Here is a 55,624-nt window from a genome sequence, read left to right as displayed (position 1 = left end):
CATCGACTGGGAGCTGTCCCAGACGCAGCTCGCGATCACCGGCGCGGCGGGCATCCGTACCTCGCTCTTCCGCCCGCCGTACTCGTCGTCCGCCGACGCGATGGACAACCTGTCCTGGCCGGTGACCGAGTACATCGGCACCCGCGGCTACATCACCGTCGTCAACAACACGGACAGCGAGGACTGGCAGAAGCCCGGCGTCGCGAAGATCATCAGCAACGCGACCCCGCGCGGCGGCAAGGGCGCGATCGTCCTGATGCACGACTCGGGCGGCGACCGCCACCAGACGGTCGAGGCGCTGGACAAGTTCCTGCCGGAGATGCAGGGCAAGGGCTACCAGTTCGACAACCTCACCGAGGCGCTCGGCGCGCGCAGCGCGCTCACCCCGGTGACCGGCGTCAACCTGTGGAAGGGCAAGGCGTGGATCTTCCTGGTCCAGGCCTCGGACAGCATCATGGACGTCCTGGTGGTGGGCCTGGCGATCACCGGCTCGCTCGTCATCGCCCGCTTCGGCCTGATGCTCCTCCTCTCCGCCATCCACACCCGCCGGGTGCGCCGCAAGAACTTCGCCTGGGGCCCACCGGTCACCGAACCGGTAACGGTCCTCGTCCCGGCGTACAACGAGGCCAAGTGCATTGAGAACACGGTCCGTTCACTCATGGCGAGCGAGCATCCGGTCGAGGTGATCGTCGTCGACGACGGCTCGGCGGACGGTACGGCGAGAATCGTGGAGGCGCTGTTCCTGCCGAACGTCCGCGTCGTACGCCAGGTCAACGCCGGCAAACCGGCCGCCCTCAACCGCGGCCTGGCGAACGCCAGTCATGACCTCATCGTCATGATGGACGGCGACACGGTCTTCGAACCGGCCACCGTACGGGAGTTGGTCCAGCCCTTCGGCGACCCGCGCGTCGGCGCCGTCGCGGGCAACGCGAAGGTCGGCAACCGGGACTCCCTCATCGGCGCCTGGCAGCACATCGAGTACGTGATGGGCTTCAACCTCGACCGCCGTATGTACGACATCCTCCGCTGCATGCCGACGATCCCGGGCGCCGTGGGGGCCTTCAGGAGAAGCGCGCTGGAGCGGGTCGGCGGCATGAGCGACGACACGCTCGCCGAGGACACCGACATCACGATGGCGATGCACCGCGACGGCTGGCGCGTCGTCTACGCCGAGAAGGCGCGGGCGTGGACGGAAGCCCCGGAGACGGTCCAGCAGTTGTGGTCCCAGCGCTACCGCTGGTCCTACGGCACGATGCAGGCGATCTGGAAGCACCGGGGCGCACTCCTGGACCGCGGCCCGTCCGGCCGCTTCGGGCGAGTGGGCCTCCCCCTGGTGGCCCTCTTCATGGTCATCGCCCCCATCCTGGCCCCGCTGATCGACGTGTTCCTGCTCTACGGCCTGGTGTTCGGCCCGACGGAGAAGACGTTCCTGGCCTGGCTGGGCGTGTTGGCGATCCAGGCGTTCTGCGCGGCGTATGCCTTCCGCCTGGACCGCGAACGCATGACCCACCTCGTCTCCCTGCCCCTGCAACAGATCCTCTACCGCCAACTCATGTACGTCGTACTGCTCCAGTCCTGGATCACCGCGCTCACCGGAGGCCGCCTGCGCTGGCAGAAGCTGCGGCGGACGGGGGTGGTGGGGGCGCCGGGAGGTGCGGTGCCGGGGGCGCGCGGCGGTGGCGGCAGCAGGAGTGACCGGAGGACTGTGGCATGACGCACGGATACACGGCGGGTACGGGCACGAACCCGGATCCGGAATCGACACCGGCGTACGGGATTCCCCAACAGCGGCAGCAGGAACCGGAGTTGGCACCGGAACCGACGAAGGCCAAGGGGGCTGGGGGTGGCGGCCGGGACCGCTACCTCGACCTCCTCCGCTCGATCGCCCTCGTCCGGGTGGTCATCTACCACCTCTTCGGCTGGGCGTGGCTGTCGGTCCTGTTCCCTTCCATGGGCGTGATGTTCGCGCTGGCGGGTTCGCTGATGGCCCGCTCCCTGAACCGTCCCGCGCTGGGCGTGATCAAGGGTCGGCTACGGCGACTTCTGCCCCCGCTGTGGGCGTTCGGCGCGGTGGTGCTGGTGATGATGTTCGGGATGGGCTGGAACCCGCTCAAGGACCCTGACCTGGGCGGCACTTGGTGGGGCGCGGCGAAGATCTTCGACTACCTCGTGCCGTTCGGTGCGCCGCCCTATCCCGAGCATCTGGGCTCGGAGTCGGGCCTGTTGGAGAGCACGTGGGCGGATCAGGCGGCGGGCCCGTTGTGGTACTTGCGGGCGTATCTGTGGTTCGTGATCGCGTCGCCGTTGCTGCTGTGGGCGTTCCGGAGGGTCCCCTGGGCGACGCTGCTGGCTCCCTTGGCGCTGACGGCAGTTGTGGGCACGGGCCTGGTGACCATTCCCGGTGAGACGGGCAACGCGGTGTCGGACTTCGCGGTGTACGGGGGCTGTTGGGTCCTGGGCTTCGCGCACCACGAGGGCGTACCGAAGAAGGTCCCGCGCTACCTCGCGGTGTCGGGCGCGACCGTGATCATGGGCTTCGGGTTGTGGTGGGCGTCGGGTCATCTGGGCCCGGACGGCTGGGACTTGAACGACATCCCGCTCGCGCAGGCGACCTGGTCCTTCGGCATCGTGGTGATCCTGCTCCAGTACGCGCCGTCCTGGCAGCAGTTGCCGGGGCGGTTGGCTCGCTGGGACAAGCTGGTGACGCTGTCCAACAACCGTGCCGTCACGATCTACTTGTGGCACAACCTCCTCATCATGGCCACGGTCCCGATCATCGACCAGCTGTACAACCTGCCGTTCCTGGAGAGCGACGCGGCGACGTCGTTCCTCGACAAGACGGACACGTTCCTGATGTTCCTGTTGATCTGGCCGCTCATCGCGGTGGCGATCCTTGCGTTCGGGTGGATCGAGGACATTGCCGCCAAGCGGAGTCCGAGGCTGTGGCCCAACGGGGTTGTGCGGGGCCGGAGTCGGCGGAAGGTGGCGTCTTCTTAGACGGGGACGGGGACGGGGACGGGGACGGGGCGGGAGCGGAGACGGCGACCGGTCCGAACAGGTTCACCATCTGCTGCTGAAGAGCCATCACATCCGTCATCGCGTACAGGCCCCGGCCGGGTACGGGTTCTCCACCTCGCGGCCCGCCTCCCGCTCCACCAGATCAGTCATGGTGAGCGGCCGACTGAACGTGCCCGCGCAGAACTCGATCACGGGTGTCTCGTTGAGGCCCTCCACCTCCCACGCGTAGGCAGCGCCCTGATCGCGTGCGCGGTGACGGCCGCGTCCTGGAAGCCGTACTTGTGCAGCACCGTGGCGAGCGCCACCGGACCACGTTCTTCGTCGCGGGACGCGCGTCGGCGCAGTCGAGCAGGCAACGTCAACGGGTGAGCACGGGGCTGGTCACCCGGCTGGTGAGTTCCTCGTGCGTGGCCGGCGGGGCGAACATCTGCCAGTGCCCCCAGCGCGCCAGTTCCTCATCCAGTGCCCGGACACGGCCCCTTGGGGCCAGCTTGTCCAGCACCTGCTGATGATGCGTAGTTTCACGGATGACTCGGGGTCGTACGGCTGGGACGCTGAGGGCAGGGGTCTCGACCTCGACGAGGGCTACGGTGGCTCCGACCTCCGATGGTCTCCACTCCGTACGGTCTGTCGGTTCAGGAAGGTGCGACTTGTCCACGCGAACGGGCTTTTCCCTTCAGGGGCGTCATAACCCGATGCAGTTCTTTCTCCGCTTCACGGCCCTGACGGTCGAGGTCGACGGCCAGGCCCAGAAGGGTGCGTGGAGCAGCCGCTTCGTACCGCTGGCTCCTGGCTCGCATCGGGTCGATGTCTATTTCCGCTACCTGTTCAAGGCCCGCTGCTGCGAGGCCACTACGACCGTCGAGGTTCGCGATGGGCAGGTGGTCGAGCTGGAGTACCGTGCCCCGCAGCTCATGACATCTCCTGGTCGTCTTACGGTCGTCCGCTGAGCAGCCTTAGGCGGAACGCGGGTCGGCGGACTTGAGGGTGCGGATGAGGTGTCGTAGGCCGTCCGTCGTCGTGGTGAGGATGGTGTCGGGGGTGTCGCTTTCGCGGAGGCGGATGACATCGGCGGGGGCGACGGCGACGTAGACGCAGTTGGAGGCGTCGGGGCTGTAAGTGGACTTCTGCCAGACATAGTTGGCCATGGTTCGACCCCTTCAGGTGTCTTGGCTGATGCGGTGGATGAGATCGCGAGACGCTTCGGGCTTCAGGGCGTTCTCCTCCATCCGGTCGATGACGTGCCGGTACTTGTCCAACTGCGAAGCGGCGTCGAGGAATTCGCACCCGTGGTGGGCGTCCAGCTGGACGGTGTCGAGTTGAGGGACCGCACCCATGAGGTAGTCGATGGGTTGCCCTGTGCCGGGGAAGGAGCCTTTCCCGAACGGGATGATCCGCACGGTGACGTGGCCCAGTTCGCTCATTTCCAGAAGGTGTTGGAGTTGGCCGCGGACCGTGGCGGGGCCGCCGTATCCCATGTGCAGCGCGGCCTCGTGGATCACGGCCGTGTAAGGGGGCGGGGTTTCGCGGTACAGGATGCCCTGTCGTTTGATGCGAAGGCTCACCCGGTGCTCAATCTCGTACTGCCGCAGAGGCGGCACCGCCTCTTTGGAGAGGGCCCGGGCGTGATCGGTGGTCTGCAGCAGGGCGGGGATGTGGACAACCAGTCCCACGCGCAACGCCGTTGCGTGGTGCTCCAGTTCGGCGAGATCGATGAGGCCGGCGGGCAGGTTGTCGCGGTACTCCTCCCACCAGCCGTGTGAACGCTTGCCCGTCATCTCCGCCAGCGCGTCGATCAGTTGGTCGTCGAAGCAGTCGTACGAGCGCGTCATGCTGCGGACGCGGTCGGCGCTGAGCGCGCTGCGGCCGGTCTCGATCATGCTTACCCGCCCCTGATTGACGCCCAGGCGGGCAGCGGCCTGCGTGACGTTCAGCCCGGCGCGCTCGCGGAGTTTGCGCAGCTCGGTACCGAGTCGGCGTTGGCGCAGGGTGGGGTTGTTGGTGGGCGGCACAGCACCTCCTCTTCGAGCCGCGTCGCGGCGCTCGTGTACCTCACACGAGGTAATTACAGGTACATCTCTCAAGTTCGGGAGATTTATCTCCCATGCGGTCCTACCGTAGAGCCCGTACCGCAGCCCAACCGCCCCCGCCCATAAGCCGGAAGCGCACCGCACCCGCGACACAGCCACCGCCCGGCGCGGCCGTTGAGCGAACCCGAGTCGAGTCAGTCGAGTCCATCCACCCCCTCCCGGAGCCTTCATGGTCACCGTATCCCCGCCCGCCACCTGGGTGTACGCCCTTCGCCTACCGCACGACCCCCGAGCCGCACGCGTCGCACGTATGACCGTACGGGCCGCCCTCCACGGGCACGGAATGCCCGAAGTCCTGGACGTGGTCGAGCTGTTGACGTCCGAACTCGTCACCAACGCCTACCGGCACACCCACGGCCCCGCGTCCCTACGGCTCACCGCCCTCGGCGACGGGCGCCTCCGCGTCGGCGTCTGGGACTCGAACCCTCACATCCCCGCCCCCTTCGACAAACGGCCCGCTGAACAACTCCCGCCCGCCCCGCCCGACGCCGACAACGGCCGCGGACTCCACCTCATCCAGGCGTACGCCACCTCCTGGGGCGGCTGGCCCATCGGGGACGGTGGGCTGATGGACCGGGGTGCCGGGAAGCTGTTGTGGTTCGAAGTGCGCGGCCGTTGCGGCGGCTGACAGGTGAAGTACGGCCGAAGCCTGGCGGGACTCGGCACCGGTCCGGCCTCCGATTCCGCCCGCGCATGCGCCCGCACGGCGTGGCGGTGGACGCTGGAGATGTCGCATCACCGGTCACTCTTAGCGCTTCCCTGACGTTCGTTCCGGAACCTGCCGCGCCCCCGAGAGCCTCCTCCCGTACGGCAACAAGTACTGATCTTGAGTCCTGTTCCGGGCTCAAGGACCAACGGGGGAAGGCAGAGCGCATGCTCGACACGAAACGCGGAGCACTTCTTCTCTGCTCCACAGTCAGCGCCTCGCTGATGATGGCCGGGGCGACGCCGGCCGGCGCGGACTCCGCGCACAGAACCGACTCCGCACACCGCGCCGAATCCGGCGACAACGTCGGGGAGTTGATCTCCATACCGGCCGGCGAGAGCACCGCGGCCACCTATGCGCGGGTGACGCGCCGTGCGGCCGAGATCAACGCGCGCACGACCGCCGACAAGAAGTGCACGGGCGTCTGGAAACACAGCGTCGCCAACGTCGACTGGGACCGCACACCTGCCGGCACCGTCCGCTGGAGCTTCAAGCTGACCGCCACGGCACGTGCCAACCTGGGCGCGGCCGTGACCGTGACCATGCCCAACGCCTGGGTGAACAACCACGCCATCAACCCGCCCTACGGCCCGCACTCCAAGGGGAGTACGTACGACTTCCACGGCAGCATGAACAAGTACAACCGCAAGGGCAGCAGTACGAAGTACACGATCAGGACGAAGAACAAGATCACGTTCTACTGGCTCATCAAGAGCAACAGCAACCCCAGGGCCGGTGCCACGCGATACATCACCTGCGCGGTGCCCCCCAAGGGTTCGAGCTGAGCCAGGGGCCGACGGGAGCACACGATGGGAAAAGGCAAACGCAAGGGCACGGGCGGCACCGCCCAGAGCTTCTCCGTCCTGAACGGCCGACATGAACTGGCGGTCCGTCGCTTCACCGCGACCGCGGAACGGGTCGAACTCGCGTACCGCATCACACCGGCCCTGCCCGAACGGTGGCGGGACAATCCGGATGGATCACTTGATGCGGTGGGGCCGCCGATCTTCTTCTCCGTCGAGGGAGTCGACGACCTCGGGCGTGAATACCTGGACGGCGGAGGCGCGTTCGGGACCGACCCGGACGGCGGGTTCACCGAGGGCTCACTCAGCCTGGAACCCGGCCCCGCTCCCGAAGCCCGGTCCCTGACCCTCACCCTGATGCTGGCCTGCGGTGACGAACAGAGCACCCACCAGTTGACGATGCCTCTCTGAGGCCCGGCGCGAAAGGGCTGGTCGCAGCCTCTCGTTGCGGGTGCGACCAGCCCACCCAGGACGCCGTCCTTGTCGACACCACCGCCTGAGGAACCGTTCGCGACGGTCGCCCACGACCTGTCCGCCCGCCCTTCCTCACCGTGACCCCCTTCCGCCCGTGAGAGCAACGTTCCCTTCCGGTCACTCACAGCCACAGCGCGGAAACCCGCCCTCCCTACCTTCGGGATGCATCACTGCTCGTTACCTCGTAGTGCATCGTGGAGGCGTCATGACAGCCCCGGCCCCAACTCCAGCCCCCGGCAAGTGGATCGAGCACTGGGACCCGGAGGACGAGACCTTCTGGCGGGAGACCGGTGAGAAGGTCGCCCGTCGCAACCTCGTGTTCTCCGTGCTCTCCGAGCACATCGGCTTCTCGATCTGGACCCTGTGGTCCGTGCTGGTGCTCTTCATGGGCCCGGAGTACGGGCTGACCCCGGCCGACAAGTTCCTGCTGACGTCGATGGTCACGCTCGTCGGCGCGGTCGTCCGGGTGCCGTACACCTTCGCGGTCGCCGTCTTCGGCGGACGGAACTGGACGATCGTCTCGGCGAGTCTGCTGCTCATCCCCACCATCGCCGCGTTCGTCGTGATGAAGCCGGGCACGTCCTTCGACACCTTCCTCTGGATCGGCCTGCTGGCCGGCATAGGCGGCGGCAACTTCGCCTCCTCCATGACCAACATCAACGCCTTCTTCCCGCTGAGGAAGAAGGGCTGGGCGCTCGGGCTGAATGCGGGCGGGGGCAACATCGGCGTCCCCGTCATCCAGCTCGTCGCCCTCGCGATCATCGGCGCGAGCGGCGGGCCGCGTGTGCTGCTCGGGATCTACATCCCGCTCATCCTCGTCGCCGCCGTCCTCGCCGCCCTCTTCATGGACAACCTCACCTCCGTCAAGAACGACACCGGCGCCGCCAAGGACGCCGCGCGCGACTGGCACACCTGGATCATGGCGTTCCTGTACATCGGCACGTTCGGGTCGTTCATCGGGTACGCGTTCGCGTTCGGGCAGGTGCTTCAGGTCCAGTTCGGCCGTACGCCGTTGCAGGCCGCGTATCTCACCTTCATCGGCCCGCTGCTCGGTTCGCTCATCCGTCCCGTCGGCGGCTGGCTCGCCGACCGGTACGGCGGCGCGAAGATCACCCTGTGGAACTTCGTCGCCATGGCCGCCGCGACCGCGATCCTGGTCGTCGCCAGCATGGAGAAGTCGCTGCCGCTGTTCGTCACCGTGTTCGTCGTGCTGTTCGTGCTCAGCGGGCTCGGCAACGGGTCGACGTACAAGATGATCCCCGGCATCTTCCAGACCAAGGCCCTCGCGAAGGGGCTCGAAGGGGACGAGGCCGCCGCCTACGGGCGTCGGCTCTCCGGGGCCTCCATGGGGCTCATCGGGGCCGTGGGCGCGCTCGGCGGGGTCGGCATCAACCTCGCCTTCCGCCAGTCGTTCCTCTCCTCCGGCTCCGGGACCGGCGCGTTCGTCGCCTTCCTCGTCTTCTACGGCCTCTGCTTCGCGGCCACCTGGGCCGTATACCTTCGCCGCCCTACCGCCCAGGCTCGGGCCAAAGCTTCCGCATCGGAGGCGAAGTCGCAGCTCAGCTATGCCGAGGTGTGACGTAACACCGCCGACATAAAGCCGAACCGAGCCTGTCACGCGCCGTTGACAGGCTCGTTCGGCATGTAGGCACCGGGTCATTCCATGTACGACTGCGGGTACGACTACGTTCGGGACGAGAGCCATGCACGAGGAACAGCAGCCAGCGGAGCGCACGCAACACGGGCCCCTCTCGGGGTTCACCGTGGGCGTCACCGCCGCACGCCGCGCCGACGAGCTGGGGGTACTGCTCCAGCGGCGTGGCGCGGTGGTCGTGCACGCGCCCGCGCTGCGCATCGTGCCCCTCGCCGACGACAGTGAACTGCTCGCCGCGACCAAGGAGTTGATCGACCAGGCGCCCGACGTCGTAGTCGCTACGACCGCGATCGGGTTCCGGGGGTGGATCGAGGCCGCCGACGGGTGGGGGCTCGGGGAGGCGCTCCTGGACCGGCTCCGCGGGGTGGAACTGCTCGCGCGCGGGCCCAAGGTCAAAGGAGCGGTGCGCGCGGCCGGGTTGACCGAGGAGTGGTCGCCGTCGTCCGAGTCCATGGCGGAGGTGCTGGACCGGCTCCTGGAGGAGGGCGTCGAGGGGCGCCGGGTCGCGATCCAGCTGCACGGCGAACCCCTGCCCGGGTTCGTGGAGTCGTTGCGGGCCGGGGGAGCGGACGTGGTCGTCGTTCCCGTGTACCGGTGGATGCCGCCCGAGGACATCGCCCCGCTGGACCGGCTCCTGGACGCCACGGTCTCCCGAGGCCTGGACGCGCTGACGTTCACCAGCGCACCGGCCGCCGCGTCGCTCCTGTCCCGCGCCGAGACCCGGGGCCTGCTCCCCGAACTCCTCGCCGCCCTCCACCACGACGTCCTCCCGGCCTGCGTCGGCCCCGTCACCGCGCTCCCGCTCCAGAACCACGGCATCGCCACGGTCCAGCCCGAACGCTTCCGCCTCGGCCCCCTCGTCCAACTCCTCTGTCAGGAACTCCCCGGCCGCGCCCGCACGTTGCCCATCGCCGGCCACCGCGTGGAGATCCGCGGCCACGCGGTCCTCGTCGACGGCGCGCTACGCCCCGTCCCGCCGGCCGGTATGTCGTTGCTCCGGGCCCTGTCCCGCCGCCCCGGCTGGGTCGTGGCCCGCGCGGAACTCCTCCGCGCACTGCCCGGCGCCGGGCGCGACGAGCACGCCGTAGAGACGGCAATGGCCCGCCTCCGTACGGCACTTGGTTCTCCGAAGCTGATCCAGACGGTGGTGAAGCGGGGGTATCGGCTGGCGTTGGATCCGGCGGCCGACACGAAGTACTCCGACGGTTGACCGGGTTTTCGTGCGGGGTGTTGATGGGGGCGTAGCTGGGGGCTGCGCCCCCAGACCCCCCTTCGGCCCCGAAAGGGCCTCGTCCTCAATCGCCGGACGGGCTGGATTTCACCGACCTGCACTGAGAAGCGAGCGAGCCACCACGAGCTGACCTGGATGACCCCGCCCTGCGCCGACAAGCCCCAAGGGGTTCCGGCCGCGCGAGCGGGCAGGCACTGTAGAGACAACGGTTTCCCGACCGGGGCAATCCCTAGGCGGTGACAGGCACATGGCACTGGGTTCGACCATGGCCCCGTACGAGCTGCGTTTCGACGCCGGGCGGATCTGTCTGGATCTCCTCGCGACCACGCACCCCGAGGAACGGCTCGACGCGCCGGAGCCGCTGCGCGCGTGGATCGTCCGATCGGGGCTCGTCCCCGCGGCCACCCCGCTCGCGCACGTCGATTCCGGCTGGCTCGTCGGGTTTCGTGAACTGCGGGGGCAGATCGGGCAGTTGGTGCGGAGAAGTTCCGGTTCCGACGGCCGGCCCTACGACCTCGCCCTCGCCCGCGTCAACGACCTCGCCCGCGCCGCACCCCCCGCCCCCCGTGCCGTACGCGATGAAGACGGCGTGCTGGTGCGGCAGTTGGACGGGACTCCGGGGTGCGACGCGCTGCTCGCGGTCATCGCTCGGGACGTCGTAGAACTGCTCACCGATCCCGTCGCGCGGGCCTCGCTGAGGGAGTGCGAGGGGGACAACTGCCCGATCGTTTATCTCGATACGTCCCGGGGGCGGCGGAGGCGCTGGTGCTCCAGTGAGGTCTGCGGGAACCGGGAGAGAGTGGCCCGGCATCGTCGGCGCGCGGCGCTCGCCCGAGCCTGAGAATCCCTTATGCGGCTTCTGTGGACTGACCAGACGTCAATTGTCGAAGTGATTTCGACAACAGTGCGTTTCACTCCGGCGCGGCACGGGCAGCCCGCGTGATCTTGCTCGTGTGGTGGAAATGTAAAGATCGTACGGTGGGAATGTGCACTCATGTCCCGCTCGTCACGTCACTTCCAAGAAAACTGTCGCCTCCCGTTGAACACTCGACCACCCGCCCGCGTACCTCTCCCTGAGCGACCGACTGGGGGAACCCCCGGACACCGGAGGTGGGCGTGCGCAAGGATTCCGTCGTGGCCAATGAACACGCACCGAGGGCCCGACATCGCATGTCCCAGTCCTCGGAACCTGATGAGGAGCTGATGCGTGCCCTGTACCGAGAGCACGCCGGACCCTTGCTCGCCTATGTGTTGCGGCTCGTCGCCGGGGACCGGCAACGTGCCGAGGACGTGGTGCAGGAGACGCTCATCCGGGCCTGGAAGAACGCCGGCCAGCTCAACCGGGCGACCGGATCGGTACGACCCTGGCTTGTGACGGTGGCACGGCGCATCGTCATCGACGGTCACCGCAGCCGGCAGGCCCGGCCGCAGGAGGTGGACCCGTCGCCGCTGGAGGTCATCCCCGCGGAGGACGAGATCGACAAGGCGTTGTGGCTGATGACACTGTCGGACGCGCTGGACGACCTGACCCCGGCCCACCGGGAGGTGCTCGTCGAGACGTACTTCAAGGGGCGTACCGTCAATGAGGCGGCCGAGACGCTTGGCATCCCCAGTGGCACGGTGCGCTCAAGGGTGTTCTACGCCCTTCGATCGATGAAACTTGCTCTGGAGGAGCGGGGGGTGACGGCATGAGTATTTACGGGGGATACGGAACGGGTAGTCCAGGTTCCATGCAGGGATCTCAGGGCTCGAACGAACACGAGACCGTCGGCGCCTACGCCCTCGGGATTCTCGACGACGCCGAAGCAACCGCTTTCGAGGCCCATCTCGCCACCTGTGAATGGTGCGCCCAGCAGCTCGACGAGCTGGCCGGGATGGAACCGATGCTGGCGGCGCTCGCGGATCTGCCGGGCACCGGCACCCCGGCGATCGCCGAGTCCCTGGCCGCGAAACCCAGTCCCCGGCTGGTGGAGCGGCTGGTCGACGACGTCGGCGACCGTCGGGCCCTGAAGCGTCGCCGCAGTTTCTACATGATCGCCGCCGCGGCGGCCCTGATCATCGCGGGACCGCTGGCCGTCATCGCGGCCAACGGCGGCGACAGTTCGGGCCAGAAGGGCGCTGTGGCAGCGTCCCCCGCCAAGACCACCTTCGACACTTTGTCCGACAAGGTCACGGCGACGGACGCGAGCACCAAGGTGACCGCGACCGTGGCGATGTCCAAGAAGGACTGGGGCACCCTCGGGGTCGTCGAGCTCAAGAACGTCAAGGGCCCGCTGAAGTGCTCCTTGATCGCCGTAGGCAAGAACGGCGAACGCGAGACCATGAGCTCCTGGTCGGTCCCGGCCTGGGGTTACGGCATCGCGAACGCCACCAAGGCCGAGGCCAAGAACCCGCTCTACGCCCAGGGCGGCGCGGCCTTCACGCCGAACGAGATCGACCACTTCGAGGTCATGACCTTCGACGGCAAGAAGCTCGTGGCGGTCGACGCGTAAAGCACCGAACAACTGGCCGGTTGTGGTGTGTGGGGTCCGGAACGCGGCAGGTGCGCGTGCCGGGCCCCGCGTCTTTGTCAAGATCCACCGGGCACGCCCCTCGCTACAGAGCCTTTCTTTCGCGTACGGTTGACGGCTGCCCAGCACGTCAGAAGGGGGCCCGGTGGCCGCACAGGCTCAACAGGAGACCGCGCTCGACACGGTGTCCGACAAATCCGCCCAGGATTCACTACGGGACCGGGAGATCAGCGTCGAACAGGCACACCTGGACCGGGTGTACCGGCGGCTCGAAGAGAAGATCCACGAGGCCGAGTTCCTCATGAACGACGCGGCCAAACGCGGCCAGGTCGGCACGCCCGGCGCGCTCGCCGAACGGGACGCACAGGTGTTCCGCGCCGGTATCCACCTCAACCGGCTCAACAACGAGTTCGAGGACTTTCTCTTCGGCAGGATCGACCTCCTGCTCGGGAAGGACGGCCAGAAGGGGCCCGACGGCGCCTACACCGCCGTAGAACCGGCTGAAGGTGCTGTCCGGGACGACCAGACCGCCGACATCGCCGAGACCCTGCACATCGGCCGTATCGGAGTCCTCGACTCCGAGTACGCGCCCCTCGTCATCGACTGGCGGGCGCCCGCCGCCGCGCCCTTCTACCGGTCCACGCCGGTCGACCCGGGACGTGTCGTACGGCGTCGCGTCATCCGGTCCAAGGGGCGGCGGGTGCTCGGGGTCGAGGACGACCTGATGCGGCCGGAGTTGACCGCCTTCCTCGAAGGCGAGCAGCTCGCCGTCATCGGCGACGGCGCCCTCATGGCCGCGCTCGGCCAGGCCCGCAGCCACACCATGCGCGACATCGTGGCGTCCATCCAGGCCGAGCAGGACCTGGTGATCCGCGCCCCCGCCGCCTCGGTGACCTACGTCGAGGGCGGCCCGGGGACCGGCAAGACGGCCGTCGCCCTGCACCGCGCCGCCTACCTGCTCTACCAGGACCGGCGCCGGTACGCGGGCGGCATCCTCATCGTCTCGCCCACCCCGCTGCTGGTCGCGTACACCGAGGGCGTCCTGCCGTCCCTCGGCGAGGAGGGCCAGGTCGCCATCCGGGCCATCGGTTCGCTCGTCGACGGCGCCGAGGCCACCCTGTACGACTCCCCGGCCGTGGCCCGCGCGAAGGGTTCGTACCGGATGCTCGCGGTGCTGCGGAAGGCCGCGCGCGGGGCCCTGGAGCTGAGCGACGCGCCGAACCGGCTGCGGGTCGTCGCCTTCGGGCGGCGGCTCGAACTGGAGGCCGCCGACCTGGAGCGCGTCCGGCAGAGCGCGCTCAGCGGTACGGCCCCGGTCAACATGCTGCGTCCGCGCGCCCGCAAGCTCCTCCTGGATGCCCTGTGGGAGCGCTCCGGCTCGGCAGGCCGGCACACGGACCCCGAGCTGGCCGCCGAACTGCGCTCGTCCTTCGACGAGGACATCGCGAGCGAGGACGACTTCATCGCGTTCCTCGACGCCTGGTGGCCCGAACTCACCCCGCGCGCCGTCCTGGCGTCCATGTCCGACGAGCGCAAGCTCGGCCGCTGGGCCCGGCGCATCCTCAACCCCGGCGAGGTCCGCAGGGTCGCCCGCGCCCTGAAGCGCGAGGGCCTCTCGGTCCACGACGTCGCCATCCTCGACGAACTCCAGGCGATCCTCGGCACCCCGGCCCGCCCCCGCAAGCGGCGCGACCTGGACCCGCTGGACCAGCTCACCGGCCTCGAAGAGCTGATGCCGACGCGCGAGGAGTCGCAGCGCGAACGGTCCGAGCGGCTCGCCCAGGAGCGCGTCGAGTACGCGCACGTCATCGTCGACGAGGCCCAGGACCTCACCCCGATGCAGTGGCGCATGGTCGGCCGCCGCGGTCGGCACGCCACCTGGACGGTCGTAGGAGATCCGGCCCAGTCCTCCTGGTCCGACCCCGACGAGGCCGCCGAGGCCCGCGACGAGGCCCTCGGCTCCCGCCCCCGCCGCCGCTTCACCCTCACGGTCAACTACCGCAACCCGGCCGAGATCGCGGAACTGGCGGCGAAGGTCCTGGCCCTGGCGATGCCCGGCTCCGAGTCCCCGTCGGCGGTCCGCTCAACGGGCGTCAAGCCGCACTTCGCCGTCGTACGGAACTCGCTGTCGGAGTCCGTCCGCGCGGAGGCCGCCCAGCTGCTCGACCGTGTCGACGGCACCGTCGGCGTGGTCGTCGCCATGAACCGCCGCGAGGAGGCCCGCCGTTGGCTCACCGGCCTCGGGGACCGGGTCGTGGCCCTCGGCAGCCTGGAGGCCAAGGGGCTCGAATACGACGCGACGGTCGTCGTCTCGCCCGCGGAGATCGCCGACGAGTCGCCCGCCGGGCTCCGTGTCCTGTACGTCGCTCTCACCCGCGCGACCCAGCAGCTCACGGTCGTATCCGCCGAGCGGGACGAGCCGGACGCGAACGGGGTGCCGGATCTGCTCCGCGACTGAGGGGATCGATCGCGGGTCCGACCGAGGGGTGCTTTCGACGAACTCTCGGGATGGGAATGGTCTTACGGGATCTGTTTGTTAGCCTGGATGTGACACCGGCCCGATCCAAGCCCCCGGGCCCAACCTTCGTCGCTTAGAGCGACCACTTGCCGCGAGGCGAGCATGGCGGGTCGGTGTCATTGCTTGTCAGAGAGGTCCCCGTCACGGGAAAAGTGACGGGGACCTCTTTTTCTTGCGAACAAAACGTTCGCAATCGGGGGCGGCTAACGCCTACCCGGTAGTAGGTGCGACCATCGGAACGCGTACTCAGCTCAACGGTGAAAGCAGAGGAAGTCGGCCATGGCTACGGCGCCCAGCGTCTCCTACTCGATCACGGTCCGTCTGGAGGTGCCCGCCAGCGGAACGGCGGTATCCCAGATCACCACGGCCGTGGAGTCCCACGGAGGCTCGGTGACCGGCCTCGACGTGACCGCCTCCGGCCACGAGAAGCTCCGCATCGACGTCACCATCGCGGCGTCCTCGACGGCCCACGCCGACGAGATCGTCCAGCAGCTGCGCGGCATCGAGGGCGTCACCCTGGGCAAGGTCTCGGACCGTACGTTCCTCATGCACCTCGGCGGCAAGATCGAGATGCAGTCCAAGCACCCGATCCGCAACCGTGACGACCTCTCCATGATCTACACCCCGGGCGTGGCCCGCGTGTGCATGGCGATCGCGGAGAACCCCGAGGACGCGCGCCGCCTCACCATCAAGCGCAACTCCGTCGCGGTCGTGACGGACGGTTCGGCCGTGCTGGGCCTCGGCAACATCGGCCCGATGGCCGCGCTGCCGGTCATGGAGGGCAAGGCGGCCCTGTTCAAGCGGTTCGCCGGCATCGACGCCTGGCCGATCTGCCTGGACACCCAGGACACCGACGCGATCGTCGAGATCGTCAAGGCGATCGCCCCGGGCTTCGCCGGCATCAACCTGGAGGACATCTCCGCACCGCGCTGCTTCGAGATCGAGGCCCGGCTGCGCGAGGCCCTCGACATCCCCGTCTTCCACGACGACCAGCACGGCACCGCGATCGTCGTCCTCGCCGCGTTGACGAACGCGCTGCGGGTCGCCGGCAAGGGCATCGGTGACATCCGGGTCGTCATGTCCGGCGCGGGCGCGGCCGGTACGGCCATCCTCAAGCTGCTCATCGCCGCCGGCGTAAAGAACGCGGTCGTCGCCGACATCCACGGCGTCGTGCACGCCGGCCGCGAGGACCTGGTCGACGCCAAGCCCGACTCGCCGCTGCGCTGGATCGCCGACAACACCAACCCCGACGCCCTCACGGGCACCCTGAAGGAGGCCGTGCGCGGCGCCGACGTCTTCGTGGGCGTCTCCGCCCCGAACGTCCTCGACGGCGACGACGTGGCCGCGATGGCCGAGGGTGCGATCGTGTTCGCGCTCGCGAACCCGGACCCCGAGGTCGACCCGACGATCGCCCGTCAGACGGCCGCAGTTGTGGCCACGGGCCGCTCGGACTTCCCGAACCAGATCAACAACGTGCTGGTCTTCCCGGGTGTCTTCCGCGGTCTGCTGGACGCGCAGTCCCGCACCGTCAACACGGAGATGATGCTCGCCGCGGCGAGCGCACTCGCGAACGTGGTGACCGAGGACGAGCTGAACGCGAACTACATCATCCCCAGCGTCTTCAACGACAAGGTCGCCGGAGCGGTCGCGGGCGCGGTGCGCGACGCGGCGAAGGCGGCGGGAGCGGCGGCGGCCTCGACGGCGCCCTCCGCGTCGTAGAACCCCTCGAACGGCGGGTGTGCGGCGGGTGTGCGGCGGTTGTGAGGATCGCCACGGCCGAGCGCACACCGGCGCGTCGCGGAACCCGGGGCCTTCGGCGGCCGTTTATCGTGGCGGCCAGGTTTCGGGCCTTCCAGGCCCGGCCCTCGCTGCCGGGAGCCGACGGAGCGTCACCACGCAGAGGGCGTGGCGCTCTTCGTGTGACTCCCAAGGGTGTTCTCGCGACTCCTACGGGTGCCGGATTGGCTTTCCCGCCGCAGGTAGGGGCAGGATGCGTCTTCGGGCGCGAGGGTCTGGACGACGGACCCGGGTCCGGGGACTCACCGAGGACCCTGGCAGCATCGGCTTCACCGTGCCCGATATGCGGCTCCGCCGCGTGGCACGCCTCAAACGGCAAGAAGAACACGGGAGTAACAACATGAACCGCAGTGAGCTGGTGGCCGCGCTGGCCGACCGTGCCGAGGTGACCCGCAAGGACGCCGACGCCGTTCTGGCCGCGTTCGCCGAGACCGTCGGCGAGATCGTCTCCAAGGGCGACGAGAAGGTCACGATCCCCGGCTTCCTGACCTTCGAGCGCACCCACCGTGCCGCTCGCACCGCGCGCAACCCGCAGACCGGCGACCCGATCAACATCCCCGCCGGTTACAGCGTCAAGGTGTCCGCGGGCTCGAAGCTCAAGGAAGCCGCCAAGGGCAAGTAGGCCCTCGCGTACGCGACGGGATTGCGTACGAGGCAGTAACGCGAATGGGGCGGCCACCCGGTCAGGGTGGCCGCCCCATCGTCGTAGGAGCGCTTCTTCTCTACGGCTATCCGATTCTCTACGGCTATCCGAGCGCCTTGCCCGGGAGTTCGACCTTCGCGCCGAGCTCCATGAGCTTCTCCATGAAGTTCTCGTAGCCGCGGTTGATGAGGTCGATGCCGTGGACGCGGGACGTGCCCTGGGCCGCCAGGGCCGCGATGAGGTACGAGAAGCCGCCGCGGAGGTCGGGGATGACCAGGTCGGCGCCCTGGAGGCGGGTCGGGCCCGAGACGACCGCCGAGTGCAGGAAGTTGCGCTGGCCGAAGCGGCAGTGCGAGCCGCCGAGGCACTCGCGGTAGAGCTGGATGTGTGCGCCCATCTGGTTGAGCGCGGAGGTGAAGCCGAGCCGGGACTCGTAGACCGTCTCGTGGACGATGGAGAGGCCCGTCGCCTGCGTGAGGGCGACGACGAGCGGCTGCTGCCAGTCCGTCTGGAAGCCCGGGTGCACGTCCGTTTCGAGCGCGATGGACTTCAACTGGCCGCCGGGGTGCCAGAAGCGGATGCCCTCGTCGTCGATCGCGAAGGCACCGCCCACCTTCCGGTAGGTGTTGAGGAACGTCATCATCGAGCGCTGCTGCGCGCCCTTGACGTAGATGTTGCCCTCGGTCGCCAGCGCCGCCGACGCCCAGGACGCGGCCTCCAGGCGGTCCGGGAGGGCCGCGTGGGTGTAGCCGCCGAGCGAGTCCACACCGGTGATGCGGATCGTGCGGTCGGTGTCCATGGCGATGATCGCGCCCATCTTCTGCAGTACGCAGATGAGGTCCTCGATCTCCGGTTCCACGGCCGCGTTGGCGAGTTCGGTGACGCCCTCCGCCAACACCGCCGTCAGCAGCACCTGTTCGGTCGCGCCGACGGACGGGTACGGCAGCTGGATCTTTGTGCCGCGCAGCCGCTGCGGGGCCTCCAGGTACTGGCCGTCCGCCCGCTTCTCGATCTTCGCGCCGAACTGCCGCAGCACCTCGAAGTGGAAGTCGATCGGCCGGCCGCCGATGTCGCAGCCGCCGAGCCCCGGGATGAACGCGTGCCCGAGCCGGTGAAGGAGCGGACCGCAGAACAGGATCGGGATGCGCGACGAGCCCGCGTGGGCATCGATGTCGGCGACGTTGGCGCTCTCGACGTGCGACGGATCGAGTACCAGCTCGCCCGGCTCCTCACCCGGACGGACCGTCACCCCGTGCAGTTGCAGGAGTCCGCGTACGACACGAACGTCTCGGATGTCCGGTACGTTGCGCAGTCGACTTGGCTCACTGCCCAGCAGGGCGGCGACCATGGCCTTGGGTACGAGGTTCTTCGCACCGCGGACACGGATCTCGCCCTCGAGCGGGGTTCCGCCGTGGACAAGCAGTACGTCGTCTGAGCCGTTGACGGTCATGAATCTCGCGTTCCGTGGAGTTGGGCAGGGGCCGAAGAGACAGAGTAATCGCCGCCCACCCCCCTCCTGTAAGCCCGAGGACCGCTCAGCCACGTCATAGCTGTGTCACAACACGAACCGTTCCCAATCGGGCACATGGGGTCACAGGGCGGGGGCGTGCGCGGAGGACGCTTCGGTGCGCCCTGAGCTGCATGCACTCTGGTACCCGCATTGCGTCCCCCATCACGGGGAAGATGCGGGATCATGTCAGGCATGACCGAGGTGTCCTCGCTCACAGGGCGGTTGCTCGTGGCAACACCCGCCCTGGCGGACCCGAACTTCGACCGCGCGGTGGTGCTCCTTCTCGACCACGACGAGGAGGGCTCCCTCGGTGTCGTCCTCAACCGGCCGACCCCGGTGGACGTCGGCGACATCCTGGAGGGCTGGGCGGATCTCGCCGGTGAACCGGGCGTCGTCTTCCAGGGCGGGCCGGTGCAGTTGGACTCGGCCCTCGGTGTCGCCGTCATCCCGGGCGGCGCGGCCGGCGAGCGCGCCCCGCTCGGCTGGCGGCGCGTGCACGGCGCGATCGGACTCGTCGACCTGGAGGCCCCGCCGGAGCTGCTCGCCTCGGCGCTCGGCTCGCTGCGGATCTTCGCCGGGTACGCGGGCTGGGGGCCCGGGCAACTGGAGGACGAACTGGTCGAGGGCGCCTGGTACGTCGTCGAGTCGGAGCCCGGTGACGTGTCCTCGCCGTCGCCGGAGAGACTCTGGCGCGAGGTGCTGCGCCGCCAGCGCAGCGAGCTGGCGATGGTGGCGACGTATCCGGACGACCCCTCGCTGAACTGATCCCCGTACTGAACGACCCTTCGCGGAACTGATGCCGGTGGGCTTCAGTACCCTTGGCACTATGAGCACTCTTGAGCCCGAGCGCGGGACTGGTACGGGGACCCTCGTAGAGCCGACGCCCCAGGTGTCGCACGGCGACGGGGACCATGAGCGCTTCGCCCATTACGTCCAGAAGGACAAGATCATGGCGAGCGCCCTCGACGGCACTCCCGTGGTGGCGTTGTGCGGGAAGGTCTGGGTGCCTGGCCGCGACCCGAAGAAGTACCCGGTGTGTCCCATGTGCAAGGAGATCTACGAGTCCATGGGCTCGGGTGGCGACGGGGACAAGGGCAAGGGCGGCGGCGACAAGTAGCCGTTCGGGCGGTCTGACTTCCCAAGGATCGCCGGTCTGACTTCGTAAGGCCCTCGGGGCGCGCTTCGGCGCGCCCCGAGGGCCTTTTGCATGTTTCGACGGCTTTTCGGCGGGCTTTCGCGTGTCACGAAGTGGTTGAGACCTCTTGTGGCCGCGTTCATCTACTCCTTAATCTCCGTGGTGTTGTGCAGAGCGAAACGCCCATTGCATATGTTGCAACGCACGCCCGGATTCCCGGAGGAACGCTCCATGAAGCTCGCCCCCAGATTCGCCGTACTCCTGGCGGCCGCCGCTGTCGCCGCCGGCTGCGCGCCCCAGACCTCCGACAACTCGTCCTCCGACAAGGACGACAAGAGCGGCACCCTGAGGGTGTGGCTCTTCCAGGAGGTCGGCAACGACCCGAAGGCGAAGGTCGTCGACTCCGTGGTCACCGCCTTCGAGAAGGCCCACAAGGGCACCAAGGTGGACGTCGAGTACATCCCGATCGACACCCGCGCCCAGCGCGTCAAGGCCGCCTTCAACGACCCGAAGTCCGCGCCCGACGTCATGGAGTACGGCAACACCGACACGGCCGGCTATGTGAAGGACGGCGGACTCCTCGACGTCACCAAGGAGTTCGGCGCGTGGAGTGAGGCCAAGGACACCGACCCGACCGCGAAGCAGTCCGTCACGGTCGACGGCAAGACGTACGGCTCCCCGTTCTACGTCGGCGTCCGCGCCCTGTACTACCGCACCGACGTCTTCAAGGACCTCGGCCTCCAACCCCCCAAGTCCATGGCCGAGTTGGCAGCCACCGCCCGGAAGATCCACAAGGCGAAGTCCGACCTCTACGGTCTTGTCGTCGGCGGCGCCTACACGTACGGCGCGATGCCCTTCGTGTGGGCCAACGGTGGTGAACTCGCCACCGCCAAGGGGGGCTCGGGGGGCTCGTACACCTCCGCGATCGACAGTGCCGCCGCGCAGAAGGGCATCAAGGCCTACACCTCGCTCTTCACGAGCGACAACTGTCCCGCCGCCAAGTGCGCGGTGATGGGCGGCAACGACACGATCACCGCGTTCGCCGCCGGCAAGGCGGGGATGGCGATCGGGGGCGACTTCAGCCACACGGCTGTCGAGGCGGGCAAGGTCAAGGGCAAGTACGCGGTCGTACCCTTGCCGGGGGTCGCGTCCGGGTCGGTCGCTCCCGCGTTCGCCGGGGGCAACAACATCGGTGTCCTGAAGAGCACGTCGCACCGCACGCTCGCGGTCGACCTCATGGAGCAACTCACCTCGAAGGCGACGCAGGCGTCCATGTTCGACGCGATGGGGTTCCTGCCCACGTTCACCGATGTGCGGGGTGCGGCTGCGGCGAAGGTGCCGTTCGAGAAGCCGTTCGTTCAGACCTTGGCTGCGGGGACGAAGTTCGTGCCTGCGTCGCCCGGTTGGTCGGAGATCGATTCTTCGCTGGTGCTGCCGACGATGCTGCAGGAGGTCATCAGCGGGAAGAAGAGTGTGGCTGCGGCTTCTGGGGACGCGGCGAAGAAGATGAACTCCGCGTTTAGCTCCGCGGGTTGACCGGTGGCGCCTAATAGCTCGGTTGTTGCGGATCGTGGGCGGGTGCGGGGCCGTCGTGGCTGGTCGCGCAGTTCCCCGCGCCCCTTGGGAGATGGGGGTGCGCCTTGGTTGTATCTTGCCCCGGCTCTTGTCGTCCTTGGTGGGTTGCTCGTCTACCCCATCTATCAGCTTGGGTTGATCTCGTTCTTCCAGTACACGCAGGCGCAGGTCAGTGGTGGGGAACCGACGACCTTCAAGGGGTTCGGGAACTACTCGGAGTTGTTCTCCGACAGCCAGTTCTGGCAGGTGCTGCTGTCGACCGTGTTGTTCGCGGGCGCCTGTGTCGTCTCGACGCTCGCCGTCGGGTGTGCGCTGGCCGTGCTGCTCACCCGGGTGCGGGCGCTGCCCCGACTCGTCCTGATGTTGGCCGCGTTGGGGGCCTGGGCCACGCCTGCCGTCACCGGGTCGACCGTCTGGTTGTTGTTGTTCGATCCGGACTTCGGGCCGGTGAACCGGATTCTCGGGCTCGGGGATCACTCCTGGACGTACGGGCGGCTGAGCGCGTTCTTCCTCGTGCTGCTCGAAGTGGTGTGGTGTTCCTTCCCGTTCGTGATGGTGACGGTCTACGCCGGGATCCGTGCCGTGCCCTCCGAGGTGCTGGAGGCCGCCGCGCTGGACGGGGCCTCGCAGTGGCGGATCTGGCGGTCCGTGTTGACGCCGATGCTGCGGCCGATCCTGACCGTCGTGACCATTCAGTCCGTCATCTGGGACTTCAAGGTCTTCACCCAGATCTACGTCATGACCAACGGCGGCGGCATCGCGGGCCAGAACCTCGTCCTGAACGTGTACGCCTACCAACAGGCGTTCGCGTCCTCGAAGTACAGCCTCGGCTCGGCGATCGGTGTCGTCATGCTGCTGATGCTGCTCGCCGTCACGCTGGTCTATCTGCGCCTGCTGCGCAGGCAGGGGGAGGAGCTGTGAGTCTGCTTCGCGGTCTTGGCGGCTTTGTACGACGGCCCCGGCGGCCCTGGCGGCTCGCTGCCGAGGCCTCCGCGCTGCTGATCGCGGTCGTCGTCGCCTTCCCCCTCTATTGGATGGTGCTCAGCGCCTTCAAACCGGCCGGGGAGATCGAGTCGAGCGAGCCTCGGCCGTGGACGCTCGCGCCCTCTCTCGACTCGTTCCGGCGGGTGTTCGGGCAGCAGGAATTCGGCCGTTACTTCGTCAACAGCCTTGTCGTGGCGGGCTCGGTGGTCATCGTCTCGGCGCTGATCGCCTTTCTCGCCGCGACGGCGGTGACGCGATTCCGGTTCCGCTTCCGGACCACCCTCCTGATCATGTTCCTGGTGGCCCAGATGGTGCCCGTGGAAGCACTGACGATCCCGCTGTTCTTCACCATGCGGGGGCTCGGGCTGCTGAACACGCTGGGGTCGCTGATCCTGCCTCAGATCGCGTTCTCGCTGCCGTTCGCGATCTGGATGCTGCGGGGGTTCGTGAAAGCCGTACCGGACGCGCTGGAGGAGGCCGCGTACATCGACGGGGCGAGCCGGTCGCGATTCCTGTGGCAGATCCTTTTCCCGCTCGTCTTCCCGGGGTTGGTCGCCACGAGCGTGTTTTCCTTCATCTCGGCCTGGAACGACTTCCTCTTCGCCAAGTCCTTCATCATCAGCGACACTTCCCAGTCGACCCTGCCGATGGCCCTCCTTGTCTTCTACAAGCCGGACGATCCTGACTGGGGCGGGGTCATGGCGGCCTCCACGGTGATGACGATTCCGGTGCTGGTGTTCTTCGTACTCGTACAGCGACGTCTGGTCTCGGGGCTGGGCGGAGCGGTTAAGGACTGACGTGACCGACGTGACTTCAGAGACGGAACTGATTCCGGCGCCCACCGCCGTCACCGACCCCGGCCGCTGCGGTTTCCCGTTCGAGACGGACACCGGCTTGTGGGGCGAGCCCGGCACCGAGGGCACGCAACGCTGGCTGCGGTCCACGCTCGGCGCCGCCCTCGGACTGCCGCTGCCGCCGGGCGAGGAGGGCGCCCGCAACACGGTCGCGCTGCGCCTCGACGACACCCTGGCACCGGAGGCGTACCGCCTGGAGGTGGTCGCCACCTGGGGTGTCGTGATCACGGGCGGCAGCCCGGCCGGCGTGTTCTGGGGCGCCCAGACGCTGCGTCAACTCCTCGGCCCCGCCGCCTTCCGGCGCGCTCCCGTCCGCCCCGACATGACCTACGGCGTGCCGCACCAGACCATCCACGACGCCCCCCGCTTCGGCTGGCGCGGCCTCATGCTCGACGTGGCCCGGCACTTCATGCCCAAGGAAGGCGTCCTGCGCTACCTGGATCTCATGGCGGCGCACAAACTCAACGTCTTCCACTTCCACTTGACGGACGACCAGGGCTGGCGCGTACAGATCAACCGCTACCCGAAGCTGACCGAGATCGGCTCCTGGCGGGCCCGTACGAAATTCGGCCACCGTGCCTCACCGCTGTGGGACGACAAGCCCCACGGCGGCTACTACACGCAGGACGACATCCGCGAGATCGTCGCCTACGCGGCCGAGCGGCATATCACCGTCGTCCCCGAAATCGACGTACCGGGACACTCGCAGGCAGCCATCGCCGCGTATCCGGAACTAGGCAACACCGACGTCATCACTGCATCGATCAAGGGGGGCAACTCCCTTCCTGTCTGGGACACCTGGGGCATCAACCCGAACGTACTCGCCCCCACTGACAACACCCTGCGCTTCTACGAGGGGGTGTTCGAGGAACTCCTGGAGCTGTTCCCCTCGGAGTTCATTCACGTCGGCGGTGACGAATGCCTCAAGGACCAGTGGAAGCAGTCGCCGACCGCACAGGCACGCATCGCGGAACTCGGGCTCGCGGACGAGGACGAGTTGCAGTCCTGGTTCATCGGACACTTCGACAAGTGGCTCTCCGCGCGCGGGAGAAGGCTCGTCGGGTGGGACGAGATCCTGGAGGGCGGGCTCGCGGACGGGGCGGTCGTGTCGTCCTGGCGTGGATATGAGGGCGGGATCACCGCCGCCCGCGCGGGGCACGACGTCGTCATGTGCCCTGAGCAGTATGTGTACTTGGACTGGCGGCAGGCCCCGGGCGAGGACGAGCCGGTGCCGATCGCCCATGTGCGCACCCTGGAGGACGTCTACCGCTTCGAGCCGGTTCCGGAGCAGCTCAGCGAGGCCGAGGCCCGTCATGTGCTGGGCACGCAGGCCAACGTGTGGACCGAGGTGATGGAGGATCACGCACGCGTGGACTACCAGACGTTCCCCCGGCTCGCGGCGTTCGCCGAGGTCGCCTGGAGCGCTCTTCCGGCGCCCGGGGAACGGGACTTCGCCGACTTCGAGCGCCGGATGACCGCCCATTACGCGCGCCTCGACGCCCTGGGTGTCGCCTACCGTCCGCCCACCGGACCACTGCCGTGGCAACGTCGTCCCGGAGTGCTCGGCCGACCCTTGGACGGCCCGCCCCCGCAGGCGTGAGAACGCGCGGAACCCGTAAGGGGAAAAGCCCCCAAGAGTCCCCGATGAGTGGCAATTTGCGCGTACCGGTGATGCCGTACGAAAACGGACCATCTCCCTGATGAGACGGGCGAATGCCTCCTAGCGGACCCCCGCGCTCGGGTCTTGCGAAGATGTGCCAGAGTTGCCACGTCCGCCCTGTCAGCACGTACCGTACGGCAGCAACAGGTGGGACCAGGTGGGGCAGCGGGAAGGGGCAGCCGGTTTGACCACGCACGCACCGCAGGCGGGGCAGTCCGTCACGCTGCCCACAACGCTGGACGAGGCCGTGGCGGCGCTCACGGCCCTGCCCACGGCCGTTCCCGTGGCCGGCGGCACCGACCTCATGGCGGCCGTCAACTCGGGGCAGCTCAGGCCCAGCGCGCTGGTCGGTCTCGGGCGGATCAGCGAGATCCGCGGGTGGCAGTACCAGGACGGGCACGCGCTGCTCGGCGCGGGCCTCACGCACGCCCGGATGGGCCGCCCGGACTTCGCCGCCCTCATCCCGGCGCTCGCCGCCTCCGCGCGTGCCGCGGGCCCGCCGCAGATCCGCAACGCGGGCACCCTGGGCGGCAACATCGCCTCGGCCGCGCCCACCGGTGACGCGCTGCCCGTACTGGCCGCCCTGGAGGCGACGCTGATCATCGCGGGCCAGGACGGAGCCCGCCGGGAGATCCCGGTGTCGCACCTGCTGGCCGGCGTGGAGATGCTGCGCGGCGGCGAACTCATCGGCTTCGTGCGCGTGCCGCTGCTGCACGCCCCGCAGGTCTTCCTGAAGGCCACCGGCAGGACAGGACCCGGGCGCTCGGTCGCGTCCGTCGCGGTCGTCCTCGACCCCGCCCGGCGCGGGGTCAGGTGCGCCGTCGGAGCCATAGCGCCGATGCCGCTGAGACCGCTGGACGCCGAGCAGTGGGTGGCCCGGCTGATCGACTGGGACAACAGCCGCACGATCGTCCCCGAGGCGCTGAGCGCCTTCGGGGAGTACGTCGCCGCGGCCTGCATCCCCGACCCGGTACCGGCCGAGGACGGCTCCGTGGAACAGCTTCCGCCCGCGGTACTGCACCTGCGGCGCACCGTCGCCGCTCTGGCCCGACGAGCACTCGGGAGGGCGCTGTCGTGACCGACGACCAGCACGGAGAGGGCACCCCTCAGGGCGGCGGACGCTGGGACCCGCTGCCCCAGGGCGACTACGACGACGGCGCCACGGCCTTCGTGAAACTCCCCGAAGGGGGCATCGACGCCCTCCTGGCCGCCCCGGGGCACGGCTATGTGCCGCCGTCCATAGAGGCCGCCCCGGACGCCGACCCGTCGTCGACGGGGTCCTGGGCGGTGCCCGCCGAGGGCGTCCAGTGGCCCGACCCGAACGCCGTACCGCACCAGGGGACGGCCGGGGGCGACCAGTTCTCGTACCGCCCCGGGGGAACCGGTCAGTGGACCTTCCAGGACACCAACGCCCCGGACGGGGGCGGCGCTTCAGGTCGTGACGTGACCGGGGAGTGGTCGATCCCCGTCGCCGGCGGCGATCTCCCGGACGAATCGGGCGAGTTCACCACCTCGGCCCTGGTCGAGCAGTGGGGCGGCACCCCTCCGGCCACCCTGCCCGGCGGCGCGCCCGCGCCCTGGGCGACGGACGGCGCGGGCCAGAACTGGGCACAGCAGGCGTCCGGCGCGGATGTCGCGGAGCGGCCCGGGACCCGCACGGACGGGCACGGCATGGAACACCCTGCCGACCGGTCCGGGACGGGCGCGACCGGCGAGGTGTCGGCGCAGGCCGCCACCCGGCCGCCCGCCGAAGCGACCCGGCAGCCGTACGGCGAACCCGGCGACCCGTACGCGCACACCCGTTCCGAAGCCCCGGGCGACCCCTACGGCGACGCGCGCGCCGACCGCCACGACGACACCGCAGCCGAACTCGCCGTGGACGACGCACAGTCGGCTCATGGGAGCGGCGCGGCGGGCGACGACGGCGAAGGGCCCGCGGAGGGCGCCGAGGGGCCCGCTGAGACGTCCGCGGCGGTCGATGCGGTCGAGGGTGCCGACGACGCCCCGGAGGCCGCTGAGGCGCCCGTGACGGCCGCCGAACCCGACGCGCCGGACGAGGCCGCCGAACCGGCCCCGAAGATCCCCGGCGAGGAACACCCGCTCGCCTCCTACGTGTTGCGCGTCAACGGCGCCGACCGGCCCGTCACCGACGCCTGGATCGGCGAGTCGCTGCTCTACGTGCTGCGCGAACGCCTCGGCCTCGCGGGCGCCAAGGACGGCTGCTCGCAGGGCGAGTGCGGAGCCTGCAACGTCCAGGTCGACGGACGGCTCGTCGCCTCCTGCCTGGTGCCCGCCGTCACCGCCGCCGGCTCCGAGGTCCGTACGGTCGAGGGTCTCGCCGTCGAGGGGCAGCCCTCGGACGTGCAGCGGGCGCTCGCCAAGTGCGGTGCCGTGCAGTGCGGTTTCTGCGTGCCCGGCATGGCGATGACCGTGCACGACCTCCTGGAGGGCAACCCCGCGCCCACCGAACTGGAGGCACGCCAGGCCCTGTGCGGCAACCTGTGCCGCTGCTCCGGCTACCGGGGTGTCCTGGACGCCGTACAGGAAGTCGTCGCCGAGCGTGAGGCGCACGCCGCTGCCGCCGAACCTGAGTCGGACGGCGACGAGGCGCGTATTCCCCACCAGGCGGGTCCCGGGGGCGGTGGCGTCCACCAGTCGGCGTTCGAGTCCCCGCGCACGCAGGACCAGGTCTACGGCCAGGACGGAGGTCAGGCGTGAGCAACGAAGCCGCCACCGCGACCACGGAGGCCGCGCCCGCCGCGGAGCATCCGGGCCACGGCCTGGGCGCCTCGCTCCCGGCCGCCGACGCCCGCGCGAAGACCGAGGGCACCTTCCCGTACGCGGCCGACCTGTGGGCCGAGGGCCTGCTCTGGGCGGCCGTCCTGCGCTCACCGCACCCGCACGCGCGCATCGTGTCCGTCGACACGTCCCACGCGCGGGACATGCCCGGCGTACGGGCCGTCATCACCCACGAGGACGTGCCGGGCCGGGACAGTTACGGCCGGGGCACGGCCGACCGCCCGGTGTTCGCCTCCGAGGTCGTACGCCACCACGGGGAGCCCATCGCCGCGGTCGCCGCCGACCACCCGGACACCGCGCGGATGGCCGCCGCCGCCATCATGGTCGAGTACGAAGTACTCGACCCGGTGACCGACCCCGAGCAGGCCTTCGAGGCCGAGCCGCTGCACCCCGACGGCAACCTGATCCGGCACATCCCGCTGCGCCACGGCGACCCGGACGCGGTCGCCGACATCGTCGTGGAGGGCCTGTACCGCATCGGCCGCCAGGACCCCGCCCCCATCGGCGCCGAGGCCGGTCTCGCCGTGCCCCGCCCCGACGGCGGCGTCGAGCTGTACATCGCCTCCACGGACCCGCACAACGACCGCGACACGGCCGCCGCCTGCTTCGGCCTGGACTCCGACCGCGTGAAGGTCGTCGTCACCGGCGTCCCCGGGGCCACCGCCGACCGCGAGGACCAGGGCTTCCAACTCCCGCTCGGACTGCTCGCGTTGAAGACCGGCTGCCCGGTCAAACTCACCGCCACGCGCGAGGAGTCCTTCCTCGGCCACACCCACCGCCACCCCACGCTCCTGCGCTACCGCCACCACGCCGACGAGGACGGCCGGCTGGTCAAGGTCGAGGCCCAGGTGCTGCTCGACGCGGGCGCCTACGCCGACACCTCCTCGGAGGCCCTGGCCGCCGCGGTCTCCTTCGCCTGCGGCCCGTACGTCGTCCCGAACGCCTTCATCGAGGGCTGGGCCGTCCGCACCAACAACCCGCCCTCCGGACACGTTCGGGGCGAGGGCGCCATGCAGGTCTGCGCCGCCTACGAGGCGCAGATGGACAAGCTCGCCAAGAAGCTCGCCATGGACCCGGCTGAGCTGCGCCTGCGCAACGCCATGGCCACCGGTGACGTCCTCCCGACCGGCCAGACGGTGACCTGCCCGGCGCCGGTCGCCGAACTCCTGCAGGCCGTACGGGACTTCCCGCTGCCGCAGCTCCCCAAGGACACCCCCGAGGACGAGTGGCTGCTGCCCGGCGGCCCCGAGGGCGCGGGCGAACCGGGCGCGGTGCGCCGGGGCGTCGGCTACGGCCTCGGCATGGTGCACATGCTCGGTGCCGAGGGCGCCGACGAGGTCTCCACGGCCACCGTGAAGGTCCACGACGGCATCGCGACCGTGCTGTGCGCGGCCGTCGAGACCGGCCAGGGTTTCACCACGCTCGCCCGGCAGATCGTCCAGGAGACCCTCGGCATCGACGAGGTGCACGTCGCCCCCGTAGACACCGATCAGCCCCCCGCAGGCCCTGGTTGCCGCGGACGTCATACCTGGGTATCAGGCGGCGCGGTCGAACGCGCCGCGAAAATGGTCCGCACCCAGCTACTCCAGCCCCTGGCGCACAAGTTCGGGATGTCGACCGAGCTGCTCCAGATCACCGACGGCAAGATCACCTCCTACGACGGCGTCCTCTCGACGACCGTCACCGAGGCCCTGGACGGCAAGGAACTCTGGGCCACCGCCCAGTGCCGCCCGCACCCGACCGAGCCCCTGGACGAGGCGGGCCAGGGCGACGCCTTCGTAGGGCTCGCCTTCTGCGCGATCCGCGCGGTCGTCGACGTGGACATCGAGCTGGGCTCGGTCCGCGTCGTCGAACTCGCCCTCGCCCAGGACGTCGGCCGCATCCTGAACCCGACCCAACTGGTCGCCCGCATCGAGGGCGGGGTAACCCAGGGCGTCGGCATCGCACTCACCGAGAACCTGCGCACCGCGCGCGGGTTGATCCGCCACCCCGACCTCACCGGCTACGCCCTGCCCACCGCCCTGGACACCCCCGACATCAAGATCGTGAAACTCGTCGAGGAACGTGACGTGGTCGCCCCCTTCGGGGCGAAGGCGGTCAGCGCGGTACCCGTGGTCACCTCCCCGGCGGCGATCGCGTCCGCCGTACGCGCCGCGACGGGCCGCCCGGTGAACCGGCTGCCGATCCGCCCGCAGGCGGCGGTGGTGACGAACAGCGGCCCCTACGGCCAGTAGGCGGACGGACGTTGCTGGAGGGCGTCGTCCTCATCACCGGCGTGATGGCCGCGGGCAAGTCCACGGTCGCGCAGGCGCTGGCGGAGAGGCTGCCGAGGGCGGCGCATGTCCGGGGTGACGTCTTCCGGCGGATGGTCGTCTCGGGGCGCGAGGAGTACGTCCCCGGTGCGGGTGGTGAGGGGGAGTCCCAACTCCGGTTGCGGTACCGGCTGTCGGCGGCGACGGCGGACGCGTACGCGGAGGCCGGGTTCACCGCGGTCGTCCAGGACGTGGTGCTGGGCGCGGAGTTGCCGGCATACGTCGACCTGATCCGCACCCGCCCCCTGCACGTGATCGTCCTCGCACCGACCCCGGCGACCGTGACGGCACGGGAGGCCGGCCGGGCGAAGAACGGCTACGGCGCGTGGACGGTCGAGGAGCTGGACGGCGCCCTGCGGACGGAGACCCCGCGCATCGGCCTGTGGCTGGACACCTCCGGGCTGACGGTGGGGGAGACGGTGGACGCGATCGTCGAGGGACGGGAACGTTCGCGGGTGGTTTGAGCGTCTGATGAGGTGAGGACGTTTCGGACGTTTCGCGTCCTCTCGCGCTCTGTGAGGCGTTTTCGCTGGTCAGGGCGATTGTCAGTGGTGCCGCGTAGGGTTTTGGGCAGTGGGGAGACAGCGGGACACCGGTGGCACACGGGGAAGATTCACGCACGGGGGAACGAACAATGAGCAGGACCTACGCCGGTTCTACGGCGACCACGACCACGATGACGACCACGTCCACGATCACCTTGACCGAGGACGACCTCGATCCGTACATCACGCACGCGTCGACGCGCCGCTGGCTGACGGGACCCGGACTGCCGGGTGACAGCGGCCTGTTGACGTTCGAGGAGCTGCGCAGGGAGGGCCTGCGGACGGTCGCGGACTCGCTGGGCGACCCCGGCCCATTGGCGCGGGAGCTCCGGGATCAGCTGGTGATAGGTGCGCTCCGGGGACCCGGCGGCGCGGAGGCGGAGTCGATCCTGCTGGACGGCGAGACGGGTGAGATCGCGACGACGTACTTCTTCCACGACCGCCCTGACCTGATGGAGACCGGCCCGCTGGCCCCGTCGATCGAGACGCTGGCCCGCTTCACGACGACGACGGACGAACTGACGGGCCTGCGCGGCCAGTTCGCGTCCTACGAGGGCCGGCACGGCACGAAGACGGCGGCGGAGGCCTCCCGCCAGCTCCTCGCGGTGTTCGAGTCGGGGACGGCCGGCGAGGTGCCCCCGTTCTGGAAGGCGGCGGCACTGATCCGCCCGCTGGCGCTGGTCGCCGGCCCGGGCACGACGTCAGGCCTGACGCTGGACATCCCGGCCCGCCTGCTGGACCAGGAGTTCGGTCAGGGCACGGTCGCGCGCTTCGAAGAGGTCGACTTCCCCGCCACCCTCACCCACGAACCGACCCGCCGCTTCCTGCGCGAGACGGGCCTGCCCGAGGACGCGTTCCTCTTCCACCTGGACACGGACGTCCCGCTCCCCACCCTCACCGAGTTCTACGAGGACGAGCCCGCCGAGGAACTCCCGCCCCACGCCGACCAGTTGATCCGCCTCGGCTACCTCCTGGAGGACAACAGCCTGGTGGTGGACGGTGCGACGGGCGAGGTCCTGACCTGGAGCGAGCCGGAAGCGACACTGGCTCCCCTCAACACGGACGTCTCGACCCTCGCCTTCACCCTGTGGCTGCTCCACCGCGAGAAGGCGATCGACGCGGACCTGTCGGGCGAGCTGACGGCAGAGGCGTACGACCAGTTGGCGACGACGATGCTCCAGACGCTGGCGGCGGTGGACCCGACGGGACGGAACACCCAGGGGTCCGGCCGCCACCCGCACTACTGGACGGAGGCGTTCCGGGACGAGGCGGGCGGGGTGCTGTGACGCGCGCGTGGGCGGCCGAGGAATTCGTTCGCGCCGAGTGGGCCGAGCCGTTACGGTCCGCCTGACCGCACCGCGATGAGGGGGACCGCACATGGAGACCAAGCGCACCCGGACCGACCGACTGGGCTTGCTGCTGGAGCAGTTCGACAAGGCCCGGGAGATGGCCGAGGTCCGGCTGACGGGGCTCGGCGACGAGGAGTACCTGTGGGAGCCGGCGCCCGACTGCTGGTCGCTCCGGCGTCGCGGCGAGGCGGTGACACCGAGGGCGTTCGGGCCGGGGGAGTCGGTACTCGACCTGGGCGTGGCGGACATCCCGGCGAGCGAGTACGCGGAGGTGGCCCGCCAGGCCGCCGACGGTATGACGGTTGCCAAGATCGCCGACGACTGGAGCGTGAGCGTCGAGCGGGTCGAGCAGATCCTGGCCCACACGGGCGAGCCGGAACCGGACACGACCTCGATCACGACCATCGCGTGGCGACTGGGGCACCTGCACTTCCAGTTCGCGGGGGCGTGGGAGTGGGCGTTCGGTGAGCGGCGCCAGGATCCGAAGCGGATGGTCGACTTCAGTCCCTCGGCGGCCCTGACTCTCGAACGCTTCTGGCCGGTGATCGACCGCTGGCGCGCAGCCGTGGCCACGGTCACGGAGGACCAGTTGGACGCGATCGGCTTCTCCCAGTACCCGTACGGGTCCGACCCGGACGACCCGTATGCCGCTGTGGTGGCGGGGGCGAACCTGGAGTTCATCCACCACATGGCGGAGATCGCGCTGTTGCGGGATCTGTGGCGGGCGCGGGTTGTGAGCGAGGGCTAAGTCCGAGGCGCCTTGGGGGAGTTCGGGCGTCTTGAGGGAGTTCGACCGAGGGCAGGGAAGGGAAGCACCTCAGGCCTGGGCGAGGGGCTCGGCCGGAACGGTGGCACCGAGTGCGGCGTTCTGCAACGCCGTGATGCGCTCGATCACGAGCCCCGCCAGTACGGCCGCCGCGATCATGAGTGCCTCCTCCACCACCAGGAAGGCCATCGAGCCCGGGGCCACCCGGCTCGCGACCGTGAGCACCAGCCCGTGCCCGACCCAGGCGGCCCACCACGCGTTCACCAGGGTCGTGTCCCGCTTCTCCTCCCAGGACGCGGAGCTCGCGCGTCCGATGGCGAGGATGATCCCGCGAGGAACAATGAGGTTGACCAGCGGAATGAACCACATGCCGATCGTCCGGCCCCGACTAGGCACCGCGGCCCCGGGCATCAACTCCTGGGCGTTGCGCCGGGATTGGGTGAGCCACACGAGGAACAGCACGATCGCGAGAGTCGTCAGATAGACGAAGACCATGGAGATGAGGCCCGACTCGGATGCGTCCGAGCGGTCCACGTACTGATCCCGGACCGCCGCCGCACGGAACACGTCCGCCACAGCGGACACAGCTATCGCCAGCTGCGCGGAACGGACAAGGATCCGGGGAGCTCTGCGGGCGGTACTCGTCATCGACTTCGGCCCGTCTCGGAGGCGGGTGCGGCCGCGGCGGACGCCGGGGCTGAGTGATCATAGGGGTCCGATCGCCGCACGCGCGTACGATTTTCACGTCCTCGGTCCAGGACTTCGGCCGGTCAGCCTGCCGCAGGGCTCTGCGGGTCCTGCGGCACCTGCGCCCGCACGAACCCGTGACTCCGCTCCACCTTGGCCACATGCAGCGTGTAGCTCTCGTACCACTGGGCTCGCCCGCGTTTCTGCGCCACGCGGTGCTCGGCGTCGGTCCGCCACTCCGTGAGGGCGTCGGCGTCGCGGAAGTACCCGACGGTGATGCCCAGCCCGCCCGGAGTCTGGGCGTGGTCCATCCCCAGGTACCCGGGGATGTCCTTCACCAGGTCCTCCATGCGGGCGTTGGTCTCGCTGTAGTCGCTCTGGTCCTGAGTTCGCACCGTGGTGAAGACGGCCACGTAGTAAGGGGGTTCATAGGCCTCGACGGGTGTGACAGGCCCCTCGGAGTGATCGCTCATGGCGCCACGGTAGGGCAGCGGGCGTCCTCAGGTCCTCGGGGTGCCGGGAGCGGCCTCCAGGACAATCAGGAGTGCGGAGGCTTTGGCGCTTGCCCGGGCTCGACTGCGGCGAGGCGGTTGATGTCGGGGTTGTGCAGCACCGTGGGGCCGGCGCCTTTCAGCCGAGTGACGGCGAGCATGGCGTGTCCGACGGCGTCGGTGGTGGTGACATGGCGGGGGAAGGCTCGCCGCAGGAGGGGGTACAGGCTCCCGGTGATGCGGTACAGGACGCGGTAGACCGGGGTGCGGGAGGTGGCGCCGCTGACGGGCTGGATGTAGCCGGGGCGGAACATGTACGCGTGCATCGGCATGGCGAGCAGGTCGTTCTCGGTGCGGCCCTTGACGCGGGCCCACATCTGGCGGCTCCTGCCGGTGCTGTCCGTGCCCTCGCCGGAGACGTAGACGAAGGTCAGCGAGGGGTTCGCGGCGTGCAGGGCACGGGCGGCGGCGAGGGCGTAGTCGTAGGTGACGCGGGTGTACTCCTCCTCACCGCGTCCGAGGGCGGAGACGCCGAGGCAGAAGAAACAGGCGTCCAGGTCCGTCAACTGGTCCTGGACGGCGGTGTAGTCGGTGAAGTCGGTGTGGATGATCTGCCGCAGCTTCGGATGGTCCAGCGGAAGAGGGCTGCGGACGACGACGAGGACCTCGGTGACGGCCTCGTCGAGGAGACAGGCGCGCAGTGCGCCGTGTCCGACCATTCCGGACGCTCCGAAGATGATGACGCGCATGGCTGCTCCCAGGCATGAGAGGGGTGGCTTTGGGCTGGGGGTGGGATTCAGGGAGAAGTGCGGGCGAGCGTGCCGACGGTGAGGGTGGCCAGCGCTTCTCGCAGGGCGATGGCGAAGTCCATCTTCAGCACAGCGAGCGAGGGGTCGGCTTCGTAGGCGGCGAGCATCGCCTGCGACGGGCGGGCGTGGGTCCACACCGCACCGATCACCATGATCATGGACGCGGCCAGCTGCTGAGCGCGATCGCCCAGCTCGGGCAGGTGAACGCGGGCGAGGGCCGTGAGCGCGTCGACGTTGGCGACGGCGGCCCTCTTGTAGCGGGCGGCGACCTCTGGGGAAACGTTGTGCTCCAGCACGCCGGCCTGTGCGCTGAGCAGGTCGCACAGCATGCGGCGTTCGGCGAGGGAGTCGCCGACCACCGCGGCGAACTGCTCGCCGCGCTCTTCCACCGCGGCCTCCGCGTCGATGCCGGCGGTCAGCAGGTCGGGCAGGTCGGCCATCCACTGCTTCCAGGCGTGGTCCAGCAGCTCCAGCAGAACCGCCTCGCGGGACTCGAAATACCGCAGCACGTTCGACTTGGCGAGCCCGACGCGACGGCTCAGCTCGTTGAGGCTCACCGCGCTCACCGGCATCTCGTCGAGCATGGCGGCGGCCGTGTCGAGGATCGCCCGCCGCCTGATCTCCCGCTGCTCCTCGCTGCGCGCACGCTGGAAAGTATTCATGCCCACATATTACAGACTCCCGGTCTTTTGGCATCAGACCGCCGGTGCCTTAAGTTGAATGCATCACAACAGGCCGTCGGTCTGAAATGGGCCGAATCCCTGATCACGTAAGAGACCGCTGGTCTGGAAATTCGGTGGCCCGAGCCCCGGCGGATCGAGCCGAGCGCGGACGCACATCCACCGATCCGGCACGGAACGTCACGAAGGAGTCCCCCTCATGAACCGCACCGTTGTCATCACCGGCACCACCTCCGGCTTCGGCCGCGACAGCGTCCGCCTGTTCGCGTCCCAGGGCTGGAACGTCGTGGCGACCGTCCGCAAGGAGACGGACCTCGCCATCCATGACGACCTACCGAACGTGAAGACCCTCCTGCTCGACGTCAACGACGAGGGTGCCGACACCGCCTTCGCCGAACAGGCCGCCGCCCGGTTTGGAGGCATCGACGCGCTGGTGAACAACGCCGGCTACTACCACATGGGCCCGGTCGAGGCCGCCTCGATGGAGCAGATCCATGACCAGTTCCAGACCAACGTCTTCGGCCTGATGGCCCTGACCAAAGCCTTCCTGCCGCACTTCCGCGAGCAGCGTTCCGGCGTGATCGTCAACATCTCCTCGATCAGCGCCGACCAGGGCTACCCCTACACCGCCGTCTACGCCGCCTCCAAGGCCGCGGTCGCGGCCTTCTCCGAGGGCCTCAACATAGAGATGGCGGACTTCGGGGTCTCGGTCAAGGCGGTCTTCCCGGGCGCCCACGCCACCCGCATCTTCACCAAGATCGATCAGGCGGGCGACATCCCCGAGGACTACCAGTCCGGCATGCAGCGCTTCTTCGGCATGCAGGGCACCGGCTCCAGCCCGGCCGTGACCGCGAAGGCCATCTACCAGGCGGTCACGGACGGCAGGATCGAGCAGGTCCGCTACTACACCGGACCCGACGGAGTCGCCGTACCCCGAGTCAAGCAGCTCCTGGGCGCCGACTGGTACTGGGAGGAGTTCCGCAACGCCGCCACCGGCAACCCCAGCGACCTGTGGAAGAGCCTCGTCACGCAGGGCAAGGAACCCGTCGAGTTCGCCCTCTGACCCACCGCTCGGTCAGCCCTGCCCATCTCCGCTGGTCGCACCAGCTACAGAGGCCGTGGCGGGAATCGAACCCGCGTAACTCGCTTTGCAGGCGAGTCCCTGAACCACTCGGGCACACGGCCGTGTTTGGTGAGTTGACCGTAGGGCCGGGGGATGGGCCCGGACAAGGGGGCCCGGGGTGGTGCAACGGGACTGCCATACGCCGTTCATGAATGGGGAGTGGTCGGCGGGGTCCGTGGGGTCGCTGGTCGTACGACCAAGGTCTCAGCGCCCGACCATCCTCCGACAGGGGTCAACCCGGCCCGTGGACCTTACGCTGGCCTGCATGACCGTCCTCGAACCCCGTGACGCCGGCGTCACGGACACCGCCTCCGACCTGGCCGATGAGTGTCGCGACACCGTGTTGGGGCGGTCGCATCGGGCGCTCAGTGTCGGGATCGTGTCCGTCGTTCTGCTGATCGCCTTTGAGGCGACGGCAGTTGGGACCGCTATGCCGGTTGCCGCCCGGGAACTCGGCGGGGTGTCCTTGTACGCGTTCGCGTTCTCCGGGTACTTCACCACCAGTCTGTTCGGGATGGTGTTCGCCGGGCAGTGGTCGGATCGGCGGGGGCCGCTCGGGGCGTTGACCGGTGGGATCGGGGCGTTCGCCGCCGGGTTGGTGGTGGCGGGGACCGCTCAGGTCATGTGGGTGTTCATTCTCGGGCGGGCCGTGCAGGGGCTCGGGGGCGGGCTCGTCATCGTCGCTCTGTATGTCGTCGTCGGGCGGGCTTATCCGGAGCGGTTGCGGCCCGCCATCATGGCCGCGTTCGCCGCGAGTTGGGTCGTACCGTCCGTTGTCGGGCCGCTCGCCTCCGGTGTGGTGACCGAGCAGTTGGGGTGGCGGTGGGTGTTCCTCGGAATTCCCGTGCTTGTCGTCTTTCCGCTCGCGCTTGCTCTTCCTCAGATACGGCGGCGGGCGGCCGGGCCGGTGAGCGGTGTCGGTGAGCCGTCCGCCTCCTTCGATCGGCGTCGTATTCGGCTTGCCCTGGGGATCTCGATCGGCGCCGGGCTCTTTCAGTACGCCGCTCAGGATCTGACGTGGTTCTCCCTTCTCCCCGCTGTCGTCGGCGTCGCGCTGCTCGTGCCCGCCGTGCTCGGGTTGTTGCCGCGGGGGACGTATCGGGCGGCGCGGGGGCTGCCCTCGGTCGTGTTGTTGCGCGGGGTGGCCGCCGGGTCGTTCATCTCGGCCGAGTCCTTCGTGCCGTTGATGCTCGTCACGCAGCGGGGGCTGTCGCCTACCTTGGCCGGGTTCTCGCTCGCGGCGGGCGGTGGGACGTGGGCGCTCGGGTCGTGGGTGCAGGCTCGGGCATGGGTGGTGCCGTATCGGGAGCGGTTGATGACGGTCGGGATGGTGCTGGTGGCTGCCGCGATCGCCGCCGCGCCGAGCGTCCTCATCCATGCGGTGCCCGTGTGGATCGTCGCCGTCGCGTGGGGGTTCGGGTGTTTCGGGATGGGGCTGGTGATCTCCTCCACCAGCGTGCTGCTGCTCCAGCTGTCCGCTCCGGCGGAGGCCGGCTCCAACTCCGCCGCGTTGCAGATCTCTGATGGGCTGTCCAATGTCGTGCTGCTCTCCGTCGGCGGGGCCGCGTTCGGGGCGCTGGGGGGTGGCACGGTGGGGCATGTCGTCGGGTCGGTGGGTGGCGGGTCCCATCCCGGGGCCTTTGCCGCGGTGTTTCTGCCGATGGCGGGGGTGGCGTTGGTGGGAGCTTGGGTGAGCACGCGGGTGCGGACCACACTGTGAGTGGTACCAGTTTGACCCCACTCGGTGGTACCGTTTTGGTATGGCCATGAACCTGCGTCTTCGTGACGACCAGACGGAAGCCCTGAAGCTGCGCGCAGATGAGGAGGGAGTCAGCATGCACGCCATACTGCTGCGGGCCGTGGACGATTACCTGGCCAGGACGGCTCACGAGGCGTTGGTCCGCAAGGCTGCCAAGGAGCAGACCGCCAAGTGGTCCGAGCTGCTGGAGCGGCTCAAGTGACGTTCGTCTACCTCACGGCCGAGGACGTCTTGGCCATCGCCGAGCAGGCCGTCGACGACCAGACCGTTGTCGTGCGTGATGCGGGCCTGCTGGAGTCGGCCGTGCACCGCCCTTCGGCCTCGATGTTCGGGCAGGAGGCGTACGCCGACCTGTTCGACAAGGCGGCGGCGTTGCTGCAGTCGCTGGCCATCAACCGCCCGTTCCTCGACGGGAACAAGCGCACGGCATGGGTGTCCTGCGTCGTCTTCCTGGCCATGAACGAGGTGCAGCTGCGGCCGGACATCGACGCCGCCGAGCGCCTGGTCATCGCTGTGGCGACGGGCGGCATGGACGAGGTCAAGGCGATCGGGGAGGCGCTGCGGGCCCTGGCCGAATAACCGATGTGACGTCAGTCCCATCCCCCGCCACCCCGGCGTCGTCCGCACGTTGACACCACCACCCCGCCGGTAGGGTGGCCCGGTTGTCATATGTAGCCGACGTAGCCGACGTAGCCGACGTAACCGAGCCGCCCTACCCCCGAACCCGGAGACCGTGACTACTACCGCCGCCTCCTCCACCAGCTCCCACCACCTCTCTCCCGCCTTCCCCGGCCGCGCCCCCTGGGGCACCGCCGGCAAGCTGCGTGCCTGGCAGCAAGGTGCGATGGAGAGGTATGTCCAGGAGCAGCCGCGGGACTTCCTCGCGGTCGCGACCCCTGGTGCCGGCAAGACGACCTTCGCGCTCACCCTTGCCTCCTGGCTGCTGCACCACCATGTCGTGCAGCAGGTGACCGTGGTCGCGCCGACCGAGCACCTGAAGAAGCAGTGGGCGGAAGCCGCCGCGCGGATAGGGATCAAGCTGGATCCCGAGTACAGCGCCGGGCCGCTCGGCAAGGACTACGACGGTGTCGCCGTCACCTATGCCGGCGTCGGCGTACGGCCGATGCTGCACCGCAACCGGGTCGAGCAGCGCAAGACGCTCGTCATCCTCGACGAGATCCACCACGCGGGTGACAGCAAGTCGTGGGGTGAGGCCTGCCTGGAGGCTTTTGAGCCGGCCACTCGCCGCCTCGCGCTCACCGGTACGCCGTTCCGGTCCGACACCAATCCCATTCCCTTCGTGACGTACGAAGAAGGGAACGACGGGATTCGGCGGTCCTCCGCCGACTACACCTACGGTTACGGCAACGCGCTCGCCGACCACGTCGTCCGGCCCGTCATCTTCCTCTCCTACAGCGGCAACATGCGCTGGCGGACCAAGGCCGGTGACGAGATCGCCGCGCGGCTCGGCGAGCCGATGACGAAGGACGCGATCAGTCAGGCCTGGCGTACGGCGCTGGACGCGCGCGGCGAGTGGATGCCGAGCGTGCTGCGCGCCGCCGACCAGCGGCTGACCGAGGTCAGGAAGGGCATCCCGGACGCCGGTGCCCTCGTCATCGCCACCGACCAGGACTCCGCGCGCGCCTACGCCAAGTTGATCCGCGAGATCACCGGCAGCAAGGCGACCGTCGTGCTGTCGGACGACACCGGTGCCTCCAAGCGCATCGACGACTTCGCGGCGAGCAACGACCGGTGGATGGTCGCCGTACGGATGGTGTCCGAGGGCGTCGACGTGCCGCGGCTCGCCGTCGGCGTCTACGCCACCACCATCTCCACCCCCCTCTTCTTCGCCCAGGCCGTCGGCCGCTTCGTGCGGTCCCGGCGGCGCGGCGAGACCGCCTCCGTCTTCCTCCCGACCGTCCCCGACCTCCTCACCTTCGCCAACGAGATGGAGGTCGAGCGCGACCACGCCCTCGACAAGCCCAAGAAGGAGGGCGAGGAGGACCCGTACGCCGAGTCCGAGAAGGAGATGGACGAGGCGAACAAGGAGCAGGACGAGGACACCGGCGAACAGGAACAGTTCTCCTTCGAGGCCCTGGAGTCCGAGGCCGTCTTCGACCGGGTGCTCTACGACGGCGCCGAGTTCGGCATGCAGGCGCACCCGGGGAGCGAGGAGGAGCAGGACTACCTCGGTATCCCCGGGCTCCTCGAACCCGACCAGGTGCAGATGCTGCTGCAGAAGCGGCAGGCCCGGCAGATCGCGCACAGCCGCAAGAAGCCGGACGAGGAAGCCGATCTGCTCGAACTGCCCGCCGAGCGGCGGCCCGTCGTCTCCCACAAGGAGATGATGGAGCTGCGGAAGTCGCTCAACACCATGGTCTCCGCGTACGTCCACCAGACCGGCAAACCGCACGGCGTCATCCACACCGAGCTGCGCCGCACCTGCGGCGGCCCGCCGAGCGCCGAGGCCACGGCCGGGCAGCTGCGGCAACGCATCGCGAAGGTCCAGGAGTGGGCCACGCGCATGAAGTGATCCGCCGGTCCCGCTGCCGGTTCAGCCCCTCGGTCGACCCATGCCACGGATGCGCCGCCGACCCGCACATCTGTGCGGAATCTGCGCACGGGCGATCCCCAGGTCAGGACATGTCGCCATGTAGCGAACCGGTCCGTACCAGTCGGTGACCGGATTCTGGACGGAGACTTCCGCTCAGCGAACCGCCTTCGCTAGTGTCCCGCTACGCACACGCCCCGTGGCAGCGCCGCCGCGGAGCGCAGCCGTGAAGCGACTGGGCCCGGACACGCCGGGCCGCCTCGCCGACCGGCGGCCTCTGAAGCGCGTCACTGACGGGACTCGGTGACGCAACCGCCGCGAGGGGGCCGCCGACCTCACCACCTAAGGAGTGGGCGTCGTGACCGCGGAGACCTCCCAGACGCTCGACCGGGGACTGCGCGTCCTCAAACTGCTGGCCGACACGGACCACGGGCTGACCGTCACCGAACTGTCCAACAAACTGGGCGTCAACCGGACCGTCGTGTACCGGTTGCTGGCCACCCTCGAACAGCACGCACTCGTACGCCGTGACCTGGGCGGCCGGGCCCGCGTCGGGCTCGGGGTGCTGCGGCTGGGCCGCCAGGTGCATCCCCTGGTACGGGAGGCGGCGCTCCCCGCGCTGCGGTCGCTCGCCGAGGACATCGGGGCGACCGCTCACCTCACCCTGGTCGACGGGGCGGACGCCCTCGCCGTCGCGGTCGTCGAGCCGACCTGGACCGACTACCACGTGGCCTACCGCGCCGGCTTCCGTCACCCCCTGGACCGGGGCGCCGCTGGCCGCGCGATCCTCGCCGCCCGGCACAAGGCCACGGACGAACCCGGATACACCTTGACGCACGGGGAGTTGGAGGCCGGGGCGAGCGGTGCGGCGGCGCCGCTGCTGGGCGTCACGGGGGTCGAGGGCAGCGTCGGTGTGGTGATGCTGGCCGACGCGGTGCCCGAGCGGGTGGGGCCGAGGGTCGTGGACGCGGCGCGCGAGGTCGCGGAAGCGCTGCGCTGAGGCGCATGAGGCCTGAGGCACGTGAGGTCTGAGGCGCGTGAGGTCTGAGGCGCGTGAGGTCTGAGGCGCGTGAGGTCTGAGGCGCGTGAGGTCTGAGGCCGTTCACGGGCATGGGGTGACCGGCGCCCGGCCGAAAGTGGCCGTCGCGTTAGATTGATCCCGTGCTCCTCTCTCGCCTCACGCGCCCCCAGGCCGTAGCGGTCTGCGCCCTGCCCGTCGTGGCGCTGCTCGCCACGGCCGGTTTCGCGCCGCTGCCGTTCTCGCTGGCGCAGCCCGGTCTGACCGCGAACGTCCTCGGCGAGAACAAGGGCACCCCGGTGATCACGATCTCCGGGGCGCCGGTGCGCACGACGAGCGGTCAGTTGCGCATGACGACGATCGAGGCGACCGGACCCGATCAGCATGTCTCGCTGAGCGATGTGATCGACAGCTGGTTCCGCACCGACCGAGCGGTCATGCCGCGTGACTCGGTCTACCCGAGCGGCAACAGCGTCAAGGAGATCGAGCAGCACAACACGGAGCAGATGCAGGAGTCGCAGGACGATGCGGCCACCGCCGCGCTCAACTACCTGAAGCTCAGCGACAAGAAGGTCAAGGTCACCCTCAAGCTGGCGGACGTCGGCGGCCCCAGCGCGGGCCTGCTGTTCACCCTGGGGATCATCGACAAGCTGAACGGCGACGGCAGCGGCGGCGACCTGACGGGCGGTCGCACCATCGCCGGTACGGGGACGATCGGCACCGACGGCACGGTCGGCGCGGTCGGGGGAGTGGCCCTCAAGACCCAGGCCGCGCGACGTGACGGTGCGACGGTGTTCCTGGTGCCGAAGGCCGAATGCTCGGACGCCAAGTCCGAACTGCCCAAGGGGCTGAGGCTGGTTGCGGTGACCTCGCTGAAGGGCGCGGTGAGTGCGCTGGAGGCGTTGGAGACGGGGAAGGGTTCCGTGCCGGGCTGTTAGGCGACGGCGGGCTTGGTGCCGTTGGGCGGCCCGGCGGCCAGGCGAAGTCCCAGTTCTACGAGGGTCCAGCCGAGGCGGGTACGGAGTTCGCGCGGGGTTTTGGCCTCGGCGGCGAGGCGGTGGGCCGCGGCCTGGGCGTGGAGTTCGGCGGCTCGGGTGTGGTGCAGCGCGAGGTGGGTCTCGGGATGCATGGGGCGTTGCCTCTCTCAGGTCGGTCCGTCGGTCGGTCAGTCCGTGGTGATCGGGAAGGCGTGCGTGTGGATGCGTACGCGCTCGGCGCCCGGGGCGTCCGCCATCTCGGGCAGATCGCGGTAGCTCTCGACGAGGTCGTGCATCTTCTCGATGAGTTCGCGGGTGAGTTGGGGCGTGAGCTGGATTGTCATGTCGCTCATGTCATTGCCCTCGACCCAGTCCTCGGACCAGGTGTGGCGGTTGCCGAGCCAAGTGGTCAGCTCCTGGGCGTGCTTCGTGGCCACCTCGTACATGATCATGTCGAGGGCGCCGCGGACGGCGGGAGTGGCGTCCCTGAACAGGGCGTCGTCGAACCTCGTCCCGTCGTGGGCCGCCCTCCACCACCGCTCCCGTCCCTTGCCGTGCTCCGGGGCGTCCTCGACGAAGCCGTAGGTCGCGAGCTGGCGCAGGTGGTAGCTGGTCGCGCCGCTCGACTCGCCCAGTCTTTCGGCGAGTTGGGACGCCGTGGCGGGGCCGTCGAAGCGCAGCGAGTCGAGCAGTTGCATGCGCAGCGGATGGGCCAGCCCGCGCAGTGAACGGGCGTCGAGATGATGGATCCGGCGTTCTTGGGGCTCTGGCTCCGGCATGCGTACAAAGATAGCGTTGCAAAGAACCAGTTGCAACGGTTTCTTTGCAACCGATCCTTTGGAACTGGCCCCCCGCAGGCCCTACTTGACCAACCCCTCCGCCTTCATCCAGTCCAGCGCCACCTGATGCGGATCCTCCCCGTCGACATCCACCTTGGCGTTCAGCGTCCGCGCCACCGTGTTGTTCAGCTTCTTCGTCACCGGGGCCAGGACCCTCGCGATCGCCGGCCACTTCTTCAACGCCTTCGTGTTGATCTCGGGCGCCGCGTTGTAGTTGGGGAAGAACTTCTTGTCGTCGGCCATCACCGCGAGGTTCATGGACTTGATGCGCCCATCGGTGGTGAAGACCTCGCCGTAAGTACAACTCCCCTTCTTCACCTGGGTGTAGATGATCCCGGTGTCCATCTGCGTGATGTTCTTCGCCGGGAGACTCATCCCGTACGCCTTCTCCATGCCCGGCAGCCCGTCCGCGCGGTTGGCGAACTCGCTCTCGACGCACACCGTCACCGCGCCCGGGTCCTTCTTCGCCAGCGCGGCCACCTCGGAGAGTGTCTTCGTGCCGTACTTCTTGAAGTTGGCCTGGTTCATCGCGAGGGCGTAGGTGTTGTTGAGGGCGGAGGGGGGCAGCCAGGTGATGCCGTTCTTGAGGTCGGCGTCCCGTACCGCCTGCCACTGCTTCAGCGGGTCGGTGATCGGCTTGCTGTTGCCGAGGTAGGTGATCCACGCGGTGCCGGTGTACTCGTACATCCCGTCCGCGTCACCGGACTTGACGGCCTCTCGCGCCCCGATCGAACCCTGGATGCCGGTCCGGTCGAGGACGTCCGCGCCCGCCGCCTCGAAGGCGATGCCCATCATCGCGCCGAGGACCAGCTGCTCGGTGAACTCCTTTGAGGTGACGGTGAGATGGGCGCCCTTGAGGGGTTCGCCCTTGCCGACGGTGCCGGGGCTGACGTCGTCGACCATGGGGGAGCCGCTGGTCAGTCCGCAGCCGGAGGCGACGATGAGCGCGCCGACCGTCACCAGACAGGTGCGTCTCATGCGCCCGCCTCCAATCCCCTTGGGCGGAGCAGGAGTTCGGCCAGGGAGGCCAGCCAGTCGACCAGCAGGGCGAGGCTGACCGTGAGGATCGAGCCGAGGACCAGGACGGGCATCCGTTGGGTGGTGATGCCGGTGGTGATCAGGACGCCCAGGCCGCCGCCCCCGCCGAAGGTCGCCAGGGTCGCCGTGCCGACGTTGAGGACCAGGGCGGTTCGGACGCCGGCCAGGATCAGCGGGACCGCAAGGGGGAGCTCCACCTTTGCCAGGACGCCGAGTGGGGACATGCCGATGCCTCGGGCCGCCTCCAGCAGGGTCGGGTCGTTGGCCTTCAGGCCCGCGATGGTGTTGGACAGGACCGGCAGGACGGCGTAGATGATGATGCCGATCAGGGCCGCCTTCTCGCCGGTGCCGAGCCAGATCACCAGGAGGGCCAACAGGCCGATCGCCGGGGTCGCTTGGCCCATGTTGGCGAAGGTCATCGCCACCGGGGCGGCCTTGCGGAACGCCGCCCGGGTCAGCAGGATGCCCAGCGGGATCGCGATGATCAGCACGAAGAACGTGGAGATCACGGTCAGTCGGACGTGCTGCCAAAGGGCCTTGCTCACCTGGCCGTTGGAGAGGGCGTTCTCCGAAATGGCGTCCAGGTGCGCCTGGTTGAACCACAGCCAGGTCGCCAGCAGGATCGCCACCAGCGCGGCGGGCAGGAAGGTCAGCTTCTGCCAGCTGATCCGGCGTTTCGGGGGAGTCGGCGGCGCGGCGGCCTCCGTCTCCTCTTCCTCCGCTTCTGGGGTGGTGGTCACGCCTTCTCCTCCCCGCCGGCGCCTTCCTGCTCGGCGTGGGTCTGGAGGGCCCGGGCCTCCTCCAGCTCGTGCCGGCCCTCCATCGCCTCCAGCCGGTCGGCCTCCAGGAGTTCGTGCACGGAGTTCATCAGCGTCTCCATGTCGACGACGCCGGTGTACTCCCCGCGCCGCCCGGTGACCGCGACCCGCCCCGCGTTGTCCGTGAGCACCGCCTCCAGCGCGTCCCGGAGCGTCGCGTCCCGCGTCACCGTGTCGCTGACCAGCGTGCCCGCCCGGGCCAGCGAACCCTTGGCGCGCATCATGTCGCCGCGCCGCAGCCACTTGTAGGGCCGGCCGCGCTTGTCGAGCAGCAGGATCTCGTTGGTGCCGCTGTCCCGGAGCTTGTTGAAGATGTCCTGGAGCGGGTCGTCGACGGTCACCGTCGGATAGTCGGTGATCTCCACATCCCGTACGCGGGTCAGGTTCAGCCGCTTCAGGGCCGCCCCGGCGCCCACGAAACCGGACACGAAGTCGTCCGCCGGGTTGGTGAGGATCGCCTCCGGGGTGTCGAACTGCGCGATGTGCGAGCGTTCGCGCAACACCGCGATCCGGTCGCCCAGTTTGATCGCCTCGTCGAAGTCGTGGGTGACGAAGACGATCGTCTTGTGCAGTTCGTGCTGGAGCCTGATCAGCTCGTCCTGGAGGTGATCGCGGGTGATCGGGTCGACCGCGCCGAACGGCTCGTCCATCAGCAGCACCGGCGGATCCGCCGCCAACGCCCGTGCCACGCCCACGCGTTGCTGCTGCCCGCCGGAGAGCTGGCGCGGATAGCGGCCCTGGAACTCACCGGCGTCGAGCCCGACCAGGTCGAGCATCTCCTCCACCCGGTTCCTGATCCGGGACTTGGACCAGCCGATCATCCTCGGGACCAGCGCGATGTTCTGGGCGACGGTCATGTGCGGGAAGAGCCCGCTCGACTGGATCGCGTAGCCGACCTTGCGGCGCAGCTTCACCGGGTCGATGTCGGTGACGTCCTCGCCGCCGATGCGGATACGGCCACCGGTCGGTTCGATCAGCCGGTTGATCATCTTGAGCGTGGTGGACTTCCCGCAGCCGGAAGGCCCGACGAAGACGACCAACTCACCCGCCTTGATCTCCATGTTGACGCTCTCGACGGCCGGATCGGCGCTGCCCGGATACCGCTTGGTCAGGTTCTCCAGCTCGATGGAGGCACCGGAGGTCGCGGTCCCTGCTGGCTCAGACACGGATCCCCCTGGGAATGGTCAGCCGTCCGAGAAGGACGTACGCGGCGTCGAACAGCAGCGCCAGGACGATGATCCCGAGCGTGCCCGCGAGCACCTGGTTGAGAGCGTTCTTGCTGCCCAGCGACCCGATACCGCGGAAGATCTCGTTGCCGAGGCCGGGCCCGGAGGCGTACGCCGCGATGGCCGCGATCCCCATCAGCATCTGCGTGGAGACCCGGATCCCGGTGAGGATCGGCGGCCAGGCCAGCGGCAGTTCGACCCGCAGGAGCCGCGCCGGCCGGGACATCCCGATGCCCTTCGCCGCGTCCACGAGGGACGGGTCGACCCCGCGCAGGCCCACGATCGAGTTACGGACGATCGGCAGCAGGCCGTAAAGCGTCAAAGCGATCACTGTGGGCGGAACGCCAAGACCGACGATCGGAATGAGCAGACCGATCATGGCGAGCGACGGAATGGTCAAAATGGTCGAGGTGGCCGTGGTGGCCAGGCTGCCCGCCCACTCGCTCCGATAGGTCACGACCCCGATCACCACCCCGATCAGCGTGGCCACGACCATGCACTGGAAGACCGCGCTGGCGTGCTGGTAGGCGTCGGTGAGCAGCTGCTGGTGCCGGTTGCCCAAGTACTCCCAGAAGCTCACATGCCCACACCCCTACGTCGGCCAGGTCGTCGTCCCTTCCGGGTCCTCCGCCGCCTGTTTCACCAGCGGGATGATCCGCAGCGGAACGGGGTTCTCCATCACGATCGCGGTGGCGGCCCGGACAATGCCATCAAAACCGACAACCCGGTCGATGACCCGCTGGAGATCGGCGTTCGACCGGGCCACGAGCCGGCACAGCATGTCCCCGCTGCCGGTGGTGGTGTGCAGTTCGAGCACCTCGGGGACGGTCGCCAAGTGCGCCCGCACGTCCGGGCCTTGCCCCTGCCGGATCTCCAGCGTCGCGAACGCCGTGACCGGATACCCGAGCGCCGCCGGATCGACCTGCGGCCCGAATCCCCGGATGACTCCATTCGACTGAAGCCGGTCCAGCCGCGCCTGCACCGTCCCCCTGGCCACCCCCAGCCGCCGGGACATCTCCAGCACCCCGATCCGCGGCTCCTCGGCCAACAGCACGATGATCCGGCCGTCGAGCTGATCGATCCCCATGCCGCCGCCTCCAACGATGGTCATCCTGTACAGAAAGCCCGCCGAAACGGTCGTATCACTGAACAAGCTGCCCAGCAGATACGCGAACTATTGCGCACCTTGCCATGGAGGGGGAGCCTGCGCTCATGACCCAGACCACTCACCACACCCCCGACACCGCCCGGCAGGCCGACCCCTTCCCGGTGAAGGGAATGGACGCGGTCGTCTTCGCCGTGGGCAACGCCAAGCAGGCGGCGCACTACTACTCCACGGCCTTCGGCATGACGCTGGTCGCCTACTCCGGGCCGGAGAACGGCAGCCGCGAGACCGCCTCGTACGTGCTCACCAACGGCTCCGCCCGTTTCGTCCTCACCTCCGTCATCAGGCCCGCCACCCCCTGGGGCGAGGTCCTCACCCGGCACGTGGCCGAGCACGGTGACGGCGTCGTCGACCTCGCCATCGAGGTGCCGGACGCGCGCGCCGCGCACGCCTACGCCGTCGAGCACGGCGCCCGCTCGCTCGCCGAGCCGTACGAGCTGAAGGACGAGCACGGGTCGGTCGTGCTTGCCGCGATCGCGACCTACGGCGAGACCCGCCACACCCTGGTCGAGCGCACGGGCTACGACGGCCCGTACCTCCCCGGCTTCGCCCCCGCCGACCCGCTCGTCGCGGCCCCCGCCCACCGCACCTTCCAGGCGATCGACCACTGTGTCGGCAACGTCGAACTCGGCCACATGAACGAGTGGGTCGGCTTCTACAACAAGGTCATGGGCTTCACGAACATGAAGGAGTTCGTGGGCGACGACATCGCGACCGAGTACAGCGCCCTCATGTCCAAGGTCGTCGCCGACGGCACGCTCAAGGTCAAGTTCCCGATCAACGAGCCCGCCGTGGCCAAGAAGAAGTCGCAGATCGACGAATACCTGGAGTTCTACGGCGGCGCGGGCGTCCAGCACATCGCGCTCAACACCAACGACATCGTGCAGACCGTACGGACGATGCGCGCGGCCGGAGTGAAGTTCCTCGACACCCCCGACTCGTACTACGACACCCTCGGCGAGTGGGTCGGCGACACCCGCGTCCCCATCGACACCCTGCGCGAGCTGAAGATCCTCGCCGACCGCGACGAGGACGGGTACCTTCTCCAGATCTTCACCAAGCCGGTCCAGGACCGTCCTACGGTGTTCTTCGAACTCATCGAGCGACACGGCTCGATGGGCTTCGGCAAGGGCAACTTCAAGGCGCTGTTCGAGGCGATCGAGCGGGAGCAGGAGAAGCGGGGCAACCTGTAACGCACGGGTCCCGCAAGGGACTTGGGAGGACCGTGGCCGACGCGCCGATCGATCTGTCCGCACCTGCGGTGCGCTGGCTGTGGCAGAAGGGCACCCTGCACGAGCCCACGGTCCTCCAGTCGTTCGCCCTCGACGAGGTCCATCAGCGCCTGTACGTCCTCCAGTTGAGAACGGGCGGCGCCGACACCGGCAACCTCTGCCTCAACCAGCTCGACTACACGGGCAAGGCGCTCGGCCACATGCACCTCCAGGGCTTCGGGCACGGTGTCAGCATGGGCGTGCAGAACACCACCGACGGCGACGTCTGGATCTGGACCGAGGCCGCCGCGAAGGCCGGTTCGGGCGGTGCCTACGGCCAGGCCGTCACCCGCTTCCACTTCGCCGACGGCGCCACCCGCACCGCCGCCGACGTGGCGATCCGCAAGCCGATCGCGAACTCCACCAACAACCAGCCCACGGTCTGCATGACCTCGAAGCGCATCGCGATCCGCTACCGCATGAACAACCAACCCCGGTACCGGATCTGGGACTTGGACGCCTTCGTCGCCCGCGACTACGCCACACCCGTCGCCGACATAGCCCAGACCGGCGCCCACCCGAACCCATCGATCCCGTTCCAGGGCTACGCCCTCGACGGCGACCACCTCTACCAACTCGCCGGAACCGCCTACGACTCCACCACCAACCCGCCCGCGAAACACGGCAACGCCTACGTCTCCTGCCTCGACATCCGCACCGGCGAACTGGTCCAGCAGTCCCGCACAGAGGCCGCCTCCACCCTCACCTACCGCGAACCGGAGGGCCTCGCCGTCCGCACCAAGCCCCGCACCCGCCTGTGCGTCGGCTTCGCGTCCGGGGAGGCGGGGGCACGGAAGTTCTCCCTCTGCTACAAGCCGTAGCCGCGGACAGGGCCGTACGCTGCACCCATGGCCAGGATCAACGACGTGGGCGGCACCCAGGGCTTCGGTGCCATCGACACCACCGACGACCCCGAGCCCTTCCACGCCGACTGGGAGGCGCGGGTCGTCGGGCTGTTCAACGCCCTGCGCGCGCAAGGGATCTTCAACACCAACGAGTTCCGGGACGCGATCGAGGCGATCCCGCCCGCCACGTACCTGACGATGCCGTACTACGAACGCTGGTTCACCGCGATCACCGTGCTGCTGGAACGCAAGGGCGTGATCGAGCCGGGTGAGCTCGATGAGTGACCGCTTCCCGCCCGGCACCCGCGTCCGGACCTTCCCGCACGACCCGCCGCACCACACCCGCCTGCCCCGTTACGCACGCGGCAAGTCCGGTGTCGTCGTCGAGCCGGAAGGGCCGGCGGAGGTCGCGGACGTCAGTGCTCAAGGTCGTGGGGACGCGCCGGTGGAGCAGGTGTACGCGGTGCGGTTCGCGGCCCGGGACCTGTGGGGCGAGGGCGACCATCACGTCGTACTGGACCTCTGGGAAAGCTATTTGGAAGTGTGCGAAGAGGAACACGAAAAGGGTGCGGCCGATGAGCGGTGACCACGAGGACGCCTCGATCTCCCGGCGGGTGCGGCGACTTGAGACCCTGCTGGAGGAGAAGGGGGTCGTCACGGCCGGTGCGGTCGACGAGGTGCTCGACGCGTTCCTCGCGGGCGCGTCACCGGTGAACGGGGTACGGGTCGTCGCCCGCGCCTGGACCGACGATGCTTACAGGGCAAGGCTGTTGACGGACGGCACGGCCGCCGTCCAGGAACTCGGCTTCATGGACGGCTCGTTCCAGCGGCTGCGGGTCGTCGAGAACACCGACGCGACCCACAACGTCATCGTCTGCACCCTCTGCTCCTGCTACCCGCTCCCGCTGCTGGGCCCGTCCCCGGGCTGGTACAAGTCGGAGGCCTACCGCTCCCGTGTGGTCCGCGAACCCCGGTCCGTACTGGCCGAGTTCGGCCTCCAGCTGCCCACCACCACCGACATCACCGTGTGGGACTCCAGCGCGGAGAGCCGCTACATGGTCCTGCCTCGCAGGCCCGCCGGTATGGAGTCACTGTCGGAGGACGAACTGGCCGCGCTGGTCAGCCGCAACGCGCTGATCGGCACGGCGGCCGTGTGACGCGGAGGCTCAACTCGTCTTCTCCTGCGGCTCCTTGTCCGTGGGCGGTGGCTCGTTGGACGGTTCGCCCAGCGCCGCCAACGCCGCCTGGGCCAGGGGCACTTGCAGCGGCGAGAAGTACGGGTTGATCTGCAGCGCGTCCTGGAGATGCCGGCGCGCGGACGCGAACTTCTCCAACTCCCGCTCGATCATGCCCCGGTGGAACGCGTACCGCGCGTCCCGCACCCCGCCCCCGTGCACCTTGTCCGTCGCCACCGACGCGAACTTCAGCGCCTCCTCGTCCTGCCCGGCCCGGTGCAGCGCCCACCCCAGCGCGTCGGCCACCGCGATCCCCGGCTGCCGGGTCCACTCGGCCCGCAGCCGCCGTACGGCGTCCTGTGCGTCGCCGTGGTCCGCCTCGAAGGCGCCGAGGATCAACTCGTCGTCGACCCCTGCCGCCGTGTCCTTGGCGGCGAGGGCGCGCAGGGTGTCGTACTGGACGCGGGCGGCCTGCGTGAGTCCGAGCGACTCGTACAACTCGCCGAGCTCCAGGGCGTATTGGGGGGTCGGCTGCTTGGCGAGGGCGACCTGGTACGCGTTCAGCGCCTCCGAGGTGCGGCCCAGCGCCGCCAGCGCGCGCCCCTCACCGGCCAGCGCCTCCCGCTGGTCGGGATCCAGCCGTACGGCCGCCTCGAAGTGCCGTAGCGCGACCTCGCGGTCCCCGCGTTCCCAGGCCAGCTCACCGGCGCGTTGCAGCCAGGCGGCCTGCTCCGCCGGGGCGGTGGCCTTCGCCGCCGCGTCGGCGAGCTGGGCGGCGGCGTCCTCGCGCCAGCCGCGGTCGCGGTAGACGGCGGCGGCCCACGCCATCACGGCGGGGCCGGTGTGCAGCTCCAGCAGCTTGTCGAGGGTGCGCCCGGTCGCCTTGTAGTCGCCGAGCCCGGTGTACGCGTCCATCAGCAGCGGATACGTCGTCCAGCGCCTCGGCGCCGCCTTCAGTGCCGCCTCGCCCCAGGTGCGCGCCGCGCGGAAGTCCCGCCGTTCGTTCGCGAGAGCCGCCAGGCCGTCCATCGCGACGGCGCTCGCGTCGTTGCCCTTCGCGCGCACCTTCAGCGAGGTGCGCAGGGCCTCCTCGGCCTTCGGGTAGTACAGGGTGTCCCCGGTCCGCCGCCCCTGCTCCACATAGGCCGAGCCGAGCACCGCCCACGACCGGGCGTCCCGCGGATGGACCCGTACCCGCGTCTCCCGGTCGCCGATCAGCGCGGCCAGGTCCGGCAGCGCGGCCGGCACCCCCGCGGTGACCGCGGTCAGCGCCTGCGCCTTCGGTCCCGGCGCGGGCGGCGGCACCGGACGCGGCTCCTCCGGCAACAGCCACAGCAGCCCGCCGACCACGGCACACCCGGCGACCGTGGCGATCAGCACCCGGCGCAGAACGGGGGAGCGGCGCCGGGGCGCCTCCGCCACCAGGGACGTACCGGGGCTCCGCTGTTCGTTCTCCATGGCGCTCACTGTGCGTCAGTACGACGACCACATCCCGGCACCGAAAGCCACGCGTGGACGGGGTTCACACCGATGGCCGCGAGTGCGACGCTGTGATCATGAGCCGTATCGAAGCGCCTCGCGACCAGGACACCGGGACCCTCGTCGACCGGCTGCTGGCCGGGCTGCCCGCCGAGGCCGTCCTCACCGACCCGGACGTCACGGACTCGTACGCCAACGACATGGCGAGCTTCTGCCCGTCCGGCACCCCCGCCGTCGTCGTGCTGCCGCGCACGGTCGAACAGGTCCAGCACGTCATGCGCGTCGCCACCGAACTGCGCCTCCCGGTCGTCCCGCAGGGCGCCCGCACCGGCCTGTCGGGCGCGGCCAACGCCTCCGAGGGCTGCATCGTGCTGTCCCTCGTCAAGATGGACCGCATCCTGGAGATCAGCCCGGTCGACCGCATCGCGGTCGTCGAGCCGGGCGTCATCAACGCGACGCTCTCCCGCGCGGTCAACGAACACGGCCTCTACTACCCGCCGGATCCCTCCAGTTGGGAGATGTGCACGATCGGCGGCAACATCGGCACCGCGTCCGGCGGGCTGTGCTGTGTGAAGTACGGGGTGACGGCCGAGTACGTCCTCGGCCTGGATGTCGTCCTCGCCGACGGCCGGCTGATGAGCACCGGCCGGCGTACGGCCAAGGGTGTCGCCGGGTACGACCTGACGCGGCTGTTCGTCGGGTCGGAGGGCTCGCTCGGGATCGTCGTCAAGGCGATCCTGGCGCTGAGGCCGCAACCGCCCCAACAGCTCGTCCTGGCCGCCGAGTTCGGGTCCGCGGCGGCCGCGTGCGACGCCGTGTGCCGGATCATGGCGGGCGGGCACGTGCCGTCCCTCCTCGAACTGATGGACCGTACGACCGTCAAGGCCGTCAACGACATGGCGCACATGGGACTGCCGGAGACGACGGAGGCGTTGCTGCTCGCCGCCTTCGACACGCTGGACCCGGCCGCCGACCTGGCCGCCGTAGGAGCCCTCTGCGAGGCGGCCGGAGCCACGCAGGTCGTCCCGGCCGAGGACGCGGCCGAGTCCGAACTGCTGCTCCAGGCGCGGCGGTTGTCGCTCACGGCGCTGGAGGCGGTCAAGGGCACGACGATGATCGACGACGTGTGCGTGCCCCGGTCGCGGCTCGGCGAGATGCTCGAAGGGGTGGAACGGATCGGCGAGAAGTACCGGCTGACGATCGGCGTCTGCGCGCACGCCGGCGACGGCAACACGCACCCCACCGTCTGCTTCGACGCGCAGGACGCCGACGAGTCCCGCCGCGCCCGCGAGTCCTTCGACGAGATCATGGCCCTCGGCCTGGAACTCGGCGGCACCATCACCGGCGAACACGGCGTCGGCGTCCTGAAGAAGGAGTGGCTGGCCCGCGAGATCGGCCCGGTGGGCGTGGAGATGCAGCGGGCGGTGAAGGCGAGCTTCGACCCGCTGGGGATCCTCAATCCGGGCAAGCTGTTCTGATTCCCCTTCCTGTTCCTACGGCTCACTCCCCGTCCCGCGACTCGTCCGAAGGCCACGGGTCGCGCAGCCACAGGTCGTCGGCCGGGGTCGGTGCGAGCAGCTCGGCCAGGCCGTCGTCGATGCCGAGCTGCTCCGCCTCAGAGCCCGGAGGGACCACCCGCAGCGTGCGCTCCAGCCATGCCGACACCTGGGCCGCGGGGGCCTGCAGCAGGGCGTCTCCGTCGGGTGAACTCAGCGCCATCAGGATGACACTGCGCCGCTCCACCTTCGTCGGCCACACCCGCACGTCCCCGTGCCCGCACGGCCGGAACACGCCCTCGACCAGCAGTTCGCGGGCGAACGTCCAGTTGACGGGGTGCTCGGAGTTGATGTGGAAGGAAATGTGGACGGCGTACGGATCGTCGGTGCGGTAGCTCAGCAGGGCCGGGACCGGAATGCTCCGCTCCGGCGACAGGATGAGTTTGAGCTCCAACTCCCGCTCTACGACTGTGTGCATGACGCGTGTCTCCTCTCGCTGACCGGGCCCTGCGGTGGGCCCGTACGAGTGGAGAGGGCCTGCGGGCGAAAGCATTACGCGAGTTCGGGAAACTTTTTTTCCGCGAGGCGTCACGAAGGCTTCGCGGGGCTTCGGGGCGTGTGGACTCCGTGCACGAGGTTGCCCGGAAAGGGGCGGGTCCGGCGGGAGGGGCAGTGGTGGTCGCACGGGTCTGATAGATGTGGACACCCCCATTTGACCTCCGAGCAGATACGGGACGACGGACATGAGCGCCCCAACCCCGGCACCCGGTGACGACAGGCCCCGCGAGGGGTACTACCCGGACCCGTCCATTCCTGGATACGTCCGGTACTGGAACGGCACGGCCTGGGTGCCCGGCACCAGCCGCCCGGCACCGTCGGACGGCCTGCCCGTCGGCGCGCCGGGCCAGTCCGTCGAGGAGACCGGGCCGCACTTCTTCGACGAGGACCCGGCACCGGACAACCGGGTGAGCCCGGCCCAGGCCCAGCACGGCAGCCGCCCCGAACCGGCGGCGGCGTGGGGCGCGGACCGCTCCCACCAGAGCGGTTTCGGCGGCGACCAGGACCGCCGCGTCTCCTGGGGCTCCCCGGACCCCAGAGCGGGCGCGGACCCGAGGGTCCCCGCCGACCACCCCGCCCAGCCGGACGGCCCGGCGGCGACCGCTCCCGAGGACCCGTCCAACCCCGGCACCTTCGCCTTGCGCCGCCCGACGACCCCGGGTACGGACACCCCGGACGAGGGCACG

General features: G+C 69.4%; 58 protein-coding genes and 1 tRNA gene (1 of these 59 cut by a window edge). 40 read left to right on the top strand and 19 right to left on the bottom strand.

Annotation, left to right across the window (positions count from 1 at the left end):
- Together SPR02S_RS07935 and SPR02S_RS07930 are read left to right on the top strand one after the other, a co-directional pair.
- Positions 1-1,714: the 3' portion of a bifunctional polysaccharide deacetylase/glycosyltransferase family 2 protein gene (locus tag SPR02S_RS07935; RefSeq protein WP_019056412.1), read on the top strand. The gene continues 419 nt to the left of window position 1, outside the view; the window shows 1,714 of its 2,133 coding nt (coding positions 420-2,133); the start codon falls outside the window, past its left edge; it ends in the stop codon at positions 1,712-1,714.
- Entirely contained in the window at positions 1,711-2,997 is a 1,287-nt protein-coding gene (locus SPR02S_RS07930) for an acyltransferase family protein (RefSeq protein WP_019056411.1), read from the top strand. Before SPR02S_RS07935 ends, SPR02S_RS07930 begins: the two co-directional genes overlap by 4 nt.
- 96 nt (positions 2,998-3,093) lie before the next feature.
- Here SPR02S_RS07930 and SPR02S_RS62910 read toward each other — a convergent pair whose 3' ends face one another.
- Together SPR02S_RS62910 and SPR02S_RS62905 are read right to left on the bottom strand one after the other, a co-directional pair.
- Entirely contained in the window at positions 3,094-3,234 is a 141-nt protein-coding gene (locus SPR02S_RS62910; RefSeq protein WP_158697790.1) for a hypothetical protein, read from the bottom strand.
- A 142-nt stretch (positions 3,235-3,376) separates the two neighbouring features.
- On the bottom strand, positions 3,377-3,520 hold the full coding sequence (locus tag SPR02S_RS62905; protein WP_019056408.1) for a hypothetical protein: 144 nt from the start codon (positions 3,518-3,520) through the stop codon (positions 3,377-3,379).
- A gap of 193 nt (positions 3,521-3,713) precedes the next feature.
- Between SPR02S_RS62905 and SPR02S_RS07910 the strand changes: the two genes are divergently transcribed.
- The gene (locus SPR02S_RS07910; RefSeq protein WP_019056407.1) at positions 3,714-3,968 is read left to right on the top strand and encodes a hypothetical protein; all 255 of its coding nucleotides are present in this window, start codon (positions 3,714-3,716) and stop codon (positions 3,966-3,968) included.
- Positions 3,969-3,974: 6 nt separating this feature from the next.
- On the opposite strand, the gene SPR02S_RS07905 is transcribed toward SPR02S_RS07910, so the two are convergent.
- Both SPR02S_RS07905 and SPR02S_RS07900 read right to left on the bottom strand, forming a co-directional pair.
- Entirely contained in the window at positions 3,975-4,166 is a 192-nt protein-coding gene (locus SPR02S_RS07905) for a DUF397 domain-containing protein (protein WP_019056406.1), read from the bottom strand.
- Positions 4,167-4,178: 12 nt separating this feature from the next.
- Positions 4,179-5,030, bottom strand: coding sequence for a helix-turn-helix domain-containing protein (locus SPR02S_RS07900; protein ID WP_019056405.1), 852 nt, complete (start codon positions 5,028-5,030; stop codon positions 4,179-4,181).
- Positions 5,031-5,277: 247 nt separating this feature from the next.
- Between SPR02S_RS07900 and SPR02S_RS07895 the strand changes: the two genes are divergently transcribed.
- The 11 genes from SPR02S_RS07895 to SPR02S_RS07845 all read left to right on the top strand — a co-directional run bounded on the left by SPR02S_RS07895 (position 5,278) and on the right by SPR02S_RS07845 (position 17,423).
- Positions 5,278-5,736 carry an ATP-binding protein gene (locus SPR02S_RS07895; protein WP_019056404.1) on the top strand — a complete coding sequence of 153 codons (459 nt, stop codon included), beginning with the start codon at positions 5,278-5,280 and terminating at the stop codon, positions 5,734-5,736.
- Between the two features lie 245 nt (positions 5,737-5,981).
- A complete protein-coding gene (locus tag SPR02S_RS58895; RefSeq protein ID WP_019056403.1) occupies positions 5,982-6,599 on the top strand; it encodes a hypothetical protein in 618 nt (205 codons plus the stop codon).
- A 24-nt stretch (positions 6,600-6,623) separates the two neighbouring features.
- Positions 6,624-7,028, top strand: coding sequence for a hypothetical protein (locus SPR02S_RS55345; RefSeq protein ID WP_019056402.1), 405 nt, complete (start codon positions 6,624-6,626; stop codon positions 7,026-7,028).
- Between the two features lie 268 nt (positions 7,029-7,296).
- Positions 7,297-8,670 (top strand): nitrate/nitrite transporter, encoded by a 1,374-nt coding sequence (locus SPR02S_RS07880; protein WP_019056401.1) that lies wholly within the window; start codon positions 7,297-7,299, stop codon positions 8,668-8,670.
- Between the two features lie 124 nt (positions 8,671-8,794).
- Entirely contained in the window at positions 8,795-9,955 is a 1,161-nt protein-coding gene (locus SPR02S_RS07875; RefSeq protein WP_019056400.1) for a uroporphyrinogen-III synthase, read from the top strand.
- A gap of 268 nt (positions 9,956-10,223) precedes the next feature.
- Positions 10,224-10,817 (top strand): CGNR zinc finger domain-containing protein, encoded by a 594-nt coding sequence (locus SPR02S_RS07870; RefSeq protein WP_019056399.1) that lies wholly within the window; start codon positions 10,224-10,226, stop codon positions 10,815-10,817.
- A gap of 329 nt (positions 10,818-11,146) precedes the next feature.
- Positions 11,147-11,668, top strand: coding sequence for a sigma-70 family RNA polymerase sigma factor (locus SPR02S_RS07865; RefSeq protein ID WP_019056398.1), 522 nt, complete (start codon positions 11,147-11,149; stop codon positions 11,666-11,668).
- 38 nt (positions 11,669-11,706) lie between these two features.
- Positions 11,707-12,468 (top strand): anti-sigma factor family protein, encoded by a 762-nt coding sequence (locus tag SPR02S_RS07860; protein ID WP_019056397.1) that lies wholly within the window; start codon positions 11,707-11,709, stop codon positions 12,466-12,468.
- A 163-nt stretch (positions 12,469-12,631) separates the two neighbouring features.
- On the top strand, positions 12,632-14,944 hold the full coding sequence (locus tag SPR02S_RS07855) for a HelD family protein (RefSeq protein WP_019056396.1): 2,313 nt from the start codon (positions 12,632-12,634) through the stop codon (positions 14,942-14,944).
- Between the two features lie 339 nt (positions 14,945-15,283).
- Entirely contained in the window at positions 15,284-16,723 is a 1,440-nt protein-coding gene (locus tag SPR02S_RS07850) for an NAD-dependent malic enzyme (protein ID WP_019056395.1), read from the top strand.
- Between the two features lie 418 nt (positions 16,724-17,141).
- The gene (locus SPR02S_RS07845) at positions 17,142-17,423 is read left to right on the top strand and encodes an HU family DNA-binding protein (RefSeq protein ID WP_019056394.1); all 282 of its coding nucleotides are present in this window, start codon (positions 17,142-17,144) and stop codon (positions 17,421-17,423) included.
- A 124-nt stretch (positions 17,424-17,547) separates the two neighbouring features.
- Here the strand turns inward: SPR02S_RS07845 and murA are convergent, their stop codons facing one another.
- On the bottom strand, positions 17,548-18,894 hold the full coding sequence (gene murA, locus SPR02S_RS07840) for a UDP-N-acetylglucosamine 1-carboxyvinyltransferase (protein WP_019056393.1): 1,347 nt from the start codon (positions 18,892-18,894) through the stop codon (positions 17,548-17,550).
- 252 nt (positions 18,895-19,146) lie between these two features.
- Between murA and SPR02S_RS07835 the strand changes: the two genes are divergently transcribed.
- The 12 genes from SPR02S_RS07835 (at position 19,147) to SPR02S_RS07780 (ending at position 32,915) form a co-directional block, all read left to right on the top strand.
- A complete protein-coding gene (locus SPR02S_RS07835) occupies positions 19,147-19,719 on the top strand; it encodes a YqgE/AlgH family protein (RefSeq protein WP_019056392.1) in 573 nt (190 codons plus the stop codon).
- Between the two features lie 61 nt (positions 19,720-19,780).
- On the top strand, positions 19,781-20,071 hold the full coding sequence (locus SPR02S_RS07830) for a DUF3039 domain-containing protein (protein ID WP_026150330.1): 291 nt from the start codon (positions 19,781-19,783) through the stop codon (positions 20,069-20,071).
- 249 nt (positions 20,072-20,320) lie between these two features.
- On the top strand, positions 20,321-21,625 hold the full coding sequence (locus SPR02S_RS07825) for an extracellular solute-binding protein (RefSeq protein WP_019056390.1): 1,305 nt from the start codon (positions 20,321-20,323) through the stop codon (positions 21,623-21,625).
- Positions 21,626-21,667: 42 nt separating this feature from the next.
- Positions 21,668-22,585, top strand: coding sequence for a carbohydrate ABC transporter permease (locus SPR02S_RS07820; RefSeq protein ID WP_245607523.1), 918 nt, complete (start codon positions 21,668-21,670; stop codon positions 22,583-22,585).
- Positions 22,582-23,445 (top strand): carbohydrate ABC transporter permease, encoded by an 864-nt coding sequence (locus SPR02S_RS07815; RefSeq protein ID WP_019056388.1) that lies wholly within the window; start codon positions 22,582-22,584, stop codon positions 23,443-23,445. Before SPR02S_RS07820 ends, SPR02S_RS07815 begins: the two co-directional genes overlap by 4 nt.
- 10 nt (positions 23,446-23,455) lie before the next feature.
- A complete protein-coding gene (locus SPR02S_RS07810) occupies positions 23,456-25,102 on the top strand; it encodes a beta-N-acetylhexosaminidase (RefSeq protein ID WP_026150329.1) in 1,647 nt (548 codons plus the stop codon).
- A 244-nt stretch (positions 25,103-25,346) separates the two neighbouring features.
- Positions 25,347-26,240, top strand: a complete 894-nt coding sequence (locus SPR02S_RS07805; protein ID WP_019056386.1) for an FAD binding domain-containing protein — start codon at positions 25,347-25,349, stop codon at positions 26,238-26,240.
- Positions 26,237-27,880 carry a 2Fe-2S iron-sulfur cluster-binding protein gene (locus SPR02S_RS07800; RefSeq protein WP_019056385.1) on the top strand — a complete coding sequence of 548 codons (1,644 nt, stop codon included), beginning with the start codon at positions 26,237-26,239 and terminating at the stop codon, positions 27,878-27,880. Before SPR02S_RS07805 ends, SPR02S_RS07800 begins: the two co-directional genes overlap by 4 nt.
- On the top strand, positions 27,877-30,195 hold the full coding sequence (locus SPR02S_RS07795; RefSeq protein ID WP_019056384.1) for a xanthine dehydrogenase family protein molybdopterin-binding subunit: 2,319 nt from the start codon (positions 27,877-27,879) through the stop codon (positions 30,193-30,195). The genes SPR02S_RS07800 and SPR02S_RS07795 overlap by 4 nt, the downstream gene beginning before the upstream one ends.
- Positions 30,196-30,209: 14 nt before the next feature.
- Positions 30,210-30,737: an AAA family ATPase gene (locus SPR02S_RS07790; RefSeq protein WP_026150328.1), complete on the top strand. Its 528-nt coding sequence runs from the start codon at positions 30,210-30,212 to the stop codon at positions 30,735-30,737.
- Positions 30,738-30,907: 170 nt separating this feature from the next.
- On the top strand, positions 30,908-32,104 hold the full coding sequence (locus tag SPR02S_RS07785) for an SUKH-4 family immunity protein (protein ID WP_019056382.1): 1,197 nt from the start codon (positions 30,908-30,910) through the stop codon (positions 32,102-32,104).
- Positions 32,105-32,195: 91 nt separating this feature from the next.
- Complete coding sequence (locus SPR02S_RS07780) at positions 32,196-32,915, top strand: DinB family protein (RefSeq protein WP_019056381.1); 720 nt, start codon at positions 32,196-32,198, stop codon at positions 32,913-32,915.
- Positions 32,916-32,984: 69 nt separating this feature from the next.
- On the opposite strand, the gene SPR02S_RS07775 is transcribed toward SPR02S_RS07780, so the two are convergent.
- The 4 genes from SPR02S_RS07775 to SPR02S_RS07760 all read right to left on the bottom strand — a co-directional run bounded on the left by SPR02S_RS07775 (position 32,985) and on the right by SPR02S_RS07760 (position 35,582).
- The gene (locus SPR02S_RS07775) at positions 32,985-33,581 is read right to left on the bottom strand and encodes a DUF4328 domain-containing protein (RefSeq protein ID WP_026150327.1); all 597 of its coding nucleotides are present in this window, start codon (positions 33,579-33,581) and stop codon (positions 32,985-32,987) included.
- 122 nt (positions 33,582-33,703) lie between these two features.
- Positions 33,704-34,093, bottom strand: a complete 390-nt coding sequence (locus SPR02S_RS07770; protein WP_019056379.1) for an antibiotic biosynthesis monooxygenase family protein — start codon at positions 34,091-34,093, stop codon at positions 33,704-33,706.
- A 65-nt stretch (positions 34,094-34,158) separates the two neighbouring features.
- Complete coding sequence (locus tag SPR02S_RS07765; protein ID WP_019056378.1) at positions 34,159-34,860, bottom strand: NAD-dependent epimerase/dehydratase family protein; 702 nt, start codon at positions 34,858-34,860, stop codon at positions 34,159-34,161.
- A 47-nt stretch (positions 34,861-34,907) separates the two neighbouring features.
- Positions 34,908-35,582: a TetR/AcrR family transcriptional regulator gene (locus SPR02S_RS07760; protein ID WP_019056377.1), complete on the bottom strand. Its 675-nt coding sequence runs from the start codon at positions 35,580-35,582 to the stop codon at positions 34,908-34,910.
- Positions 35,583-35,799: 217 nt separating this feature from the next.
- Here SPR02S_RS07760 and SPR02S_RS07755 point away from each other — a divergent pair, with 217 nt between their 5' ends.
- Entirely contained in the window at positions 35,800-36,663 is an 864-nt protein-coding gene (locus SPR02S_RS07755; RefSeq protein WP_019056376.1) for an SDR family NAD(P)-dependent oxidoreductase, read from the top strand.
- Between the two features lie 50 nt (positions 36,664-36,713).
- Here SPR02S_RS07755 and SPR02S_RS07750 read toward each other — a convergent pair.
- Positions 36,714-36,785: transfer RNA gene (locus tag SPR02S_RS07750), tRNA-Cys, on the bottom strand.
- Between the two features lie 203 nt (positions 36,786-36,988).
- On the opposite strand from SPR02S_RS07750, the gene SPR02S_RS07745 reads away from it, so the two are divergent.
- The 6 genes from SPR02S_RS07745 to SPR02S_RS07720 all read left to right on the top strand — a co-directional run bounded on the left by SPR02S_RS07745 (position 36,989) and on the right by SPR02S_RS07720 (position 42,989).
- On the top strand, positions 36,989-38,443 hold the full coding sequence (locus SPR02S_RS07745; protein WP_019056375.1) for an MFS transporter: 1,455 nt from the start codon (positions 36,989-36,991) through the stop codon (positions 38,441-38,443).
- A gap of 40 nt (positions 38,444-38,483) precedes the next feature.
- Entirely contained in the window at positions 38,484-38,684 is a 201-nt protein-coding gene (locus SPR02S_RS07740) for a ribbon-helix-helix protein, CopG family (RefSeq protein ID WP_019056374.1), read from the top strand.
- A complete protein-coding gene (locus SPR02S_RS07735; protein WP_019056373.1) occupies positions 38,681-39,061 on the top strand; it encodes a type II toxin-antitoxin system death-on-curing family toxin in 381 nt (126 codons plus the stop codon). Before SPR02S_RS07740 ends, SPR02S_RS07735 begins: the two co-directional genes overlap by 4 nt.
- A gap of 154 nt (positions 39,062-39,215) precedes the next feature.
- Positions 39,216-41,015, top strand: coding sequence for a DEAD/DEAH box helicase (locus SPR02S_RS07730; RefSeq protein WP_019056372.1), 1,800 nt, complete (start codon positions 39,216-39,218; stop codon positions 41,013-41,015).
- A gap of 376 nt (positions 41,016-41,391) precedes the next feature.
- Positions 41,392-42,033 (top strand): IclR family transcriptional regulator, encoded by a 642-nt coding sequence (locus SPR02S_RS07725; RefSeq protein WP_019056371.1) that lies wholly within the window; start codon positions 41,392-41,394, stop codon positions 42,031-42,033.
- Positions 42,034-42,194: 161 nt separating this feature from the next.
- On the top strand, positions 42,195-42,989 hold the full coding sequence (locus SPR02S_RS07720; protein ID WP_019056370.1) for a S16 family serine protease: 795 nt from the start codon (positions 42,195-42,197) through the stop codon (positions 42,987-42,989).
- On the opposite strand, the gene SPR02S_RS07715 is transcribed toward SPR02S_RS07720, so the two are convergent.
- The 7 genes from SPR02S_RS07715 to SPR02S_RS07685 all read right to left on the bottom strand — a co-directional run bounded on the left by SPR02S_RS07715 (position 42,986) and on the right by SPR02S_RS07685 (position 48,036).
- A complete protein-coding gene (locus SPR02S_RS07715) occupies positions 42,986-43,180 on the bottom strand; it encodes a hypothetical protein (RefSeq protein WP_019056369.1) in 195 nt (64 codons plus the stop codon). The two genes, SPR02S_RS07720 and SPR02S_RS07715, sit on opposite strands and share 4 nt — an antisense overlap.
- A gap of 36 nt (positions 43,181-43,216) precedes the next feature.
- Positions 43,217-43,807: an ArsR/SmtB family transcription factor gene (locus SPR02S_RS07710; RefSeq protein WP_019056368.1), complete on the bottom strand. Its 591-nt coding sequence runs from the start codon at positions 43,805-43,807 to the stop codon at positions 43,217-43,219.
- Positions 43,808-43,888: 81 nt separating this feature from the next.
- Positions 43,889-44,845: a glycine betaine ABC transporter substrate-binding protein gene (locus SPR02S_RS07705; RefSeq protein WP_026150326.1), complete on the bottom strand. Its 957-nt coding sequence runs from the start codon at positions 44,843-44,845 to the stop codon at positions 43,889-43,891.
- Positions 44,842-45,645 carry an ABC transporter permease gene (locus SPR02S_RS07700; RefSeq protein ID WP_019056366.1) on the bottom strand — a complete coding sequence of 268 codons (804 nt, stop codon included), beginning with the start codon at positions 45,643-45,645 and terminating at the stop codon, positions 44,842-44,844. Before SPR02S_RS07700 ends, SPR02S_RS07705 begins: the two co-directional genes overlap by 4 nt.
- On the bottom strand, positions 45,642-46,889 hold the full coding sequence (locus SPR02S_RS07695) for a betaine/proline/choline family ABC transporter ATP-binding protein (RefSeq protein WP_019056365.1): 1,248 nt from the start codon (positions 46,887-46,889) through the stop codon (positions 45,642-45,644). Before SPR02S_RS07695 ends, SPR02S_RS07700 begins: the two co-directional genes overlap by 4 nt.
- The gene (locus SPR02S_RS07690) at positions 46,882-47,529 is read right to left on the bottom strand and encodes an ABC transporter permease (RefSeq protein WP_019056364.1); all 648 of its coding nucleotides are present in this window, start codon (positions 47,527-47,529) and stop codon (positions 46,882-46,884) included. Before SPR02S_RS07690 ends, SPR02S_RS07695 begins: the two co-directional genes overlap by 8 nt.
- A 12-nt stretch (positions 47,530-47,541) precedes the next feature.
- Positions 47,542-48,036 carry an Lrp/AsnC family transcriptional regulator gene (locus tag SPR02S_RS07685; RefSeq protein ID WP_019056363.1) on the bottom strand — a complete coding sequence of 165 codons (495 nt, stop codon included), beginning with the start codon at positions 48,034-48,036 and terminating at the stop codon, positions 47,542-47,544.
- 125 nt (positions 48,037-48,161) lie between these two features.
- On the opposite strand from SPR02S_RS07685, the gene hppD reads away from it, so the two are divergent.
- Genes hppD through nthA form a run of 5 tightly spaced genes read left to right on the top strand, consistent with a single transcriptional unit; the run spans position 48,162 to position 51,387 of the window.
- Positions 48,162-49,307 carry a 4-hydroxyphenylpyruvate dioxygenase gene (hppD, locus tag SPR02S_RS07680; RefSeq protein WP_019056362.1) on the top strand — a complete coding sequence of 382 codons (1,146 nt, stop codon included), beginning with the start codon at positions 48,162-48,164 and terminating at the stop codon, positions 49,305-49,307.
- A 32-nt stretch (positions 49,308-49,339) separates the two neighbouring features.
- Positions 49,340-50,206, top strand: a complete 867-nt coding sequence (locus SPR02S_RS07675) for a phage baseplate protein (protein ID WP_019056361.1) — start codon at positions 49,340-49,342, stop codon at positions 50,204-50,206.
- Between the two features lie 27 nt (positions 50,207-50,233).
- Complete coding sequence (locus SPR02S_RS66105; RefSeq protein ID WP_019056360.1) at positions 50,234-50,515, top strand: SH3-like domain-containing protein; 282 nt, start codon at positions 50,234-50,236, stop codon at positions 50,513-50,515.
- Positions 50,508-50,816 (top strand): SH3-like domain-containing protein, encoded by a 309-nt coding sequence (locus tag SPR02S_RS66100; RefSeq protein ID WP_019056359.1) that lies wholly within the window; start codon positions 50,508-50,510, stop codon positions 50,814-50,816. The genes SPR02S_RS66105 and SPR02S_RS66100 overlap by 8 nt, the downstream gene beginning before the upstream one ends.
- A complete protein-coding gene (gene nthA, locus SPR02S_RS07660) occupies positions 50,806-51,387 on the top strand; it encodes a nitrile hydratase subunit alpha (protein ID WP_026150323.1) in 582 nt (193 codons plus the stop codon). The genes SPR02S_RS66100 and nthA overlap by 11 nt, the downstream gene beginning before the upstream one ends.
- 9 nt (positions 51,388-51,396) lie before the next feature.
- On the opposite strand, the gene SPR02S_RS07655 is transcribed toward nthA, so the two are convergent.
- Positions 51,397-52,863 (bottom strand): tetratricopeptide repeat protein, encoded by a 1,467-nt coding sequence (locus SPR02S_RS07655; RefSeq protein WP_019056357.1) that lies wholly within the window; start codon positions 52,861-52,863, stop codon positions 51,397-51,399.
- A 92-nt stretch (positions 52,864-52,955) separates the two neighbouring features.
- On the opposite strand from SPR02S_RS07655, the gene SPR02S_RS07650 reads away from it, so the two are divergent.
- Positions 52,956-54,362 (top strand): FAD-binding oxidoreductase, encoded by a 1,407-nt coding sequence (locus SPR02S_RS07650; protein ID WP_026150321.1) that lies wholly within the window; start codon positions 52,956-52,958, stop codon positions 54,360-54,362.
- A 22-nt stretch (positions 54,363-54,384) separates the two neighbouring features.
- Here the strand turns inward: SPR02S_RS07650 and SPR02S_RS07645 are convergent, their stop codons facing one another.
- The gene (locus SPR02S_RS07645; protein WP_019056355.1) at positions 54,385-54,858 is read right to left on the bottom strand and encodes an SsgA family sporulation/cell division regulator; all 474 of its coding nucleotides are present in this window, start codon (positions 54,856-54,858) and stop codon (positions 54,385-54,387) included.
- A gap of 265 nt (positions 54,859-55,123) precedes the next feature.
- On the opposite strand from SPR02S_RS07645, the gene SPR02S_RS55340 reads away from it, so the two are divergent.
- Positions 55,124-55,624, top strand: a 501-nt coding sequence (locus SPR02S_RS55340) for a DUF2510 domain-containing protein (RefSeq protein ID WP_043258151.1), incomplete at its 3' end; no start/stop codon positions are given.

Origin of the sequence: Streptomyces prunicolor NBRC 13075 (genome assembly GCF_000367365.1) — a bacterium.
GTDB lineage: Bacteria > Actinomycetota > Actinomycetes > Streptomycetales > Streptomycetaceae > Streptomyces > Streptomyces prunicolor.
The sequence above is the reverse complement of the archived record's forward strand: the minus strand, read 5'-3'. Positions and strand labels throughout refer to the sequence as shown.

What these genes read in the sequence shown, in the direction of transcription:
- SPR02S_RS07930 (WP_019056411.1), top strand. Translation starts at nt 1,711, where the DNA reads ATGACGCACGGATACACGGCGGGTACGGGCACGAACCCGGATCCGGAA.
- SPR02S_RS07910 (WP_019056407.1), top strand. Translation starts at nt 3,714, where the DNA reads ATGCAGTTCTTTCTCCGCTTCACGGCCCTGACGGTCGAGGTCGACGGC.
- SPR02S_RS07905 (WP_019056406.1), bottom strand. Translation starts at nt 4,166, where the DNA reads ATGGCCAACTATGTCTGGCAGAAGTCCACTTACAGCCCCGACGCCTCC.
- SPR02S_RS07895 (WP_019056404.1), top strand. Translation starts at nt 5,278, where the DNA reads ATGGTCACCGTATCCCCGCCCGCCACCTGGGTGTACGCCCTTCGCCTA.
- SPR02S_RS58895 (WP_019056403.1), top strand. Translation starts at nt 5,982, where the DNA reads ATGCTCGACACGAAACGCGGAGCACTTCTTCTCTGCTCCACAGTCAGC.
- SPR02S_RS55345 (WP_019056402.1), top strand. Translation starts at nt 6,624, where the DNA reads ATGGGAAAAGGCAAACGCAAGGGCACGGGCGGCACCGCCCAGAGCTTC.
- SPR02S_RS07880 (WP_019056401.1), top strand. Translation starts at nt 7,297, where the DNA reads ATGACAGCCCCGGCCCCAACTCCAGCCCCCGGCAAGTGGATCGAGCAC.
- SPR02S_RS07875 (WP_019056400.1), top strand. Translation starts at nt 8,795, where the DNA reads ATGCACGAGGAACAGCAGCCAGCGGAGCGCACGCAACACGGGCCCCTC.
- SPR02S_RS07870 (WP_019056399.1), top strand. Translation starts at nt 10,224, where the DNA reads ATGGCACTGGGTTCGACCATGGCCCCGTACGAGCTGCGTTTCGACGCC.
- SPR02S_RS07865 (WP_019056398.1), top strand. Translation starts at nt 11,147, where the DNA reads ATGTCCCAGTCCTCGGAACCTGATGAGGAGCTGATGCGTGCCCTGTAC.
- SPR02S_RS07860 (WP_019056397.1), top strand. Translation starts at nt 11,707, where the DNA reads ATGCAGGGATCTCAGGGCTCGAACGAACACGAGACCGTCGGCGCCTAC.
- SPR02S_RS07850 (WP_019056395.1), top strand. Translation starts at nt 15,284, where the DNA reads ATGGCTACGGCGCCCAGCGTCTCCTACTCGATCACGGTCCGTCTGGAG.
- SPR02S_RS07845 (WP_019056394.1), top strand. Translation starts at nt 17,142, where the DNA reads ATGAACCGCAGTGAGCTGGTGGCCGCGCTGGCCGACCGTGCCGAGGTG.
- murA (WP_019056393.1), bottom strand. Translation starts at nt 18,894, where the DNA reads ATGACCGTCAACGGCTCAGACGACGTACTGCTTGTCCACGGCGGAACC.
- SPR02S_RS07835 (WP_019056392.1), top strand. Translation starts at nt 19,147, where the DNA reads ATGACCGAGGTGTCCTCGCTCACAGGGCGGTTGCTCGTGGCAACACCC.
- SPR02S_RS07830 (WP_026150330.1), top strand. Translation starts at nt 19,781, where the DNA reads ATGAGCACTCTTGAGCCCGAGCGCGGGACTGGTACGGGGACCCTCGTA.
- SPR02S_RS07825 (WP_019056390.1), top strand. Translation starts at nt 20,321, where the DNA reads ATGAAGCTCGCCCCCAGATTCGCCGTACTCCTGGCGGCCGCCGCTGTC.
- SPR02S_RS07785 (WP_019056382.1), top strand. Translation starts at nt 30,908, where the DNA reads ATGAGCAGGACCTACGCCGGTTCTACGGCGACCACGACCACGATGACG.
- SPR02S_RS07780 (WP_019056381.1), top strand. Translation starts at nt 32,196, where the DNA reads ATGGAGACCAAGCGCACCCGGACCGACCGACTGGGCTTGCTGCTGGAG.
- SPR02S_RS07775 (WP_026150327.1), bottom strand. Translation starts at nt 33,581, where the DNA reads ATGACGAGTACCGCCCGCAGAGCTCCCCGGATCCTTGTCCGTTCCGCG.
- SPR02S_RS07770 (WP_019056379.1), bottom strand. Translation starts at nt 34,093, where the DNA reads ATGAGCGATCACTCCGAGGGGCCTGTCACACCCGTCGAGGCCTATGAA.
- SPR02S_RS07765 (WP_019056378.1), bottom strand. Translation starts at nt 34,860, where the DNA reads ATGCGCGTCATCATCTTCGGAGCGTCCGGAATGGTCGGACACGGCGCA.
- SPR02S_RS07760 (WP_019056377.1), bottom strand. Translation starts at nt 35,582, where the DNA reads ATGAATACTTTCCAGCGTGCGCGCAGCGAGGAGCAGCGGGAGATCAGG.
- SPR02S_RS07755 (WP_019056376.1), top strand. Translation starts at nt 35,800, where the DNA reads ATGAACCGCACCGTTGTCATCACCGGCACCACCTCCGGCTTCGGCCGC.
- SPR02S_RS07745 (WP_019056375.1), top strand. Translation starts at nt 36,989, where the DNA reads ATGACCGTCCTCGAACCCCGTGACGCCGGCGTCACGGACACCGCCTCC.
- SPR02S_RS07740 (WP_019056374.1), top strand. Translation starts at nt 38,484, where the DNA reads ATGGCCATGAACCTGCGTCTTCGTGACGACCAGACGGAAGCCCTGAAG.
- SPR02S_RS07715 (WP_019056369.1), bottom strand. Translation starts at nt 43,180, where the DNA reads ATGCATCCCGAGACCCACCTCGCGCTGCACCACACCCGAGCCGCCGAA.
- SPR02S_RS07710 (WP_019056368.1), bottom strand. Translation starts at nt 43,807, where the DNA reads ATGCCGGAGCCAGAGCCCCAAGAACGCCGGATCCATCATCTCGACGCC.
- SPR02S_RS07705 (WP_026150326.1), bottom strand. Translation starts at nt 44,845, where the DNA reads ATGAGACGCACCTGTCTGGTGACGGTCGGCGCGCTCATCGTCGCCTCC.
- SPR02S_RS07685 (WP_019056363.1), bottom strand. Translation starts at nt 48,036, where the DNA reads ATGGGGATCGATCAGCTCGACGGCCGGATCATCGTGCTGTTGGCCGAG.
- hppD (WP_019056362.1), top strand. Translation starts at nt 48,162, where the DNA reads ATGACCCAGACCACTCACCACACCCCCGACACCGCCCGGCAGGCCGAC.
- SPR02S_RS66105 (WP_019056360.1), top strand. Translation starts at nt 50,234, where the DNA reads ATGGCCAGGATCAACGACGTGGGCGGCACCCAGGGCTTCGGTGCCATC.
- SPR02S_RS66100 (WP_019056359.1), top strand. Translation starts at nt 50,508, where the DNA reads ATGAGTGACCGCTTCCCGCCCGGCACCCGCGTCCGGACCTTCCCGCAC.
- nthA (WP_026150323.1), top strand. Translation starts at nt 50,806, where the DNA reads ATGAGCGGTGACCACGAGGACGCCTCGATCTCCCGGCGGGTGCGGCGA.
- SPR02S_RS07655 (WP_019056357.1), bottom strand. Translation starts at nt 52,863, where the DNA reads ATGGAGAACGAACAGCGGAGCCCCGGTACGTCCCTGGTGGCGGAGGCG.
- SPR02S_RS07645 (WP_019056355.1), bottom strand. Translation starts at nt 54,858, where the DNA reads ATGCACACAGTCGTAGAGCGGGAGTTGGAGCTCAAACTCATCCTGTCG.